Below are 57671 nucleotides of genomic sequence, written 5' to 3'. Positions count from 1 at the left end.
CAGGGAATACCTCAAAATAGGTGAGGGTTTGAATTAGTCTACATAACTTAGATTGATGACGATTGTTTTCAGTCATAGTGATTGCTAATGGTTTAGGAGTGTTTTTTGATAATTGCGGCAATTTTATATTATAATAATATATTAACAGCTAATTATGGATTTATGGGTTATGAGTCAATTGGCAAAAATTCAAGCAGAGTATGAGCAATTTCCTCAAGAATTTGCCAGTATTATGATTAGTACAGCAAACGAAAAAGGAATCCCCAACGCGAGTTATACTCCTTTTGTCATGGATGAATTTAAAAACATTTATATTTATGTGAGTGGTTTATCCACCCATACTGTTAATATTCAATCTCATCCTTATGTGAGTGTTTTATTTATTGAAGATGAAGCTAAAACTCCTAATATTTTTGCCCGTCGTCGCTTGAATTTTGATTGTACAGCTACTTTGATTGAAAGAGAAACTGATCAATGGAATCAAATTGTTGATCAATTTCAAGCACGGTTTGGAGAAATTATTGAAGTATTACGTGGTTTAGCTGACTTTAGAATTTTTCAACTCACTCCCACCCAAGGACGTTTTGTGATTGGTTTTGGAGCAGCTTATAATATTAGTGGTGATAATCTCAATCAAATTGTACATTTAAATAAAGATAATATTCCTAATTCATAACTTAACTTATATATTATATGCTGAAATTTCAACCTCCTGGTTTTGGTCAGAAATTCATTAAGACATCTTTGGGTAATATGGTTTATTATACCCAAATGAGTGAACCTTGGCAGTTTGATGAAGTTGAGAAATTACCACCTTTGTTATTTTTACATAATTTTGGTGGTGGTGCATCTGCTTTTGAATGGTCTAAAGTTTATCCAGCTTTTGCTAATGAATATCGGATTTTAGCACCTGATTTAATTGGTTGGGGAGAGTCAGATCATCCAGTTAAAGATTATCAAATTCCAGATTATTTGACTACTATTAGTGAATTTATTCACCAAACTTGTCATCAACCTGTGACGGTGGTTGCGTCTTCTTTAACTGCTGCTTTTACTATTCGTCTTGCTATTTCTCAACCGGAAATATTTAAAGGATTGTATTTAGTTTCACCTTCGGGGTTTGATGATTTTGGACAAGGTGCAGGGAGAAGATTACCGCTTTCAGTGATTAATACACCTTTTCTGGATAATTTAATTTATGGTTTGGGTGCAGAAAATGAAGTTGCTGTGAGTAATTTTTTGCAAAGTTTTCTGTTTGCTAAACCAGAAAGATTAACTCAACAAATTGTAGAAGCTTATTTAACTTCTGCACAAAAACCCAATGCTAAATATTCTGCTTTAGCATTTTTGAAGGGTGATTTGTATTTTGATTTAAGTTTGTATATTCAACAGTTGCAAGTTCCAACGGTGTTTTTCTGGGGTGAGGAAGCGCAGTTTACTAATATTAATTTGGGTAGGAGGTTAGCAAGTTTAAATAAAGGTGCAATTAGGGATTTTCAAGCTATAGCTGATACTGGCATTTTACCACATTTGGAAATTCCTGGGGTTTTTGTGGGTTTGCTATTTAAGTATCTTGATTAAACGCAGATAAAAAATAGATAAAAATCAATTTTTTTGGGGTGATAAATGATGAGGACAAATATTAATAAAACTGTCACTTATGAAGGTGGTTGTCACTGTGGTGCAGTACGTTTTCAGGTAGTGGTTGATAATCACAAAGTTGATGATTGTAATTGTTCAGTTTGTCGCAAAAAGGGATTTTTACATTTAATTGTGAAGAAAGATAAGTTTACTTTGTTGCAAGGTGAGGATGTTTTAACAACTTATCAATTTAATACGGGTGTTGCTAAACATAAATTTTGTAAAGTTTGTGGGATTCATTCTTTTTATATTCCCCGTAGTCACCCTGACTGTATTGATGTGAATGTGCGATGTTTAGATGGGGATGTGATGGGTAATTTTGAAGTTGTTCCTTTTGATGGTGCAAATTGGGAAGATAATATTCATAAGTTGATTAATTGATTTTAAATTTATCCTTCTTTATCCTTCTTTATCCTTATTTATCCTTCTTTATTTGCGTTTACTCGTTCCTACACTCTGTATAGGAATGAATTAAAGAAGACTCTGTCTTCTATTTATATAGGTATAACCTATATAATAGCATTCCCAGTCTGAGACTGGGAACGAGATGAATCAGATAAATTGTGATTTATCTAAATATTCAAAAACCTAACCTAACAATTCAAGATTACCGAAAATAAACTCTTGAATTGAGATATTTCCTTCGGTTTCAGTGCGAATTTCTCGACGAGAAAGAACGTAGTAATTGCCTACTTTTTCATATTCGTCTGTGAACTCGCTCCGACCACCTTTTTGAACTCCAGTTTTGGGATCATGATATACAGAATTGTATGTGTGAGAAAGATATCCTGCCCCAGTTTCGTGAATGCTGAAAGTGTTAATAGTCACAACAACTCCATGAATATGACGATGAACAAGAGTAACTACATCATTGCGAACTTTATATTTATCACCGGCTGATTTTCCGCCAACAAAAATTTCTACAGCGCCGTTTTCATCAGTTTCGCCATAACTAAAAGTATTTTCGCCGTGGGTTTGTTCAAAAGTGCGACGCACACGGTGAACAGCAATTTCCCAAGTTTGGCTATCAATTGCTTTTTTTGCGGCTTCGTTTTCTACTTCTGTAACTTCCCATTTGAGATTTCCGTCAATAAGAATTTTGCCAGTGAACTCCTGTCCATCATATTTATAAGTGATATCTGCGGTGTAACCGGGGAAGTTTTGATCCCAAGTATAACGGTTTTCATAAGCAGCCCGGAAAAGTTCTTGGGCAGAGATTTGAGTAACTGTCATGATGCTTGTCCTCTGGCTACGATTGAATAATAGCTTTTTATCGTTGATGATATTAGGATAGAGGTAATTATTGCAGTTCGCATAGTCCCCAACTGGGTACTCTTATGACTAAAACACTCCACGCCATTTTTGAAGCGATCGCCCATGTTGAAAATGAGCAAGAATTACAACAAGCTCTGATGGATACCATCGGCGTGCATTTTGGCGTGCAACATTGGGGTATTTCTTTTCTCGATAACGAGTTATTAACATCAATAGAAATTCCAGAAATTCCTGCGGTTTGCTTGGAAGCTAACCCAGTGGGTAGTTATGTTTTAGAACGTCATGCACCCACCCATGAACAATTAATTTTATCACCAGAAGATTGGAAAAATTTTTGCACCCGTCATGAACACGTGATGACTGGACCGATAGTTTGTGATGGTCGCTTAGTGGGAACTATCAATTTTGCCCGTGACCCCGGTAGTCCTCCTTTTAATAATAATGACTTGGCTGATTTAAGTGCTTTATGTATTCATTTATCAGCCAAAATTGCTACTATTAGGGCTAAGTTGAAAACCGCTAAACCTGCTGTTGAATGTCCCCTCACAGCTAGGGAATTAGAAATTGCCACTTTAGTCGCTCAAGGGTTAACAAATGGGGAAATTGCGGCTAAACTTTGGATTACCCAAAATACTGTGAAACAAGCATTAAAAAGAATGTTTAAAAAATTGGGGGTTTCTGCGCGGGCGGAAATGGTGGCAAAATTGCAAGAGCATTTTGTAGTCCGTGATTTTTAATTGTTTACATCATACAGGAGATATTTATGACTCTTAAACTCGTATCGGCAAAAATTCAAAACTTTAAAAGCTTGGGAGATGTAGAACTGAGTTTTAGAGACTTGACAATAATTGTAGGTTCTAACTCTAGTGGCAAATCTAATTCTTTAGAAGCACTAAATTTTCTGAAAAATCTGCTGATATCAGATAGTTTATCTAGAGAGACAATGCAGAGTTTACTTAGATTTGGAAACAAAAATATTTCTGCGACAATTATTGTGGCTGAAAATGATCAACAAGCAGAATATAGCGTATCCGTAACATTAAATAAAAAAAGCGTTTATATTACTAACGAAATATTGTTAATTAATGGTATTGAAGTTATTAAAATAATTCATGGTGAAGGTGAAGTTAGAGATGAAGATGGCAAAAATATACAAACTTATAAATCTGATCCTGAAAGTCTAGAAAGTTTAGCATTACGTTCGGCTGGTAATTTCGGTAATAAACCTTTTACTAAAAAATTAGCCAGCTATATCAAAGAATGGAAATTTTATGATATAAAGCCTGATGACATTAGAAAATATGCCCTTTTTCTCGAACAAGTGAAATTAGTGAAAACTTCAGAAGTTGACCACAGTATACCTGATCTTGATAATGAAGCGACTGAAATTCAAGCATTTTTAAATTACTGGGCTAAAAATGAACAAGAAAAACTGAAAGAAATTAGTCAAGAATTGAAAAGATGTCTAAATATAGAACTAAAGATTATAGGAAAAAAAGAACCTACTGTCAAAGTTTTAGAAGATGATGGGAAAGAAATGCCTTTATCAAGTATGTCAGATGGAACTTTAAGATTTATCGCTTATTTAACACTGCTTTATCAATTCGATAAAAACCTGCCTACGCTGATTAGTATTGAAGAACCAGAAAGTAATTTTCATCCTGGTATTCTCAAAGACATTGCATCTATAATGAAGAGATTATCTTGCATAACTCAAGTAATATTTACCACCCATAGTTCTCAACTACTAGATTGTTTCTCTTCTGAGGAAATATCATCAGAAATATCAGTGATTCTTTTAAGTCAAAAAGGAGATTTAGGAACTAAAGCCTGTCTGTTAGATAAACTAGCTGAAAGCCGAGATGATCTTTCAGATTGGATGAATGATTTTGGCATAGGTAGTGCAATTTATCATAGTCATTTAATAGAAGAAATTTTAACTAAAGAATATGCCTAGAATTCGTATTTGGACTCCTGAATCTGATTATGATAGCGATGCAGTATTCTGTATTGCTAGAAAAATCATAGATTATTATAATTATGAGCTAGAAATTGATTTTGCTGGTAAATCAACATATAGTCAAGTTGCCAGAAAACCAGGAGGTTTCAAAAGAGCAGTTGATATTTACCTTAAAAAAGATGATTTAGTCATTTTTTTAATAGATTCAGATGGGATTCAATCTCAAGCACAAAGACGCAAAGAAAATAATTCTTTATTTAATCAAATCCAGCAGATTGTTACAACATCTCAAGGCAAAGCTAAACTAATTTTGATCGTGCAAGAGTTAGAAGCTTGGTTATTAGTAGATTGTTTGGGTATTTGCTGTTATTTTACAGACAACCCTAAAAATAGAAATAATCCAGATTGGATAAATTTTGCTAAACGTCAACAACCTGGTAAAACAAATCTGATCGCAGAATCTGAATCAGGAGGTAAAGGTGCAAAAGAGTTTTTAGAAGAATTATCAAAAGTAATACTAACTAAGAAAAACCCCAATTTAAAAAATAAACCTAATAACCTCAAGGGTATGAAATATGATGAAAAACAATCACCTGCAATTGCAGAATATATTGAAATTAATCATCAAACTATTCAACGCAATGACTCTTTACAAGAATTTGCCCAATTTTTACAACAATTAGGGAATGATCAACAGTAATATTACCCTAAATTATGCCAAAAAATTGTTCACAATTCAGGGATATTCTTTTTTCTCTTCTTTCTCTTCTTCGCGTCTTTGCTCCTTTGTACCTTTGTGAGAAATCCGGGTTAACTTAACAACTACAACAAACCCCGATAACGAATAAAAATCAACACCGCCGCCCAAGAACCTAATGCCACTTTCACCGCCACAATAATATTTAATATCGGCAAAATTCCCCCACTAAAAAGTGTTCCTAACTCCCCGTGTGGTAACTCTAATCCTGATAAAGTGATCACAGATAAAACAATAAAAACCAATACTGACACCTTCTCCCAAATAGCTGCATGATAGCGTTGATAGATATCCTGCATCCATTGATAGGATGAAGTAATTGCAATTAAACCTATGGCTGTTCCACCCGCTACACCCGCAGCAAAACCACCTCCAGGACTCAAATGTCCTCTAATTGCTAATTCTATTCCTACTAACGCTGCAATTGTCGCCCCTAACCGAGCTAAAATAACTGATGATCGATCTTTAAATTGATAAATTGTACAAGATGGATTTTCATTAGCTAATAAATAATTGCATCCTAAAATGGCAATGGTAAAGACAATTACTTCAAAAATTGTATCATAAAGGCGATTTCTAAATATGATTCCTGATACCGCATTCACAACACCACTTTCATTAACTACTTTTTCTGTAATAGACATATCTGAAATCACTTGGGAAATATTCCCTAAATTAGATGTGATATCAGGCATGAATAACATTTTGATAAATAATGCTATTCCTGCTAAAATATAAAGCCATTTCATTTTCATTAATGTTTCTCCTCAGATGCTTCAACATCAACATAGTTGATAACTGTGTTAGGTGATGACAGTTCACTTTCAACAATTTGATAAATCCGTTTTACTCGGATTTCTGTTTGATAATTTTGCTCACATTCATCACTCGCTAATACTGGTGCACAGGTAGCATGGACTTCCTTTTCCTGTAATGCTGTTTGTAAACATTGGTAGCTGTTGTAAGGTACAAGTTCCAACCGCATATAATGTTTATTAAAAATGCTACGAAAATCACTGATCAGATTTTCTGAGATTGATTCATTTTCAATGACCCCCAAACGTAAAACTAAAGAAGAACGAACAGCGATCGCATATAAAGCAACAGATAACATTGTTCCCATTAATGCTTCTGTTAAAGCTACATCTGCTGCACCTAAAACCGCATCTACTAACGCAGCGATCGCACCTAAAACACCACGCAAAATTAACGCATGATAAGGATTAACTTGAGTTATCAATAAACCCGCAGTTAAAGGTAACAAAGCAATAATTATATATAAATAAGAATCATTCATTTTCTGCCTCTATAGTTGTATCATGAGTTGAACAATAGGCGATTACATAACCCAACATTGTATTCCAAATCGCCAAGGAAATAATACCTAAAACTAACAATGGCCATTTACTAGGTATTTTCATTAAAATTCCCACAATCATCAGCATTGAACCCAAAGTATCAGCCACAGTAAGTCCATGTAATTTGAATAATACTGATTTATTGCTAACTAAATGAGAAGTACCCCAAAACCAGAAAAATAACCCTATACCTATACAGGTATAACTGATAATACTCACAAGATTTTGCATTTAACTTTCCTCATGTTCGTCTTTTATTTTAACTCGTGAAATCTGATTACTGAAAGCTGATAGCTAATTACTATTCATGCTTCATTTAACCTTCTTAAAATCTGTGCTAATAACATAAATCCAGCATTTCCCACACTCAACATAATCGCTCCTACTACCCCGATCATCCAATCATCTCTTGCCACAGAAATCACTAAAATCATGATAGATACTTTACTAGAAATACTCCCCAAAGCCAACATTAACTGCCAAGTATTCTCTGTTTTCCACGCTTCATAAATAGGAATTAACAAAGCTGCTATCATCCCTAACAATACTATTTCTAAATTCATAATTATTTCCTTCCTGGTTTAATATGATGAACTTCGTAAAATCCCTCTTCATCATGGTTTAAAACAATAGTTTTCGGGGTAAAAGTAATCAAAAATATATCCATAAACACCAACAATGAAGAATGTTTATGTTTCACTTTTTCCCTGATAATTTCCTCATGATGATGGGGATTAATGATAATTTCAAACGCTTCTTTAAAAGCCACAAGAACCGCTACCACTACTTCCCCTAAAACCTTTACCCATTCGGTTAATTTTGCCCGTGATGTGTAACCTCTGGGTAAAATTAGGGCAATAATTACCCCAATAATAATGTTAGTTGTACTAAAATCAGCCGTTAATAAAAACCAAATGGTTAATCTTAATATCAAATGTCCAATCATGATAAGACCATCCAAAATAAGAAGATTACAGTTAAACTCATCACACCTACTAAATGTTCAAATTCTTCAAGTACACGGGGTACATATATTGCTAATTTCTTGAAAATCAGATGATATGCTAACCAGCCAATAGCAATGCTGATAATTGCTTTGATAATATCGGCAATGTTATAAGCTTTCAGATAGGCAATATTGCCCACAACTAAACCAGTAAGTAAGAATATGACTGCTAACCAAAAACCGGGTTTTGCTGTTTGTTCATCGTCTTTATTATGGGATAAAAAGATGAATTTAGAAAAAGCTATTGCTGTGCCAACTGCGGCAATATTCATGGCTATAAACTGCCAAGATGCTAAATTTTTCATGGTTAACACCTTAGCTTCAAAACCTGACAACAAAGGAAAACCAGAAATTGATAAACTAGCGATAACTAAAACAATCCAAATGTTAGTATTAATAGGTTTATTTCCCAGTTCTTTAAAATTGCGACTGGGTAAGGAACCAGCAGTCAAAAATAAAGATGATTTTGCCAGTCCATGAGTTAGGGCATAAAAACCACCTACCGCTGGTGCAGCCAGTATCCAACCTAACTGGGAAATAGTGCTAAATGCTAACAGACGCTTGGTATCTTTTTCAAAGATGGCGTAGGATAAACCCATAAAAGCTGTCCCCACGCCCAAAATAACGACGATGTTATTAAGTTCTGGAGAAACCGCAGCACATCTTAATAAAGGTAAAACACTAGCTTTAACTACTACACCTGAAAGCAGCGCAGAAACAGGAGTTTCTGATTCAGAATGGGTTAAAGGTAGCCATAACCCAGAAACAAAAATCCCAGCTTTGACTAACATTCCTAAAAAGATTAATGCTACTGCTTCCGGTGGGGCATTTTTTAAACCTGCAAAACTAAAAGAGAGATTATTTTGATAAACTAAGACAGCACCAACTAGATAAAATAACATTGAGATATTGCTGACAAATAGATAGCGTAAACCTACCCAAATTGAGCGATCGCTCCGGGGATATGCTACCAATAAAAAAGCTGCAATACCACTAACTTCTAAAGCTACATATAAACTAATAAAATCTGCACAGATAAAGGCAGCATTTAAACTACCATGCACTAGCAAAGTTTGGGCATAGAAAAAAGCATTTTTATCACTTTGCCAACAATATAAAGCTACCGCAGCAGTCACTAAAGCATTAGTTAAAATAAAATAACCACTTAACTGATCTGCTTCTAAAGTCACACCAAAACTATCAAGTAAATTGAGCTTAATTTCTGGCTTTTCTATCAACAACTGCACACCATAAGCAGCAGTAATTAAAGTTCCTAAAAAAGTTAAATGTCTGTTAAGTTGGGGTACTAAAAAAATCATGAACCCCAGAAAAAACGGGATACCTACCCAAGCAATTGTGATCGTATTCATGGTTATGTTATTCATGGTTTTAAATTTAGATTTAATTTGAGTTAATTTGAGTTAATTTGAGTTAATTTAATTTTTATGTTCATATTTGATAATCTGCGGTGTATTATTTTTCTCGATTTCACTACTTTCTAAAGTGGGATTGTCTTTAGCTAATTTCATTACACCTACTAACATTAAAGCTTGAATTGAAAACCCAATTACTATCGCTGTTAATATCACTGCTTGGGGAACAGGATCAGCATATCCAGCTTTTTTGACGTTGGAAATAATGGGAGTAAATAAACCCGTTTTTGAGGCAATAAATACATAAAAAGCAATCACCCCCGTACTCATGACATCCATTGAAACTATCTTCATTACCAGGTTTTTCTTGAGAATAATTCCAAAAAACCCGAATAGTATTGTTATCAGTACAAATGCTTCTATCATAGACATCACCCATTTAATAATATATAAATGTGTATTATTGGATTGAGGGAAAAGTTGCTGTTTGAAATCGGAAATTTTTGTTTTTGAAAGTGTTACATTATTAATAGCACTAAAAGTAGGTGCTAATTACAGCAGAACACTAAATAATTATTATAATAATCATAACAACACCTAATGATTTATGTTTTCTTTAATAACACCAAACATACAACCCGCAAATAAACCCGTGAATTTTTATTTATCCACTTCATTACAATTAATTGGACGTTCTAAAGAATTTCAGCGCATTATAGACATACTTGCAAAAGATGAAGATTTATTAATTACAGGAGTACCTGGAAGCGGTAGAAGAACTTTAGTTAAAGTTGCAGCGCAGGAAGTGGGTGCGGTAGTCTTAGAAATAGACTGTATTCGTGCTACAGATGGTGAAAGATTTTTGCAATTATTACTAGAAGCAATTAGTCAAAATTGGCAAGCAAAGAAAATTAAATCTTGGGTGGAAAAAAAAGAGAGTGAGTTTTTTATTTTTAATAGTGAAAGTAAACTTAAATTATTACATTCTTTAAATCAAAAACAACTCTGGCAAGCATTTACTAGCCTAATTGAATTATTACAAATAATGGCTAATGATTTAAACCAGAGAGTAGTATTGATTTTACAAAGTTTTCCCCATATTCGTTCTTGGGATCGCAATGGTTTATGGGAATCAACATTTAGACAAGAAGTTAAAAACCATCCTCATGTAAGTTACGTTTTATTGGCGACAATTGCAGAAACTAGCCATCATCAAGATGATAGTATTTATTCTATAGAAACAATGGAATTAGCACCTTTATCTAAAGATGTTTTAGCATTGTGGGCGCGAGAGATTTTACATACAGAAAATCTCAAATTTGATCCCCATTCCCAAGGATTACAAGTATTTTTAGATGCAGTGCAGGGAAATATAGGTGATGCAATGGCATTAATTCGCAGGTTATCAAGTTTAGAACATGATCAAGGTTTAATTACTGAGCAAAAAGTACAGCAAGTAATTGAAGGAATGCTCAAAGATTTATCTATAACTTATGAATCTTTATTGATGTTATTACCTGCAAGTCAAATACATCTTTTAGAATGTTTAGCAGTTGATCCGACAGATAAACCACAGAGTAAAGAATATATCCAAAAACATGGACTTTCTAGAGGTGGAAGTTTGCAAGGTGCTTTAACTGGGTTACAACACAAAGGTTTAATTTACAGTGCTGAACAAGGTTATCGCTTGGCTTTACCTTTATTAGCTTTGTGGTTGAAACAACGGTTGAGTTAATTTTCAGCATTCAGCTATCAGTAATCAGTAATCAGCTAGTATCAGGAGAGAGACTGAGTAAATAATAAGTATGCTCCCATTTTTTCTCGTACCCATACTCTGTATGGGAATGAATTTAACAAGGTTCTACCTTGTTTATTTAACTAGAGTCAGAGACTCTTAAATTGTATTCCCAGTCTGAGACTGGGAACAAGAAAAAGAAAACAAGAAAGAAATTCAGCTTTATTTATTCACCTACCTGAACTTCTGGAGAAGGAGCAGAAAAATTGTTAGCTTTTAATTGTACCCAGGTAAAGAAAGGAATTGCTAAAAGTTGAGTTAGGGAAGAAAAAACCACTAAGAAAGTAATAGAGTGATCATACAAAATTCCCATGAAAGCACTACCTAAAAACCAAGCTAAACCATAGCCTGTACTAAAAATTCCGTAAGCTGTTGCGCGTTTATTTTTAGGGACAATTTTTGCTATTGCTGCTTTGAGAATTGATTCTTGCGCTCCCATTCCAATACCCCAAAATGCCATTCCTAAAAGGGCAAACCGCATATCTCCAAAAAATACTAAAGGTGCAAATAGGGAGGAAAATAAAGCTGCAACAATCAGCATAGAAATCCCGATACGATCAAACAAATATCCAAATATCAGAGCAGCTACAGCATCAACTCCCATTGCCCAAGCATAAAATAAAGGAATGGTTTGCCCAGTGGCTATTTCTCCTTTTTGGAAATGGAAAGCAATCAAAGGAAAATCTGCATAACCAGCCGCAATAACGGCTACAGCACCCAAGTAAATCCAAAATATCCGGGGTAATTTATCACCTTGATCAAGTATTTTTTCTTCTTCAAAATCACTGGGGTTAGGATATAATTTCTGGAGTATTAATAATACAATTAATCCTAAAATTGCCGGGATAACTAAAATTTTAAAACCTTGGCGATATTCTCCCAAAAAATAAACCATTGCCGCTACAGCTAGAGGTCCTAAAACTGCTCCAGTTTGATCCATTGCTTCATGCAAACCAAAGCCAAAACCGCTACCAATTTGACTTACACCATGGGAAAGTAAGGCATCTCTGGGGGGGGTACGTACTGCTTTACCTGTGCGTTCAGCCATCATTAAACCTGCGGCTACTTCCCATCTTCCAGCTAGGGCTAAAAATGGGACAACGGCGGTATTTAAAATGAAACCTAAAGTTGTAATTCCCCAATATTTACCTGTTTTATCACTAAGATAACCAATCACTAAACGGAAACCATAACCTATTAATTCCCCGAAACCTGCAACTAAACCAACTATAGTTCCATTCGCGCCTAGAACTTCTAAATAAGCTCCTGTAATACTCCGCGCTCCTTCATAGGTTGCATCAGCGCAAAGACTTACAAAACCAAGTAAAATCACAAACTTTAATGCGGCTGATTTTTGGTGCATATTTCGATAACTGCTAATTATTACCTCAATTATTTAAACATGGAAAAACTCAAAAAAATAATTGTCTTTTAATTTTTTTATAATTTGATTTCTATAATGATTTTTATAATTTGATTTTTAGACCATGATTCCTAAAATTGTGTATAATCAAATGAGGATTATCAAAATTTAGGGAGAAAAATTGACCATGCAAAGTATGACAATAAAATCTTATGTTGGTCATGATGGAATGCTACATATATCTTTACCTGAAATTCAAGATACAGATGTAGAAGTAATAATTGTTTATCAACCTATACAGAAAACCGAAAAATCATCTTTAGCATCGCTATATGGAATTTGTGCTGATGATCCGATTATCATTGATGATAACAGTATTTTTGATAACCTAGATGAAAAAATGGAAGGAGTATTTGATTCCTAAATGCTTTACCTAATTGATACTAATGTTTGTGCAATGTACTTAAATGGTCGGTCTGCATCTATTAGCGATCGCATTTTATCAGTACCAACTCAAGATATAGCTGTGTGTTCTGTAGTCAAAGCAGAACTTTTTTATGGTGCAATGAAAAGTAATAATCCTACACGCACACTACAAAGACAAAAAGCATTTCTTGATCATTATCAATCTTTACCTTTTGATGATCAAGCTGCTGACATTTTCGGCAATATTCGCGCTCAACTTACTGCTCAAGGTACACCCATCGGAGCTTATGATTTACAAATTGCAGCTATTGCTTTAGCTCACAATTTAATATTAGTCACACACAATACCAGAGAATTTTCACGTATTCCCGAATTACAATTAGAAGACTGGGAAATTGAATAAAAATTAAAAATTAAAAATTAAAAATTAAAAATTAAAAATGTGTTTATTGTTAAAATAAAATCACCCCAGAGACTTCTTTACTTTGCGCCTTTGCTCCTTTTTCTCTTTGCGCGAAACAAAAGCTAAATGTAGTTTATTTAATAAAAAAATAGTTGTCAGAGGTTATTGGTAATTAAAAAACCACCAATTACCTCTTTAACTACCAAGAATTAAGCTTTCTTCAACCAGCTAAACATAGCGCGTAAATCTTTACCAACTTCCTCAATAGGATGTTCAGCTTCTTGACGACGCATAGCGGTGAAACCGGGTTTACCTGCTTGGTTTTCTAATACAAATTCCCGCGCAAATTGTCCAGATTGAATTTCACTTAAAATCTTCTTCATTTCTGCTTTGGTTTGAGCAGTAACAACGCGGGGACCACGGGTATAGTCACCATATTCCGCAGTATTAGAAATACTATCGCGCATGGTTGCCAAACCACCTTCAACTACTAAGTCAACGATGAGTTTAACTTCATGCAAACATTCAAAATATGCTAATTCTGGTTGATAACCTGCTTCAATTAAGGTTTCAAAACCGGCTTTAATTAAAGCACTTAAACCACCACACAATACAGCTTGTTCACCAAATAAGTCGGTTTCGGTTTCTTCGCGGAATGTGGTTTCTAAAACACCTGCGCGTGTACCACCAATACCTTTAGCATAAGCCATTGCGCGATCGCGTGCTTTACCTGTAGCATCTTGATATACTGCAAATAACGCTGGTACTCCTTGTCCTTGCTCATAAGTACGACGTACTAAATGGCCTGGTCCTTTAGGTGCAACCATGATTACATCAACATCCGCAGGAGGTACAACTTGCCCAAAGTGGATATTAAAACCGTGTGCAAACGCTAAGATATTTCCTGCTTCTAAATTAGGTGCTATTTCATTTGTGTAAATAGTTTTCTGAACTTCATCAGGTAATAAAATCATGATCAAGTCAGCAGCTTTAGCAGCATCAGCAACGTTTTTTACTGTTAAACCAGCCGCTTCAGCCTTTGCAATTGACTTACTGCCAGGATATAGACCTACAATTACATTTACACCACTATCTTTTAAATTTAGCGCGTGGGCGTGACCTTGAGAACCGTAACCAATAATAGCAACGGTTTTTCCCGCTAAAAGGTCTAAATTAGCATCTTCATCATAATACATACGCGCCATAGAAGCATCTCCTGTTCACAAAGGTTGTTAAGAAATTGGCAGATTTATGATTGTACCGCAGATTGGTGACTGGTGATTGGTGATTGGTAATTGGTGATTGGTGATTGGGAAAATAATCTTACCCAGTCCCCAGTCCCCAGTCACCTCCACTACTTTCCCTTTTTTATCAAAAGTTCACAATAGCCAGAAAAATTTGTGACAACTTTGATACAAAAATGTTAAGAATAGTTACAGCATCAGTAATACAAGGAAACAATTCTTATGGTTGATTTACATGACAGAAAACCACCTCATCAGGTAGTTATCGTTGGTGGAGGCTTTGGTGGACTATATGCGGCTAAAGCACTAGCTAAAGCTAATGTCAACGTGACACTGATAGATAAACGGAATTTTCACCTGTTTCAACCTCTGTTGTACCAAGTAGCTACTGGTGCTTTGTCTCCAGCAGATATTTCTTCTCCCTTGCGTTCTGTTCTCAGCAAGAGCAAAAATACCACTGTTTTGCTGGGTGAGGTGAATGATATTGACACCACAGAACAAAAGGTGATGGTGGGTGGTGAAACCGTACCCTATGATACTTTGATTGTCGCTACAGGTGCGAAGCACTCTTATTTTGGCAAGGATAACTGGGAAGAGTTTGCACCGGGTTTAAAAACCGTAGAAGATGCCATTGAAATGCGTCGGCGGATTTTTATGGCGTTTGAAGCGGCGGAAAAAGAAAGCGATCCTGCTAAACGTCGGGCTTTGTTAACTTTTGTAATTGTGGGTGGTGGTCCAACTGGGGTAGAATTAGCGGGGGCGATCGCCGAATTAGCCACCCAAACCCTCAAAGAAGACTTCCGCAACATTGACACCTCAGAAACTAAGGTTTTATTGCTAGAAGGTTTAGACAGAGTTCTCCCTCCCTTCGCACCAGAATTATCCCAAGAAGCGCAAGCATCTTTAGAAGCTTTGGGTGTAGATGTGCAAACCAAAACCCTGGTAACTAATATTGAAAATGATATTGTTACGATTAAGCAAGGTGACGAAGTAAAAACTATTGCTTCCAAAACCGTATTGTGGGCGGCTGGTGTCAAAGCTTCCGCAATGGGTAAAGTGTTAATGGATAAGACTGGGGCAGAATGCGATCGCGCTGGTCGTGTAATAGTTGAACCAGACCTCAGTATTAAAGGACACTCTAATATTTTTGTAGTGGGAGACTTAGCGAATTTTGCCCATCAAAACGGAAAACCCCTACCTGGAGTTGCACCAGTAGCCATGCAAGAAGGGGAATATGTAGCCAAGCTCGTACAAAAACGCCTTAAAGGTGAAATCCTACCCCAATTTAACTATGTGGATAGAGGCAGTTTAGCAATGATTGGGCAACACGCCGCCGTTGTGGACTTAGGGTTTATAAAACTTAAAGGTTTCCTAGCTTGGTTTTTCTGGTTATTTATTCACATCTACTTCCTGATTGAATTTGATAACAAATTAGTAGTCATGATTCAATGGGTTTGGAATTATTTTACCCGCAATCGTGGCGCAAGATTAATTACAGGGAAAGAGATGGTCAAACCTGTACCAGTGGAAAGTAATGGACATTATCAGCCGGTGAATACTAGACAACCATTGAACGTCTAACCCCCTCGCTCCTCGTTCCCAGTCTCCAGACTGGGAATGCCGTTTTAGAGGCTCTGCCTCCCATCCTTCCATATTGTAACTCATTGTAACTCATTGTAACTCATTTTAACTCGTTTACTCGTTCCCAGTCTCCGACTGGGAATGCCATTTTAGAGGCTCTGCCTCCCTCTGATGATAACTCTTATGTATCACAAATTTACCAAATATCCTTAATTATACGATGTATAACTTCTGTCTCCCAGATTAAAATCAAATCACCACATCTACCAAACAAAATGAAACAATGGGACGCAGTAAGTATCATGTATTAGGAACTCAACCCCATTTCATAACCAGCACAATAGTTAATTGGATGCCATTATTTGGACAAACTGAAATTGTGCAAATTATCATAAATTCTCTGAATTTCATGCAGCAAAAACAGAGGTTGACATTGTATGGTTATGTGATTATGGAAAATCATCTTCATCTCATCGCAGCATCTGCAAACTTATCCAAAGAAATAGGAAATTTTAAATCATTTACTGGCCGTTCAATTATTGACTTACTGCATAAAAATAAGGCTGAATATATACTGAATCAGTTGGAATTTTATAAATTAAGACATAAGATTAAACAAGATTATCAATTGTGGCAAGAAGGTTTTCATCCCCAGGCAATTTTCAATGAGGAGATTTTCAGGCAGAAATTAGAGTATATGCACAATAATCCTGTGAGACGTGGTTATGTTGATGATCCGGCTCATTGGCGTTATTCTAGCTATCGTAATTATATGGGATTACCGAGTTTGTTGGAGGTGGAGTTGATTGATTTTGGAAAGGTTGAGTCGGAGACTCATGACGGCATTCCCAGTCGGAGACTGGGAACGAGATAAAAGAATTGGTTACTAACAGATCACCCAAACTCTTGCCTATTCCCTATTCCCTATTCCCTGCCTTAACGAAGAGACTTTTTCAGCAAACCCTATTTATGATGAACAGGCAATCAAAATGATATTGCTGTGCGTTCTCGATAGGTAAATTACCATAAATCAAAAATCAAAAATCTGTTCTACCCGCAAACTTAAATCCTGAAACTGTGGAGAAATCACCAAATCATCACCAGCAAAAATCCCCACATCCTGATAAATACCATCAATTAATTCCAACACTAAAACACTTTTATTTTCTGGATCAATAATCCAATATTCAGGAATACCACAATCTTGATATTGTAACCGCTTGGCAATAAAATCTCTATCTCTTTGTAACTCCCCAGGACTAACCACTTCAACCACTAACAAAGGTGGTAACATTGATAATCTGATAGTATTACGTTTTGCTAATTGTTGAATATGTTCTTCTAGAATAATAGTTAAATCAGGATAACGGTTTCTCGGTTCTCCTCTTACTTCCAATTCTAAACCATGTCCCCGTACCCTATCAGTTCCTATTAATAATGCAAAAATTAGGAAAATTCGATTTGCTATTTGTACATTAATTCCTGATTCTGGTGGCATTTCTATTAACTCTCCATTAAATAATTCATATAATTTATCTGAACCATCATCATAAGCTAAATATTCTTCAAAACTTTGAAAACGTGGCTTAACTTCTAACATGATAATTCCTCCATTATCAGTTGTAAATTAGTTGTAAAAGTCCTGAAAATTTAATTGTGAATATACAGGTAAAGTTCAAATTTGGGGATGGAAGACAGGTTGGAAGTTTTGAGACAAACTCGAATATCTAATTTTCTGCAAAAATCAAATACATCCCACATTTTTACCTCCTGTCTCCTCCTATAGTAATCCTCAATCACTAAATCACTCTTTCATTCCCACCATCAATGGGAATATTAGCAGCAGTTGTTTTCATGAATAAATTACCACACATTTCCGCTGCTAATTCGGCTACGTCATGGCTAGTGATTTCAACTTGCAGCAGATTATTAGTTTTATATTCTTCTACCGTTAAACCATAAGCAGCAGCACGAGAATTTAATACTTCTTCTGTCCAAATTCCCGTATCAAAAACTGCATTTGGATGTACAGAATTAATGCGAATTTTATCTTGACTCCATTCTAAAGCAGCAACTCTTGTTAATTGATTTAACGCAGCTTTAGAAGCCGAATATGCTGCTGCACCAACTCCAGGTGCATAGACATTTTTCGAGCCAATTATGACTACTCTACCGCCTTTAGGTGCTAATTTTAAATAGGAATGACTTTCTCTCATTAAAATTAAGTTAGCATCCAAATTGATATCCATTACCTTACGCCATTCCTGGGTTGATAAATCTTTAATATGACAACCACGAGGAAAGATACCAGCATTCAGAATTAAGATGTCTAAACCGCCAAATTTACCAATAGCTGTTTCTAGAGCTTGAGTAATTGCATTTTCATCGGTTACATCACAGGTGATTCCTAAAAAATTAGGACGTTTATAAAGGGTTTCAATCTGAGAATTAATATCTAAACCCACAACCGCAGCCCCTCTTTTTAGAAGAGATTCTACACAGGCTTTACCAATTCCCGAAGCTGCTCCTGTAACTAAGGCAATTTCTCCAGTAAAAGGGGGTTCTTTTCCTGATTTTTTTAATTTTGCTTGCTCTAAATCCCAATATTCTACTTGAAAAATATCTTTGGCTGATAAAGCTTGATATTGGTCTAAATTGGTGGCAGTTTCGATGATATCAATGGTATGATCATAGATGTCGGCAACAATATTTGCTGATTTAATATCCTTGCCAATTGTACATAGTCCTAATTCTGGATCAAGGATTACTCTGGGAATGGTATCTAATATGGTATGTTCAGGACTGGAATAGGTTTTAAAATAGTCTTGATAAGCTTGACTATAAGCTTTGATATCTTGACCAATTAAAGGCAGACGTTTAGTACGAATTACATGATCTGGTGTAGCCGGACCTTGTTGAGAAATAACAGCAATATCTTCTCGTCTAGCAAAAGCAATATATTTAGAATCTCGATGACTGGATAAAATAACTGGAAAACCTGCTTTTGTTGATAGTCTATGACGTAATTTTGCTAAGGTAGGAGCTAAAGATTTTTGTGCAATCACACCACTGGGAGTAGGAGAATAGGCTTGATTTTTCTGTAAATATTCTTCGGCTTCACTCACCAGTGAAATCATTCTTTCATAAGACTCTTGAGCAGTGTTTCCAAAGGAGAAAATACCATGATTCATCAAAACCATGCCGATGGTGTTTTCTCCTGCTTCTAGTGGGAATTTTTCACCACAAATTCTGGCTAAATCAAACCCTGGCATAATATAGGGAATTATGACAACTTTATCCCCATAAATTTCTTTAATTCTTTGGCAACCGTTGGGAGTGTTGGTAATAGTGACAATGGCATCTGCATGGGTATGATCTACATATTTGTAGGGTAAGATAGCGTGGAGAATTGTTTCCACTGAAGGCGAAGGGGCTGTAGCAATGGTCATTTGAGTTTTTAGCTCATTTACCATCTGAGGATCAGATAAAGCTGGTAGTTTAGCTAATTTTAATAAATGAGACATTCTCACGGGAGCAAAACCTTCTTTTTGGATGGTTGCTAAGTCCCAACCACTACCTTTTACATAAAGGATTTCTTCTATTTCTCCTACTAGGTTTTTTTCTTTGATTTTGACAGAAGTATTTCCTCCTCCATGTAAAACTAAAGCAGGATTTTTTCCTAAGAGACGAGATGTATATACTCGCAGTTCTAATTCTCCTTGATATTGGGCTGCTTCTTGATCATTCCAGAGATTTTTCATAATTGATTTTTGTTGGCTATTTTTTCAGGGGTTTGATATCAATAAATCACTTAATATTATACTATTTTTAGATGAGGTTGTATAGAAAAAATTATTCTAGAAGACCGATTTATTGCATTAATCGTAAGGGCGAAGCATTCGGACAGAATATGAACTGGTTTCAGCGATGAGTTATCACCCGAATGCTTCGCCCCTACTAAACTAATGGCTAATACTAATTTCCTATGAAGATGCGCTAAATTATATGACTAACCGCAAAGGACGCAAAGAACACAAAGAAAGAGGTTTGCAAATTTAGCGCAGTCTCATAAAGAAACGGTATAAAATATTAAAACTTTATAAAGACGTTTTATGCAACGTCTTTACATTTCTAAATATCTAATACCAAATTAAGCAGTAATAGTTCCCGTTAAAGGTGAACTCGCACTAGCATAGTTTTTAATTGGCATTCTTCCCGCTAAATAAGCTATGCGACCGGCTACAGTTGCTAAACCCATTGCATAAGCCATTGCAGGTGCATTCTCAGCTAGGGCGATCGCACTATTAATTAACAACGCATCCGCACCCAATTCCATCGCTTGTGCAGCTTCTGAAGGCGCACCAATACCCGCATCTACCACCACCGGCACTTTGGCATTTTCAATAATAATCTGAATATTGGCGGTAGTTTTCAACCCTTGTCCTGAACCAATAGGCGCAGCTAAAGGCATCACAGTGGCACAACCAACTTCTTCTAATCGCTTTGCTAACATGGGATCAGCATTAATATAAGGCAATACCGCAAAACCTTCTTTTACCAACTGTTCCGCCGCTTGCAAAGTACCAATGGGATCAGGCAACAAATATTTAGCATCAGGTATAACTTCTAACTTGACAAAATTATTATCTTCCTGTCCTAATAACTTCGCCATTTCCCGTCCTAACCGTGCCACCCGGATCGCTTCTTCCGCAGTTTGACAACCAGCAGTATTAGGCAACATCCAAATTTTACCCCAATCTAAAGCTTCTGCCAAACCTTCATGACCAGGAGCGTTAGTTTGTACCCTTCTGACAGCAACGGTAACAATTTGACAACCACTAGCAGCAACACTTTTCTGCATTTCTTCAATACTGCGATACTTTCCTGTTCCTGTCATCAAGCGAGATTGAAAGGTTTTACCAGCAATAACTAAACCTGAATCTTGTAAGTTAAATTCCGCAGGTTGAATATATAAATTTTTACTATGTCCGTTGGTGAAATTAGCAGGATGGGTAAGCATGGATGTTGTAGTAGATGACTGAGTGGGAACGGGTGTATTTTGAAAGCGGGAATAATGGAAATGAGTTAAAAGCGGATCGGTTGTTTGTGACAAAATCACATCCGCAATTAAATTTGCTGTGACTGGTGCAAGTAAAATACCATTGCGATAGTGACCAGTAGCAAAGGTTAAATTTTTACAATGACTTTCGCCTAAAATCGGTAATTCATCGGAAGTAGCAGGACGAAAACCCCACCACATTTCTTGAATGGGATAATCTGCTAATTGGGGAAAAAGACGGGTTGCACCTTCCAGTAAGCTTTGAATACCTGCTGGTGTGTTATCGGGAGTAAAACCGACATTTTCACTGGTAGCACCTAAAACAATAGAACGGTTACGACGGGGAACAATGTAAATATCTTCACCAAATAAAACCCTTGTTAAAGGTAATTCTGTCAGAAATTCCGGTACTCGCAACCGCAACATTTGACCTTTGCGGGGATGCACTGTTAAAGGTAATAATTGATTAGACCAAGCACCAGCCGCTACAAGATAATGGTCAGCCCTAAGAAAACCTATGTTAGTTTGGATACCGATAACTTGCCCTTGTTGCTGGGCGATCGCCTCAACTGTCACACCATCTTTGAATGATACACCCAAAGACTCAGCCGCAGTCCGCAACACTTTCACCAAAGTTTGATTATCAACCTGGCCATTTTCAGGATACCACCAACCACCAACCACATCAGCGCCTAACCCCGGTTGATATTCATGAATAGCTGCTTTATCTAACCAATAAGCTGGTGATTGGTGATTGGGAATAAATTCCTTTTTCTCCCCTGCCTCCTGATATACTGGGGCGAGGATGCCACAAGGCCAATAACCTGTATTGTTTAAATCTTTTTTGGCTGTTAACTCTTCTAATTTACTAATCCAGTCAGGATATAAAGAGAGCGATCGCCGACACAAATCAAGCATAGCAGCATCGGCGATATTTTCCGCATCAGGGGCTAACATTCCTGCGGCTGCATGGCTGGCTGCGGCAGTAAAATCACGGGAAACGACAGTAACATTTGCACCCCGCAACTTTAACTCAACAGCGCAAGCCAACCCGATAATGCCACCACCAATAATTAAAACGTCGCTAGTCATCAGTCAATAGTTATTAGTCATTAGTACATAACTAATAACCTATCAGGATTATTAATTGGTGATTGGTGATAGTTGATAGTTGATAGTTGTTTTTACCCAGTCCCCAGTCCCCAGTCCCCAGTCACCAATCACCAATCCCCATTACCATAAAGCGCGAATAGGTTGTTTATCTTGATCGATAGTACCTGAATTTGAGCTAGTATCTGTTGCAGAAGTAGAAGTATCAGTATCAGTATTATTTGAGCCTTGTGTACTATCACCAGAACCTGTAGGCGTAGTATTGGCATTACTTTGAGCTACACTGGTGCGGCGAGTATCATCAGAAAAATCATTTCTGTTAGTGTTGGAGGTTTCAGTGTTATTTCTGTTAGCAGCGGTTGAATCATCCCTACTGGCAGTGCTATTAACATTAATATTGGCTGGCAAGACACTAGACTCTCTCCTTCCAGGAGGAACATTAGCAGTTTGTTGTCCACCCATCGGAAAATTAATACCAAGTAACGTACCTAGTAAAATTGCCACGCCTCCAGCCATTAAAATTAAGGGAGTCCATCTACCCATCTTGTTTTGTCTCCTTTTTAACCTTCTGGTGTCCAAACTATCTCAGAACCTTGACCCCAAAAACCATCAAATTTTGTAACTTTCACATCTCCTAAAACCTGAGTTTGACAAGCTAAACGCAAATCAGATGTAGGAGAATGGGGAGGAAGCGATCGCCGCGTTAGATCACGCCAATTTGCTGCTGACACTTCGCCTTCTACCTTAACCGCACAAGTACCACAACTGCCAATACCCCGACAGTTTATTACCTGAGAACCACCGTTATGGAGGTCAACACCATTTTTTAGCAGCACTTTTCTTAAATTGGCTTTGTTTTCACACTCAATTAATTTACCTTGAGCTACAACTTTCGGCATATTTAAATTACCAAACTAAATTAAAACAGGTAACAGGTGACAGGTGACAGGTGACAGAAATAAATTTACCAATTACCAATTACCAATTACCAATCACCAATTACCAATTACCAATCACCAATTACCAATCACCAATCACCAATCACCAATCACCAATCACCAATTACCAATCACCAATCACCAATCACCAATTACCAATTACCAATCACAACCTATGAGTAAAACTACCTCTCCTCAAATTTGGTTATATGACACTACTCTCCGTGATGGTACTCAACGGGAAGGTTTATCAGTGTCCATAGAAGATAAATTACGCATTGCCCACAGACTAGATCAACTAGGTATACCATTTATTGAAGGTGGTTGGCCAGGGGCGAATCCTAAAGATGTCCAGTTTTTCTGGCAACTCCAAGAAAACCCCCTCAAACAAGCGGAAATAGTTCCCTTCTGTTCCACCCGTCGTCCTCATACCCAAGCCAGTGATGAACCCATGTTACAAGCGATTTTGGCGGCTGGTACACGCTGGGTGACAATTTTTGGAAAATCTTGGGATTTGCACGTTATAGAAGGACTCAAGACCAGTCTGGATGAAAATTTAGCCATGATCCGCGACACGATTGAGTATTTAATCTCTCAAGGACGGCGTGTAATTTATGATGCTGAACATTGGTTTGATGGTTATAAGCAAAATCCTCATTATGCTTTACAAACAATCAAAACAGCCGCAAAAGCAGGGGCGGAATGGTTAGTTTTATGTGATACCAATGGCGGAACTTTACCCCATGAAGTTTCTCAAATTGTCTCAGGTGTCGTCAAGGAAATAGGAAATACAGAAAAAACTCTGACCCAATCACCAATCACCAATCACCAATCACCAATTCCCCACATAGGAATACATACACATAATGATTCAGAAATGGCAGTTGCTAATGCTATAGCAGCAGTGATGGCAGGTGCAAAAATGGTACAAGGGACTATAAATGGTTATGGTGAACGCTGCGGTAATGCTAACCTGTGTTCTCTGATTCCTAATTTACAGCTAAAACTTGGTTATAGCTGTATCAGTGAACACCAGCTACATCAACTTACAGAAACCAGTCGTTTTGTTAGTGAAGTTGTCAATCTCGCACCTGATGATCATGCACCCTATGTAGGACGTTCAGCTTTTGCTCACAAAGGAGGGATTCATGTTTCTGCGGTGGAACGTAATCCTTTAACTTATGAACATATTACACCTGAACAGGTAGGAAATCGTCGTCGCATTGTCATTTCTGAACAGTCTGGTTTAAGCAATGTTTTAGCTAAAGCTCGCACTTTGGGAATAGAATTAAATAAAAATGATCCCCAAACTAAACTCATTCTCCAACGCATGAAAGACTTGGAAAGTGAAGGTTATCAATTTGAAGCTGCGGAAGCTAGTTTTGCTCTATTAATGTATACAGCTTTAGGACTAAGACAGGAGTTTTTTGAAGTTCAAGGTTTTCATGTTAATTGTGATTTGGTGGAAGGGAAAAAAAGCACCAATTCTTTAGCTACAATTAAAGTAGCTGTGAATGGTCAAAATATTCTGGAAGCAGCAGAAGGTAATGGTCCAGTTGCAGCTTTGGATGCTGCTTTACGCAAAGCTTTGATGAATTTTTATCCACAAATTGCCGATTTTGAACTGACTGATTATAAGGTAAGAATACTCAACGGAAATAGAGGAACATCAGCAAAAACACGCGCTTTGGTTGAGTCGGGAAATGGTCAACAACGCTGGACAACTATTGGAGTTTCTGCTAATATTTTAGAAGCTTCTTATCAAGCTGTAGTTGAAGGTTTGGAATATGGATTATTGCTGCATTTCCAAGCAGAAAAATCATTGAAAATTTAGATGTGATAAAATTGTGATCAACTTGTCTGAATCAGGATATCCAGGATTATAGGATTTACAGGATTTTTGATGATTTATTTTTGATGATTTATTTTTGATGATTTATTTTTGATGATTTATAATTTGGCGATCGCTCTTTTTACCACTGCATGAAATCTCAAAATCCCCATTTTCAGGATTTTTGTGATTTTTTTTGTTTTAAGACTTGACAATGCCAAAAATTTACAGTACACTTATGTTAGAAGTGGAAATACGTGGGCGCATATATAGTAAATTTTTCAATCTTCAACATCTTAATTTCCACCCACATTCAAGAATCCCCAAAAACAATACATAAAATCTCATCTTGTACATCCTCAAATCTTGGACATCCTGATTCAGACAAAATCCCATTTTTTTATTTCTTATCATAATAATCATTAATCAATTTTACTGCCAATCATCTCCACCAACCAACTGAGCGATATAATCATCCATAATTGCTGGTAACTCCTTAGCAGAATAAACATAAGTTAAAGACAACAATTTATTTGCAGTAGCTAAAATTTCATCTTTATCTATAATTCCTGCAAGCTGCGAACGACTGTATTTACCGTTCGTTACCTCAAAACTAGCGTCAACTATCGCATCCTCAATTACTTCTTCCTCAATTAAATTAGTCCATTCATCTTCATTCACATAATAGGATTTTTTATTATCCTTCAAATTTATCTTTTTAATTTCTCTAATAGAATTACTAATAGAAGCAACCCAAGATGCAGTTAATCTCTGTTCCACTTGATTTTTAATCAAATGAATCAATAAAATTTTTAAATAAGATTGAATATTTCGCAGAATAGCTTGTTTACTCATTCCTGCCAATTCATCTACAATTTCCAAAGCTTCTGCGTAACGTCCTTGTAAAATATTATTTCTGAGGTCTATTAATTCCTGAGTCATTGCTTCTAACCTCAAACCATCAAAAAACCCAAATCCTAATTTATCCTTTAACCTTAACAAATTCTCATCAAACTATAGAAAATTACAGAAAATTCCAGTATGCAAATTCTTAAATCCTGCGAATCCCAACCTAAACAATTCAAAACCTGTTATATATGGCGCGGACAGATTCCTAGACTTAATAAAAATATAGCAAAACTCAGAACAAATGTCAACCCCCTAGCTGAAATTACCAAAACTCGTTAAATTATTGACATCATTCTCAACAATCTTGAGAAAACACCCACCCTTATTGATAGAAATCTTTTTTTTCCCAAATCCCATACCTCTTACTTATACCTCTTACTTATACCTCTCTGCGACTCTGCGCCTCTGCGTGAGAAAAAAAACCAAGATAATAAAGTGAGGAAACCTCTACAGCCTAAATGCCCACAGTGACTTTGATGGATTTGTTAGACTAAACACACCAGGATATTTTCAGTCAAAAAGCCAGCAGACGAGGCCATTCATGCTTACAAATACCCTACTTCTTTCCAATCAACTCCCCAGTTTAAAGTATTCATCAACAACAGAACGCTTCGACGACACCTGGGAAGCGCCCCTGGCCACCCTTTTGGGACTAGGACGCGCTGCTGGTGCAGATTTTGTAGAATTTTTCTTAGAACGTCGTAACTACATTAGTTGTTTAGCAGAAGACGACACCATCACCAGCATCTCACCCAGTTTAGCCAGTGGTGCAGGAGTGAGAGTATTTCGAGGCAAAGCCGACTGTTACGTTAGCACCAATAACCTAACATTTGCTGGACTAAAAGCAGCCTTAGAAAAAGGTCTTTCCATCCTGGGATTACAACTGCCAGGACCAAGTGCTTTCATCCCCGAAATCAACCTAGAATTATTGAGAGACTACGCCACCAAACGCGGTAAAGATGGCTGGCTCTCCTTATGCAGTTCCATCCGCGAAATGGGAGAAATCCTTCTTGATGGTACTACCCAACTCAACAAAAAAGCTACCCACGTTCAGTCTCGCCGCGCTACCTACTTCCGTGACTGGCAAGAAGTATTAGTTGCTGCCAGTGATGGCACATTTGCCCGTGATATTCGCCTCACCCAGTCAGTCGGCTTTAATATTCTCTGTGCTGATGGTGCCAACCGTGCTTCCATCGGTGAACGTGCCGGAAACACCAGTGACCCCAACTTCCTGAAAACCTGGGATTATCAACAAGCTTCCGAACAAATTGCCGAATCTGCGGGTAAAATGCTATATGCAGATTACGTAGAATCAGGAAATTACCCCATTATCATGGCCAATCATTTTGGGGGAGTAATATTCCATGAAGCTTGCGGACATTTATTAGAAACTACTCAAATTGAACGTAAAACCACACCATTTGCGGATAAAAAAGGCGAAAAAATCGCCCATGAAAGTTTAACAGCTTGGGATGAAGGACGTTCTGACAATGCCTTCGGCACAATTGATATGGATGACGAAGGAATGCCCGCCCAAAGAACATTATTAATAGAAAAAGGCGTTCTCAAAAACTTCCTAGCTGACAGAACTGGTTCAGTAAGAACTGGACACCCCAGAACAGGCAGTGGTCGCCGTCAAAATTACACCTTTGCGGCTGCAAGTCGCATGAGAAACACATATATTGATACCGGCGAATACAGCAACGAAGATTTATTTGCTTCCATTGATAAAGGTATTTACTGTAAAAAAATGGGTGGTGGAAGTGTAGGCGCAACCGGTCAATTTAACTTTAGCGTTGACGAAGCCTACTTAATAGAAAACGGCAAAATTACCAAACCATTAAAAGGTGCTACCCTCATCGGCGAAGCAAAAGAAATCATGAACAAAATCTCTATGTGTTCCAAAGATTTAGAACTAGCACCTGGTTTTTGTGGTTCTGTTAGTGGCAGCATTTACACCACAGTAGGACAACCACATATTAAAGTTGATTCCATCACCGTCGGCGGAAGATAATTTTAGATTTTAGATTTTGGATTTTGGATTTTGGATTGTGAATGAGCAACAGTTTAAGACTAGGACAAAACAAGTTGCATTAAGAGTGATTCGCCTAGTTGAGTCCTTACCAATGACAAAAACTGCGGATGTTATTGGTAAGCAGTTGCTACGTTCTGCAACTTCTGTTGGTGCTAATTATCGTGCATCTTGTCGGGTAAAATCTACTGCTGACTTGATTGCTAAACTTAGTATTGTAGAAGAAGAAACTGATGAGACTCTTTACTGGTTAGAACTTCTAATTGAATCAGGATTAGTAGAACCTGATAAACTTAAAAATTTAATGCAAGAAACTAATGAAATTCTAGCTATGACTGTGGCTTCAATCAAAACTATCCGACAAAAACCAAAATCATAACATCCAAAATCCAAAATCTAATTTCTCAAAATCTAACTTCTCTAATTCTTTATCAAATCCAAAATCTCAAATCTAAAATCCAAAATTGCATCATGTCTAACATTCAAGAAATCGCTAAATACGCCCAAGAAAACGCCCAAAAACTAGGCATTAAAAAATTTGACATTTACGGTTCAACAGTAGACGATACCAGCGTGCAAGTTGATCAGGGAGAACCCAAACAAGTGAAAGCTTCTAACCGTTCTGGTGTCACAGTTCGAGTTTGGAACGAAGAAAATACAATGGGTGTCACCAGTACCACAGATGTAGACCCCAAAGGATTAGAATTAGCCTTACAAACAGCTTACGAAGCAAGTTTTTTTGGAGTTAAAGAAAACGTTCCTGATTTTAGTCCAGAAGCAACCGTTCCGATTGAATATACTCCTAAAGAAAAAGCACCTCAAGCACCTGTTTCTGAACTCATTGAAAAACTATTAGTAGCAGAAAAAGAACTTTTAGCTGCTCATCCTGCCATTACAGGAGTGCCTTATAATGGTTTAGCACAAAGAGATATTGACCGTTTTTATCTTAATAGTGATGGTGCTTTAAGAAAGGAATCTCATTCTTTGGCTTCAGTTTATCTGTATAGTAAAACCGAGGAAGAAGGGAAAAAACCCCGCAGTGCAGGAGCATATCGAGTTAAGGAGAATTTAGCTGATTTAGATATTGCTGGTTGTATCAAAGAAACAGCAGATAAAACTATCAGTCATTTGCATTATGAAAAAATCAAAACTGGTAAATATCAAGTGGTTTTTTCTGCGGAAGCTTTCTTGAGTTTATTGGGTGCATTTTCTAATTTATTTAATGCCCAAAATATTCTGGATAATCAAAGTTTATCCACAACTGAAGATATCGGTAAAGAAATTGCTTCACCTTTACTTTCAGTTTATGATGATGCTTTACATCCTGCCAATGTGGGTGCGGAAAGTTTTGATGGTGAAGGTACACCAACCCGTCAAGTAAAGTTAATAGAAAAAGGTGTGTTAACCAGCTTTTTACATAGTGCGGGAACTGCAAAACGGTTAAATGCCCAACCTACAGGTAATGCTAGTATTGGTGCAAAGGTGAGCGTTGGTCCCAATTTTTATCATGTTTTTGGCGCTGGTACACCAGAAAAAGAATTAAGTTTAGAAACTGCGGAAAATGTGATTTTAATTGATGATTTACAAGCTCTCCATGCAGGTGTTAAAGCTTTACAAGGTTCGTTTTCTTTGCCTTTTGATGGTTGGTTAGTGAATAAAGGTGAGAAAATTAGTGTTGAATCAGCAACGGTAGCAGGTGATTTTCTGGAGTTGTTAAAATCTATTGTTTATGTAGAGAAGGAAGCAGAATTAACACCAGGGGGAGTTTGTCCGAGAATTTGGGTAAGTGAACTCTCTATTACAGGGGAATAATATTCAGGAGGCAGGAGGCAGGAGTTTTTTATTTTGGATTTTGGATTTTGGATTGTTTTTGTGATCTCCAATCTAAAATCTAAAATCTAAAATTTTCTTCCCCAGTCCCCAGTCACCAGTCACCAGTCACCTAATATTGAACTGTGCCATCAGGCATTACAGCTTCACGCAAATTTGCACCCATGATATTTGTGCTACTCATTTCTGCTTTGAACAAATTTGCCTTACTTAAATTAGCACCTCTCAAGTCTGTTCTGGCCTCAATCGTTAGCCCAGTCTGGCATAAGGCATTCATGAAACTCCCATTAAAAGAGGGTTTTTCCTGACTCCTGACTTCTGCTATGTGTAATTTGGCTGTTAAGCTAAATTGAGATCATTAATTTCCCGAATATTGTAAAGTTTGAGTTAATAGGAGGAAATACTATGAACAGTTGTATTTTAATGGCAGAAATTTATGATGCTCCCCAACTGCGACACACACCCGACGGTTTGGAAATAACAGAAATGATAGTTCATGTAGCGGGGTTGCGGCCAGATGATCCCTCACATCCGTTAAAAGTGGTAAGTTGGGGTAACTTAGCCAAAGACATTCATCAAAATTATCATCCAGGCGATCGCGTGATCATCGAAGGACGCTTAGGGATGAATACTTTTGAGCGTCCCGAAGGATTTAAAGAAAAACGTGCTGAGTTGACAGTACAACGGATTCATGCTTTAAGCAAAGGTGTACCAACGGATCAACCAGCAGCACAACGTCCCCTAGAGATTGTCAATCATCAATCAAGCAGACCTGCACAAACTCCAACTACAACATTTACAAATCCCGCACCCCAACCAACCACCCCAGAGCCTACCTATCAACCTGTAAGTTCTCAACCTCCATCCTATCAACCCACGACAGAAGCAGAACCCGATCCAGACGACATTCCATTTTAAGGTGATTGGTGATTGGGTTATTCATCTTAACCCTGTCACCTGTCACCTGTCACCTACTCTCCGCTGGCTTCACCCCATTCTCGAATAGCGGGGAAAACAGAAGAATAATCATCTTCTGGATAGGACATTTTCATTGCTGACTGTAAGATGTGTTTTACACCCTCAATACTGCTGAGATTCAAACCAAGGGATTTAGCTTCAGAGATAAATAAATCTATTTCTTTGATCAATTGTTTGGTGGGTAAGTTGGCTTTGGAATAATTGCCATCTAACATCCGGTTTAGATTTTGATCAAAGATAGGCGCATAAAGTTTACTGTCCCGCAGGACTCGCATAAATAATTCTACATCAATGCCTTGCAACTGGACAAAAGCCAGACTCAGGGCAAAGCTAGTAGTGAGGGAAGCAATGAGTTGATTGAGTGCTAAAGTCAGGGATGCTGCTGATCCTACAGGTCCAATGTATACAGGATCGGGTCCAAAATTTGATAGTAATTTGACATGGCGTTGATATTGTTCTTCTTCACCACCCACCATGACAATTAATTTGCCAGTTTCCGCTTCTGGGATACTACCGAGTACAGGCGCTTCTATGTATTCACCACCAGCCGCAACTACCGCATTTCTGATTTCTTGGCTTTCTTGGGGAGTAGTTGTCCCCATTTGAATGATGCTGCGTCCTGATAAAGTATGCCAAGAAGTATCTGTGAGCAAGACATGATAAATAGCTGCGGCGTTAGATAGCATAAGAATTATACAGTCAGCAGAACGAATTGCTTCACGGGGTTTTGTGGCAATTGCTGCCCCTGCTGCTTGTAATGGTGCTAATTTTTCTGGGGTGCGGTTGTAGGCAATTAGCTCTATATTGGCAGCTAATAACCTTTGAGCCATCGGTAGTCCCATCAATCCAGTTCCCAGAAATGCCACCTTCATGTTTCACGTTCCTTTGGTAAATCGTAAGTAAAAAGGGAATTGGTGATTGGTAATTGGTAATTGGTAATTGGTAATTGGGTTATTTATCTTCTCAGTCCCCAGTCCCCAGTCACCAGTAACCAGTCACCAGTCACCAATCCCCAGTCCCCAGTCACCAGTCCCCAGAAATTAGCCTCCGGCTGCGAAAGTTGCCATAATTACAACTGATAGTAGGATGCCGGGGCTAAGTAGGGTAACAAGCACAATCAGATCATGAGTATTCATAGTTGTTTCTTTGCCAAGGTTTTTAACTTGAAGTAATCACTGTGATCCTAGTCCAAGAAAGACGGATATCAGGATTCACCAAATATAGTTTTAATGTCAGGAGTCAGGATAATTTTAGATTTTAGATTTTAGATTTTAGATTGGAGTTAAGAAAAACAATCCAAAATCCAAAATCCAAAATCCAAAATTGAATCACCAATCCCCTCTACTCTGGTATAGTTAGTCCTTGGAGCGATCGCCTAGTTTCTGTTTCAGTCAATCCTTTGCTTTGAACCAAAACCCCAAAGTTACCTAGTCCTTCTGGGGAGATGAGTTGGTGTAGTGCTTCCCGGCGTTTGAGTAGTTGTGAAATAGACTGTTGTTGATAGGAAAGGGCGGCTATTCTTTCTCCTAAACCTAAAGCCATCAAAAATAAACCTTGTTGTGTCCAACCCACTTGATTTAAACCGCATCTTTTTCCCCATCTTTCTAAAGCTGTAAAATCAACATGGGCGGTAATATCTTGTTTTCCAATGTTGATGTATGGGTTATTATGATGACGGTGTTGGTAGTAGCACTGTAGAGTTCCTTGCGATCGCCTGGGATGATAATAACGACTTGCAGGGTAGCCATAATCAATTGTTAGCACATACCCGCGTTGCAAGCAGTCAGCCACTATACTCAACCAGTCCAAAGCGGCTAAATTAATTTCACTGCGATAACCTTCTTCATAAGCATTTTGGCTGATGTCAATCCCCACTAACTGCAAATATTCTGCTAACTGCGGTGTGGATGCTTCCCCAACAACTTCGATAAATTCAATATTTGACTTTTTCCCTAACCCCTCTCGTACAAGATGAGGGAAATTATTGTTATCCCCCTTCTCTTGTAGGGAAGGCGGTTGGGGGGTTAGGTCTTGGGATGTAGTTACATAAATTTCTTGCAGTTTTCCCTCTGCTATGGTGAACTGATGCACAGGAAAAGCATCAATTAATTCATTAGAAAAAAAGCAGCCTATGATTGAGTTAGGTGTGATTTCTTCTAAGTTTAACCAGCGCACAGAAAATTCCTGTAATTTTTGTTGTTGTTCCTGTCTTAAACTCGGTGATTTCTCAATAATAATATATTCTATGACATCAAAAAAGTCTGAATAATTAATTTTTAGATAATTGAGAATTTGGGAAGCTAAAACACCTATTCCTGCTCCCATTTCTACCAGATAAAAAGATTTTGGTCTATCTAAATTTTCCCACATTTGGTAAAATTGAACAGCCAGTAATTCACCAAAATCATCACATAAACTCGATGAGGTAAAAAAATCACCACCTTGAAAACCTATGTTAACTGCATTACTGGAATAATAGCCTTGGTCTGGGTGATATAACACCATGTCCATGTACTCAGCAAAGGTAATGCGTTTTTGGGGACTGGTAAGAATGTGACTGGCTATAGTTTGACATAATGCGGGGTTAAAATCCATAAAAAATCAAAAATTTAACTTTTTTTAACTCTCTAATATCTTAGAGTTTGTTGCTAAAGTTTGCGCCCCTTTTTGCATAATTTCAATATCTGCTTTTGACCATACACGAGAATTATGGCATTGATGAGCTACCAGCAAACCCCATAAACCTCTAGGGATAACAATTGGTACAACTAAGTTAGCACGTACTTGGATACTACGCAGAAAATCTTGATGACAAGGATGGATGGTTTCTAATTCAATATCAGCGATCGCTCTGATTCTTCCATCTAAATACAAGGTCGCATATTCATTATTAAAGCAATTATCTGCTCCCTTTGAACCTAAAATTGATAATTTTTTTGACCTTAAAGATTCAAATGTTACTTGACCGTGCCATTGCTCGTAGAAGTAATAAATAACTACACGGTCAACCTGTAAAGCTTCTCTAATTTGATGTATGGTTTTGCGGATTAAATTATCTCGATTGATCTTTTTTATCAGACGATCCAGTAGAGTTTGTAACCCCTTTTCAATATGTTGTTGGTGCTGATGTTGATTTTGAATACTTTCAAATTGAGCTTGAGAATGAATTTGCACAGGTTTCAGGTAAAAACTACATAAAAATTGTGTTGATTTATATAGTAGCTTATCAGCAAGTTGAGAGAAAATAATTAATTTACAAATTCAAGAATTTTCATAATTATAAATTCTCCTACTTAGATATTTTTTGCAAAATATTAAAATTAACAAATATTTTTGTTGAAAACTGAAAGTTTATTAAGAAACAAAACATTTTTTCATTATTTGAAATCTTTAGTTATTATTTTTTATAAAAATTGAAATTTCTTAATATTTAGAGATAAAAAATAGAGATAAAAAAATATAGAGATGCAATAAAACACACCTCTATATATAAAATAAATATCAAACTATCTATGACGTAATGGGGAAGCTTATCTATCCACAGAACCCATAATTACGTCAATACTACCGAGAATAACCACAACATCTGCTACCTTCACACCACGTAACAAAGAGGGGAGAATTTGCAGGTTATTGAAGTCTGCGGGGCGAATTTTCCACCGCCAGGGGAAGACATTATTATCACCTACCAAATAAATTCCCAGTTCACCTTTACCGCTTTCTACACGGGAGTAAATTTCACCAGTAGGAATTTTGAAAGTGGGAGCGACTTTTTTAGCAACATACTGATAATCAAAACCATCCCATTCTGACTTTGGACCAGCCATCATTCGTTTAGCTTCCAGGTTTTCATAGGGACCACCGGGTAAACCTTTGATAGCTTGTTTGATGATTTTTACAGATTCCCGCATTTCCCGCATCCGCACCATGTAACGAGCGAGACAATCACCTACGGTTTCCCACTGTACATCCCAGTCGAAATCATCGTAACATTCATAATGGTCAACTTTCCGCAAATCCCACTTCACCCCAGAACCGCGTAACATTGGACCAGAAAGACCCCAGTTAATCGCTTCTTCACGGGTAATAGTCCCAATACCTTCGATACGACGGCGGAAAATAGGGTTATTGGTAACTAAGCGTTCATATTCGTCAACTTTGGGGAGGAAGTAATCACAGAACTCTTCACACTTATCTACCCAACCATAGGGTAAATCAACAGCTACACCACCCACACGGAAATAGTTGTTATTTACCATGCGATAACCTGTAGCCGCTTCCCACAGATCATAAATCATTTCCCGTTCCCGGAATTGGTAGAAGAAGGGAGTTTGAGCGCCTACGTCTGCAAGGAATGGACCAAACCATAATAAGTGGTTAGCGATGCGGTTTAGTTCCAGCATAATTACACGGATGTAACTAGCGCGTTTGGGAACTGTAATACCTGCTAATTTTTCTGGTGCATTGACTGTCACCGCTTCGTTAAACATCCCCGCTGCGTAGTCCCAACGGCTAACATAGGGAACATACATAACGGTGGAACGGTTTTCAGCTATTTTTTCCATCCCCCGGTGTAGATAACCAATGACTGGTTCACAGTCAACGACATCTTCACCGTCTAAGGTCATAATTAATCTCAGAACCCCGTGCATTGAAGGGTGGTGAGGACCCATGTTTAGCACCATTGGTTCAGTGCGGGTTTCTATTCTACTCATAGATTTTGGTGTTCTCCCGTTGTCAACAGTTTGTATTGAACCGCCAAGATGCTAACCAGATACAATTTACTGCATCTGCTAATTTTCAGCTTGTCAGGATAGCAGGTTTGGAGTTGTACTTGATGTTTTATTTTGTCTTGCTTCTTCAATTATTATAGGGATCTGGCGATTCAAGGGATTGTGAGTCTGGTTTTTTTATTTTCTCTTTGGTTGTGGGGTGGGGGGAATTTTTGACGGGTGGTGTTGTTTGTGTCTAAGTTTTATTAAGGTTTGGGTGGTTTTGCTGGGTTTGAGATATATTTATTTTATCGTTGGGCTAATTAATTTTTATGGCTCACGCAGAGGCGCAGAGTCGCAGAGAGAGAAGCAAGAGTTTTTATTATGAATTATTTACAGGTTTATATTCAAGAGGTTAGTCAGGTTTATCAATCTCAAAATGCTACTGAGCATAGTTATCGTCCTGCTTTGAAGAAGTTAATTGAGTCTTTGGATTCGGGGATTCAAGCTATTAATGAACCTAAACGTATTGCTTGCGGTGCGCCTGATTTTGTGGTAAAAAACGGTGTTTTGGAAGTTGGTCATATTGAGGCTAAGGATATTGGCGTTTCTCTGAATAAGGTTGTGAAAACTTCCCAAATGGCACGTTATTTTGATGCTTTAGGTAATTTGATTTTAACTGATTATTTAGAGTTTCGTTGGTATGTCCAAGGTGAGTTAAGGTTATCTGCTTCTTTGGGAAGTATTTATAAAAGAAAAACAATTAAAATTGATGATCATGGTATTAATGAAGTTGAGCAACTTTTCCGGCAGTTTCTATTAACTAAAGTTCCCCAAATTACTACACCGAAGGATTTAGCTAAACGGATGGCTGGTTTAGCTCAATTAATTAGGGATGCAATTAAAACGGCGTTAAATGATGATGATCAGGGGGGTATGTTACGTCAACAGTTAGAATCTTTTGAACGGGTGTTAATTAAGGGTTTAACTGGTGAACAGTTTGCGGATATGTATGCTCAAACTATTTGTTATGGTTTGTTTGCAGCAAGATGTAATACTGGTAATGTGCAGACTTTTTCACGGGAAACGGCAGCTTTTAAGTTACCAAAAACTAATCCTTTTTTAAGAAGTATTTTTGGACAAATTGCAGGTCCTGATTTAGATGAGAGAATTAATTGGGCGGTGGATACTTTAGCGAATATTCTGCAACAAACTGATATGGCAGAAATTCTTAAAGATTTTGGTAAACGTACCCGTAGAGAAGACCCTGTTGTTCATTTTTATGAAACTTTTTTGGCGGAATATGATCCTAAAATGCGGGAGTCAAGAGGGGTTTATTATACTCCTGAACCTGTGGTTAATTATATTATTAAAAGTGTGGATTATGTGTTAAAAAATAAGTTTAATATTAGTAAGGGTTTAGCTGATGCTAAAAAGATTAAAGTTCCTAATTTAAAAGGTGAGGGAGATATTGAAACTCATCAAGTTTTGATTCTTGATCCTGCTGTGGGTACGGGAACTTTTATGCATAGTATTATTGATTATATTTATGATAGTTTTAAGTCTCAAAAGGGGATGTGGTCTAGTTATGTGAGTCAGCATTTATTACCCCGTTTATTTGGGTTTGAATTATTGATGGCTCCTTATACTGTAGCACACATGAAATTAGGTTTACAGTTGCAAGAGTTGGGTTATGATTTTAGTTCTGATGAACGGTTAAGAATTTATTTGACTAATACTTTACAAGAAGCTTTTCAGTTAGAAGAACAAGTTATTAGTTTTGGTTCTCGCATTAAAGAAGAAGCAGAAGCAGCAAAAGAAATTAAACAAGAAAGTCCAGTTATGGTAATTATTGGTAATCCTCCCTATTCTGGACATTCTGTAAATACAGGTGATTGGATCAAAAATCTTTTAAATGGTAAGGATACTATTTATAATAGTAGCACGGAAAGCTATTTTGAAGTAGATGGAAAATCTTTAGGTGAGAGAAATCCTAAGTGGTTAAATGATGATTATGTGAAATTTATTCGTTTTGGTCAGTGGAGAATTGAAAAAACAGGTTATGGGGTTTTAGCTTTCATTACTAATCATGGTTATTTAGATAATCCCACTTTTCGGGGTATGCGTCAAAGTTTGATGAAAACTTTTGATGAAATATATGTTTTAGATTTACATGGTAATAGCAAGAAAAAGGAAGTTTGTCCTGACGGTTCACTGGATAAAAATGTTTTTGACATTCAGCAAGGTGTAGCAATTGGGATTTTTATTAAATATCAAACCAAAGAAAAAAATAGTCAAAAAGAATTAGCAACGGTTTATCATGCTGATTTATGGGGTGCTAGAGAAGTTTACGAAAATAAACAGTTAGTTGGTGGTAAGTATCATTGGTTAGCGGGAAATGATTTACAATCTACTAATTGGGAAAAGTTAGAACCAAATACACCATTTTATTTATTTAAACCACAAAATAATGATTTAAAAATGGAATATGATACAGCATGGAAAATTACCGAAATAATGAGCGTTAATGTTTTAGGTTTTCAAACCCATCGAGATCATTTTGCTATTGATTTTGATGAAGAAACTATAACTAAAAAGTTTAGGGAATTACGAGAAGATGATTTATCTAATCAAGAATATCTTGATAAATATAACATTACTGATCATCAAAATTGGCAATTAGATAAAGCCCGTCAAAAAATTCGTGCTGATAAAGAGTGGAAAGATAAAATAATTAGTTGTTTATATCGTCCTTTTGATTGGCGTTATTGTTATTATAGTGATGTAATTATGGATAGACCTAGAGGAGAGTTACTCAATCATGTTTTTAAAAAAGATAATTTATGTTTGGGTTTAGGTCGTCAAGGAATAGCTATTAATGATCCTATTTGGTCATTAATATCAATTGCTGATCAACCGATAGATGCTAATATTTTTAGAAGAGGTGGAATTAATATTTTCCCTCTCTACCTTTACCCAACAAATATCCCGACTCTTGATAATAATATTGTTAATCAATGTAATCAACGTAAACCGAATTTATCCCCAGAATTTATTAATGAATTTTCCCAAAAATTAGGATTAGAATTTATTGTTGATGGAAAAGGGAATCAAAAACAAACCTTTGGACCAGAGGATATTTTTAATTACATTTACGCTGTTTTTCATTCTCCTACTTACCGTCAACGCTATGCTGAATTTTTAAAGATTGATTTTCCCCGTCTTCCTTTAACTTCTAATCTTGCGCTTTTTTGGGAGTTGGTAGCAAAGGGTGATAAATTAGTACAATTTCATTTAATGAAAGCAACAGGAAAGGAAATTTCCACTTATCCTATTGCGGGTTCTAATATTGTGGAACAGGTTAAATATAATGAAAATCATCAACAAGTTTGGATAAATTCTGAACAGTATTTTGATCAAGTTCCTCCGCAAATCTGGAATTTTTATATAGGTGGTTATCAAGTTTGTCAAAAGTGGTTAAAAGATAGGAAGGGAAGAGAGTTAAATTTTGATGATTTGACTCATTATCAAAATATTATTTCTATTATATCGGAGACTATTCAGATTATGGGAGATATTGATAAAATTATTGCAAATTATGGGGGTTTTCCGTTAGAATGAGAGTTAACATAACAACAAGATATGAAGACAGACACGATATTTTACACATTACTGCAAAATATGCCTAGTGTTTTATTTGAACTACTAGAACAGTCACCTACACTAGCTTTACACTACGAATTTTCCTCTGTGGAAATCAAAGAATTAGCACGTCGAATAGATGGCTTATTTTTACCCAAATCAGAATATCCACAAGATCCAATTTATTTCCTAGAAGTACAATTCCAAAGTGATGATAATTTATACTCGCGATTAATTACCGAAACATTTCTTTACTTAAACCAATATAAACCTCAAAGAAAATGGCAAGCAGTTGTATTATGGGCAAATCGGGATCTTGATCCGGGAATAACTTTAGCATATCAAAGTTTACTCACTGCTGGACTAATCCATGTCATTTATTTAGATGAAATAGTTGATACATCATCTTCAATAGGTTTAGAAATTATTAAATTAGTAGTTGCTCCTGAAGAGGAAGCTATCCAACAAGCAAAAAGTTTAATCAATTTGGTGAATAAAGCAGATGCGGCCAAGGGTCGAAATCTTTTAGAATTAGTAGAAAGAATGTTAGTTTACAAATTCTCATCCTATAGCCGTCAGGAGTTAGAAGCAATGTTTGGATTAACAGAATGGCAACAAACCCGATTTTATCAAGAAGTAAAAGAAGAAACAGAGTTGGAAACTAAGTTAAAAACTATTCCTAGACTGTTAAATGAGGGGCTAACTGTAGAACAAATTGCGCGTATACTTGAGTTAGATATCGAGGCGGTAAAACAAGCAATTACAAAGCAAAATAATAAATAGACATTGGATGAATAAATCAGGTGGTGATACAATTTGATGGGTTTATTCAGAAAATTTTTATAACTCAAGTTGGTGCGTTACGTTATCACTAACGCACTCTACTAACTGAAGATTTAGAAAATACAGATTTAGACATTACCGAAGTCAACCTAATGACTAACCCAAATCAACCTGATGATAAAATTACTATTATTGATAGATGGTCACATCTAAATAAATATGAGAAAAAATATCTTAAAGAAGCTATGTCAGCTTATGATAGAATTATAGAATGTAAGGATGATACGATAAAAATAGCTAATCGTTATCAATTAAATTGTGAGGATGTTGAAAGAGCTAAAGATTCTGCTTTTGGTAAAGGAGTATTACAAAATCAATTTATTCCTGATTTAAGCATAGCCAATAGTTGGGAAAGAATGAAGTTAGGAGAAGAAATTGATAGTGATGAGGTTTTATTAAAGCATGAAATTCTAGAATCTGATTTAGTAATTAATCAAGGTATGAATCAATTAGACGCTCATGAAATAGCTCAAAAGCAATATCCCTGGGCTATGATGATAAATAAAGGAGGATAATTCAAAATGACCCAAACATCTGAAAGAAAGTTTTTAGCAGCTTTGGATATTTGTGAATCATTAATTGATTTTAAATATCGTCCTACAAATTTAACCTATCAAGCAATAGAGTTATTTTGTGAAATTGGTGAAAATCCCGGAGAATTATTAGAATTATGTGAAAAATATTCTAGTGAAATTGCCAAGGTATGTGATATTATTTATGAATATGCCACAAGTGTAGATAATTGGCGTGTTAATTGTCCGCTTGGTTTTGGTATAAAAGATCATTGTAGTTTTTTGAGCTTTTTCCTTAATCTTGATCGTTGTCAATTTGAATATTTTACAGATAATTTTACAACACCAGAAGAAATTGCGGAGTTGTTTCAAGATTGGAGAGGCATTGATTTCAATGCTGTAATTGACAAACAAAAAGTAGTAACAAAAAGTAGTTAAAATTTAATAAATTAATCAACTCATAATGCAATCAAATTTACAAACTCCCCTAGATTTAGAAGAATTTACATTTTCCCATATTCCTGTTTTAAGTCAGGAAGTAATTACAGGTTTAAATATTCAACCAGGTGGAAATTATTTAGATTTAACTGTGGGTGGTGGTGGCCACAGTCGGTTAATATTAGAAAGTGCTGAAAACACAAAAATTACCGCAGTTGATCAAGATTTGGATGCTTTAAAAGCTGCACAGGAGAATTTAGCAGAGTTTGGAAATAGGGTGAATTTTATTCATAGCAATTTTGCTAATTTTCAATTTCCTGCAAACACTTATGATGGCATTTTAGCAGATTTGGGCGTGAGTTCCTATCATTTGGATAACCCAGAAAGGGGTTTTAGTTTTAGAAATACTGCTAATTTAGATATGCGAATGAATCAACAACAGTCTTTAACTGCTGCTGATATAATTAATGAATGGGATGAACAAGAATTAGCGGATATATTTTTTAAATATGGTGAAGAAAGACTTTCTAGGAAAATAGCGAAGAGAATTATCGAAAAGCGTCCTTTTCAAACTACTACAGAATTAGCAAATGAGATATTCTATTCTGTTCCTCCTAAATATCGACATGGAAGAATACACCCCGCAACTCGCATTTTTCAATCTTTAAGAATTGCGGTTAATGATGAGTTAAAAGTCTTGGAAACTTTGATAGAAAAAGCACCTTTATCTTTATTAGAGGGTGGAAAAATTGCTATTATCAGTTTTCACAGTTTAGAAGATAGAATAGTCAAACACGGTTTAAGAAACTCGGAGTTATTAAGAGTTTTAACTAAAAAACCGATTATTGCAACAGAAGAGGAAATAAAAAATAACCCGCGTTCTCGTTCTGCTAAGTTGAGAATAGCAGAAAGAAAAAACCCAGCAGGTGAGTAAAATAAAAATCTTGTGGTAAAAATCTTGTGGTACGGGCATCTTGCCCGTTATGATAATAAATAATAAGATCCCCAACTTATTGAAGAAGTCGGGGATCGGAAATGTTTTTAGTTTTTAAAAACTTTTGAAGTTCACCACAACGCCGTTTTACCTAAGTTTATGACCTGGGTAAACCAGGTGGGAACGGGTGTTGCTTGTTTAAAGTTTCCGAGTGCAAGCTCGGTCTACTGCCACAAGAACGAATTGGTTCCCTTTTCGTTAAAGACATAGATCAAAAAACTTGAGGGCAGTCACCAACGTCGTAGTGCAACTAATTCATTATAACTGTGAAAACCGATTTGTGTAGAGGGACATGAAAATTTTTTTTTGTGATTCAGTTGTCAGTCATGTTTTACCCATCTTCCCTGTCACCTGTCACCTGTCACCTGTCACCTGTCACCTGTCACCTAACCAGGATACCAAATAGATTCTATCTTCTGGATGATGGACTCTATAGCATCTCGGTTTTGCTGTTCTAATAATACTGTGATATGTCCAAGTTTACGACCGGGACGAGATTCGGTTTTACTGTACCAGTGCAGGTAAGCATGGGGAATATTTGCTAATTCTTGTCTTTGCTGTACATAATCGCTGTATGATTTTTCATACCCTAGCAGGTTAATCATCACAGCACCAGCACAATGTAAACTTGTATCAGTTAAAGATAACCCAGCAACTGCTCTCAGGTGTTGTTCAAACTGGGAAGTTGTACAAGCATCTATGGAAAAATGACCAGAGTTATGAGTTCTGGGTGCAATTTCGTTAATGAGTATTTTACCATCAGCGGTGATAAATAACTCAATGCCAAACACGCCGACTACATCTAAACTATTTAATATTGTATGAGCGATCGCATTAACTTTTGCTGCTTGCTCAAAAGTAATATCCGCTGGTGCGATAACTCGACGACAAACTTGTTGTTCTTGTTGGGTTTCCACCACTGGATAAGTGACTATTTCCCCAGTCACAGAACGCGCTGCAATTATAGCTAATTCTTTGGTAAAAGGGACAAAAGCTTCTACTAAGAATTGTGTATTACTGGCATTAACTACTTTTGACAAAGTAGCCAAATCATGGATAATAAAAGTTCCCTGTCCATCATAACCATGTCGTCTGGCTTTGAGAACAACAGGAAACCCTAAATATTCTATTTTTGAAGCTATATTTGAAGCTATATTTTCAGAAATTTCTGATTTTTCGATAGCGAAAAAATGGGGAACTGGTAATTTTAAATCCTGAAAATAGCAACGTTGATGATATTTATCTAATAAAGGAGATAAAGCAGCTAACCTGGGACGGAAACAAACACCTTTCTTCTCTAACAAAGATAAAGCATCTAAGTTAACAAATTCATTTTCAAAGGTGATGACATCGCATTTTGTAGCTAAAATTTCCGTTGCTGCTGCATCATCAACTGCGGCAAAAATGGTATCCTTCGCAATAGATACAGCGGGATCACTTTTGCTAGGAGTTTGTACTATTAATTCTAATCCTAGTTTTTTCGATCCATCCCCCATCATCCAGGCCAGTTGTCCACCACCAATTATACCAATACGCTTTATCGACATCCTAACGACTCACGAGTATTAACACCAGTTTGAGAATTGACACCACTAGCTTTTTGACATAGCTCTTTAATTTGCGCTCTATCTAAAATTGCATCACTAAAGTCTGCACCTTCGATGTTGACATCAGTAAAAACGGAACGCAGCAAAATAGCTTCTAACAAAACGGCATCACTTAAATCAGCCCCATTTAATTTTACTTCATTAACCATCGCATTGGTTAAATCTGCTCCATGTAAATTTGCTTGTGTCATCACGGAAGCACTCAAAACCGCTCCCCGCAAGTCAGCACCAGTAAAATTAGCCATTTCTAAGTTAGCGTTAGAAAACTCCGCAGCTTGTAAATTTTGTCCTGAAAAGTCATGTCTTCCCAACTCTGCATTACTAAATGATAGGGGATGAGTCCAGTCCACCGCTATGGCTGGAAATGCTACACACCAGATCATAACCGCTAAAAGCAATGGTAAACCTTTTCGCAAATACATCATTTCTTAACTTCTTAACTAATTGTAATGTTTCATGTGTTTCAGTTTACCTCATTATCTTGAGAAGGATATAGGTTTTGCTTAATATTTTTTAATGTGATTTTCTTGTCTTCTGGGAAAGAGTCTTTAAATTCTCTCGAAAGTTTGATCAATCAATTCTTCCTGAAGAAGTTAGCTAATACTCATCTTTAAATTTACATTTATTGATATTTATTAATTCAAGTAAAGTTTATTATCTTTTGTTGCCAACCATCTCTGTTCCCTGCTAGTCTTTTGACTAAGAGCAGCAACATTAACTGCTGCACTCAAATTTTCGATTAATTTAACTATTATGGCATTAGGGTTAATTCTATAGCAATCTGTTAGCTGGTTAGGAATCTGTGTTCAATCTATATTCATTGACGACTCAAACTGAAAAGTGGAATTTGTATGTTCATGATCAATCATTATTCTATCGAATGGATCGAAGCTTGGTGTATGGAAAATGGCTGGACAGATTTATTTATGGAACGTCGTGGTAATTATTGGGCGTTTCCTCCTGGGGGAGTCATGCCAGAACCAATTCCGGTTCATGTTTTAAGATTAATTAAAGAAGAAAATGGTTTAACAAATGATGAGTTATTTTGGTCAATAACGGCTGTAGTTATTACCATTTTATCCGTGATTTATACCTTTGTTTTTAAGTGTCCCATGCCTTTGGTTTTTGCTTTTGCTTTTAATGCAGTGACGGTGGCACAGCTTGAGCCGGAATATGATTAGATTATTAATTTTTTTTTGCAAGTATTATTCTCGTTTCTTCTCGTTTCCATACTCTGTATGGGAATGAATTTTATAAGGCTCTGCCTTTTGTTAAATTTAGAGTCAGAGACTCTAGGATCGCATTCCCAGTCAGAGACTGGGAACGAGATAATTTATTAGTAATTGATTAGTAATGTCACAGTGAATTATGGAAGAATTATTAGAACTCAGAGAATTAGTTATTACAGGCAACTTAGAAGCTGCCCTAAATTTAATAGATGAATTAGAGGAAATGAGCAAAGAAGATAAAATTAATAAGATTTATAGTTATTGTGTCATTTTGTTAGTTTACTTAATTAAACAACATTCAGAAAAACGCACAACTAATTCCTGGGATGTTTCTATTCGTAATGCGACGGATGCAATTATTAGAGTTAACAAACGTCGCAAAGCTGGAGGTTATTATTTGCATCAAGAAGAACTAGAGGAGATTTTGTTACAAGCTTATGATCGAGCTTTAGATAATGCTGCTTTAGAAGCTTTTGGGGGAATTTATGATGGATTAACTTTACAAAATATGATAGATCAAGAATTGATTATCAAGCAAGCTTTAGATTTTATATTTTAATTCTTTTCTCGTTTTCTAGTTACCATACTCTGTATGGGAATGAATTTTAGAAGGCTCTGCCTTTTGTTAAATTAGAGTCAGAGACTCTAGGATGGCATTCCCAGTCAGAGACTGGGAACGAGATAACGAGATAAAACTTAATTCTGACACCTGTACGGGCGAAGCATTCGGGCGACCAATTTCAATTTTATGAAAAGGCTATTTTCCGAATGCTTCGCCCCTACGACTCTTGACTCCTGATGTAATAATTAAATCTTTCTTGCATTTGTTCAATGGTTAAATTCTGAGTCCAATATTCTATTAAAGCATGACCAAATGCCCAAGCATTACTATCTGGTGTACCAGAATTTTCTAATAACAAAGGCCAAAGAGATAATAAATCAAAGTTGCGTGATTTTTCCCTATCTGTATTTAATAGGGGAAACAGTTCATAGGCGATTTGCAATTTACCAATAACTATCGGTAATTGTTCTACAGGAATTTTTTCTGCTAACAGATAAGCAAGGGTTGGTGAACCTGTTGATAAGGTAGAAATAAATTGCAAAACTGGACTTTTTAGCAGTGCGGTAAGTCCTTGGGTTGTTGCCATTTGAAAGGTGTAATGATCAATGATCTTCGCAGATTCGGTAATGCGGGTTTCTAAGTTGCGTAAAAAACGAGAGAGACGTAATTGTTTAGCAGGATCTATTGTTGATAATAATCCTAAAGATAATTCGTCTATATTCCAAGCATTGCGCCCTGTTTTTGCATCAATGGTAACAATTGGGAAAACCAAATTAGAGAATCTTCCTAACAGTTCATTTCTATATTCTGTCGCTTCTCTGATAGAAATTTCTTTTGGTTTATTTCCTGTTTGCCAATTATATGGAGGTTGCCATTCACGGATAGGACGTAATTTATCTACTTGGGTGACAATGGTAATGATGGGTACATCTGCGACTTCTTTTTTAATGTCTTGGAGAAAGTCTACATCCATTTGTAAAGCAGGATCAAGTGCCGGAGTTACTAATAATAATAAATCGGCTTTTGTGGCATAATCAATGACTACATCCCGCAAATCATCGCGTTTTACTTGTTCATAACCGGGAGTATCACAAAGATTGAGAATTTCTCCGGTTTCTGTTTGCCAATGATAGGTTTTAATTTCATCGGTGCTGGGTAAAACGTCAACTGCTGCTAGTTCACTTTGAAAAAGTGTATTGATTAAACTGCTTTTACCTGCGCCATTGCGTCCGACAATAAGAATGTTAACTGGCTTTTGTTCTACTTTTTCTGGGGGTTCTGCTTGGGTGAGAATATCGCGCAGGGTTTGGGTTTTAGGTTGGGGTAGGGTGGGGGTAGGTAATTCAATTTTAGTTCCTGCATAAAGGGATATTGCTTGTTTGCATAAGTTCCGCAAAGCTGCTTCTCTTAATACTTGATTGAGGTTAATTAATAATTCTTGAGAAGCGCGATTACCAATACCTTCACTGGCTTTTTTGGCTACCGCAGCCACAGGATTTAAAAACCATTGAGCGAAATTCCAAGCTTTTAAAAATTTGCGTGCAGATGGTTCTAATTTACGGTAAACTTCATAAGCTTGATAAGTTTGTCCGACGGTAACTTGATTAAGAACAGGGGATAATTTTTGCATCCATTTATCCATGTCATCCACAGTACCGCGAATAAGTCCATAGACTTGGGGAATGTAAATATTTAAAAGTGGATATTTAACTTCTGGGTTATAAATTTGAGCGATCGCAATTACTAAATCTTGACATCGTTGCCAAAAAGTTTGTAAATCTTCCCAAATTGGGCGATCATTTTGAGCATCAGTGAGGACTTTTTGTAATGCAATTTCTATTTGTTGGGTTTTGTCTTTTCCTGTGGATACATCTATATTATTATCGCTGCTAGATTCCAATTCTTTTCTGACTTCAGCAAAGACATTTTCAATTTGATTAACTGCGGGTTTTGTCCATTTTACTAACAACCATCTCCAGCCTACAAATACAATGGTAAATATACCCCAAATCCAATTTATTCCCCAAGCGTGAATTTGCATTCCTGCGGATATGAGGAGGAAGGTAATAATGATTGCTATTGGTGAGATGAGGATGATCAATTGCCAGAGTTTTAAACGTACCATATTTTGATACCTGTGTTTGTCGTGTTTTGTATATTTATATTGTGTATGCTGAATGACTGCTTTATTATTAATGTTACCAGGGAAATAACATCCTATACTGGGGTGAGTATCTTTACATGACAAATACAGAAGATAATATTAAAGATGCAGAGGAAAATCCAATTAAGCAAAGGTTACGTGAATCTGCTGCTCAAATTAGAAAAATTTTGCTCCCGAATAAACCCATCCTTACACAACCATTCCCCAAAGTTAAAAACAATGTTGCAGTTGCTGAAGTACATATAGCAGATGTAATTTTTCATAAAGAAGCAACATCTCACTATAAAAGTCCAATTCCTAAACCTACAGCAAAATCAGAAGGAGGACAATTTCAGCCAGGACTAGACTCTTACAGTAGACGTATCATGGATACTTGTTCTGAATATAAACTATTCTCAGAAATTGCAAATATTCTCGAAATGAACTACAATCGGCAAATAGAAGGATATCTCTATCTTTATACAGAGCTTCACCCTTGCCAAAGTTGTCAAGATGTTAAAAGGCAGTTTGAGGAAAAGTTTCCAAATATGAAGGTAGAAGTATTTTGGGATTACCCTTATCCTCCTATATAAACCTTTGATATCTAAAGCAGATATATTTTATTGTTAAAAAGGAGATTTAGATGATATCAACAATCATTGAAAGTTTAAACTATCAGAAGGAAGTCTTAACTGAAATTCCTTCTGATCTCCAGTGTTTATTGAATAAAGTTAAACTAAAACATTATGATGAGCTATATGAAGAATATGATGATATTACATCATCCTTGACAGATGATTTAACAGAGGTTTTAAAAAAATTTGCTAATGGCAATAAGTCAATTAATCATATCCGATATATCTGGATGACACTGATAATCAGTCTAGCTGTAGAACCGACTTTAGAATATTACGATCCAAATAATAATTTGCCGCTAAACGTCATTAAATTAATGGAGTCTTTTTTTTCATATCAATTAACTTTAGTTAATGGTTCAAGTAAGAGTATCAATCCCAATCGGCTTAATCAATTAATTAATGAGATATTTAAATCCCATGAATCTTATTTTCATAGAAAAGAAGCAAATTTTCAAGCAATTAGCGAAGCCTTAGATGTATTTTATAATGCAATTCGAGTTCTTGACTATAATCAATCGGTAGAAGCAATTGTAGAAATATTAGAAGATTGCTTAGAAGGTTATGCCATTTTCCCCGGTTCTTATGGTAGACGAGAGTTATTTGACTGGTGGTTATTAGATGTTGTACCAACTAGTTATAAATTATTACCTCCCACAATGTTTTATGTAGTTGAAGGAGTTAAAAATAAAGAGGAAATTAGATCGCGTCAAACTCGGTTATTAGCAAAAATCAGCAAGAGAATCAGATCCTATTTACCAGAATTAATCTTAGAATTCAAACAATACAATAATTACATCTTTCCTACTCCTGGAAAAATAAATCGTGCTGCATTAAAAAATAGTGGTAAAATACAATATCAATCAAAAAGTCCTCAATTAGCTTATTCTTGATAGGGAGTTAAATAATAATTCGTATGAGTGAAAAAAAAGACAATAACCAAGACTTAATAGGTGCATTAGTCCAATCTCTTCAAACTGGTAACTTTGACGAAGATGATGAAGAAATTGCTACTGAACAAGAAAGCTATGGAGAAGAATATATAACTCAATTACAAACAGCGTGTAAAAATTTCCTCAAAAAAGAGACTTTTGAAGTGGGACAATTAGTTAAATGGAAAGAATATCTCAAAAATAGGAAAATACCTTATAAAAATCAGCCAGCTGTTGTTGTAGAAATTTTAGAAGAACCAATTTTATCAGATGATGATGAATCCGGTAGTCCCTATTTTCGAGAAAACCTAGATATCATTTTAGGAATATTGGTGGATGATAATGTATTTCTAACTTTTTACTATGATAGTAGAAGGTTTGAATCTTACTAAAAATAGCAACTAAAGTTTAATTACGGTTATATACATCCTATTGATAATCGTAGGATGTATATTTAGGGGTTGCTGAGAAAGTCTTTCCGTGAGGGCATAGGAGTCAGGAGTCAGGAGTCAGGAGTCAGGAGTCAGGAGTCAGGAGGAGATTTGAAAATTTCTTTGCCATCTCTTGAAATCCCAAAAAATGCACACTTTTTCCGGTATACCCTTCAAAACCCTTGCACTAATTTCTGTGTTTATCAGCCTCTAACCTTTGATATATCAAGGTTTTAGGTTTATTCAGCAAACCCTATTTAGTATTTACATGATTAAAAATAACATCAAAGAATTAAATAATCAAATTTCTATATTTTATTATCTGCATCTAGACGCAATTATATGCGTTTAATCACTACAAAATCCTACTCCATCCAAATATCAAAGAATCAACACAGGGATCAGTCAGTATTAATAAAACCTTATCTCTCTAAAATACTGCATAATATAATCTTGTGAAGAATTGTTAAGAAATTCTTATTAAAAAATATTGCAATCCCTTGATTTAATTGCTAGTGTGTGTAGTGGCAACATACTGGTAAAAGCTCGGATCAAAGAGAGGTAAAACCGATGCGCTGTATATACTCTGCCAATGAACTGAAATTGTGAACAAACAATTTTACCAACGAGAAATTTCTACTGTGTCAGCAAAAGAGGGGTATTGCAGATGAGTAACAGAAAAATCTCGTGTAAATAGAATTACCATTCATCCATCGTCTTACCCAGGATAGCCAAGAGAGGAAAGGTAAGGCGGAAAATTTGGAGGTGAAAACCGATGAATATTCAAGGTAAAGTGGCTCTAATTACGGGTGCTTCCCGTGGAATTGGAAGAGCGATCGCATTAGAATTAGCCCAGCAAGGAGTAAAGCGGTTAATCTTGGTAGCACGCGATCGCCAAAAATTAGCCGAAGTCGCCCAAGAAATCGAGAAATTGGGAACCGAAACCACAATCATTCCTTTAGACTTAACCCAACCAGTCAGCGTGAATATTGCGATCGCCCAAATTTGGAAAAATCACGGACCAATACACCTGTTAGTTAACTGTGCCGGGATCGCATACCAAAACTCATTTCTGCAAACAAAACTTCCCCAAGTGCAAGAAGAACTTTCCGTCAACCTATTGGGAATGTACACCCTCACAAGTTTGATAGCGCGACGCATGGCCAGGCAAAAAGAGGGAACAATTGTTAACGTTTCCAGTCTCATGGGTAAAGTAGCAGCACCAACAATGGCCACCTATTCCGCCACCAAATTTGCCATTTTAGGATTTACCCAAGCTTTGAGACGGGAACTAGCAGAACACAACATCCGCGTTGTTGCTTTACTTCCCACCCTCACAGACACAGACATGGTGCGCGACTTAAAACTATTTCGCGGTGTTACCCCCATGACACCCCAACAAGTAGCCCAAACCCTGATCATCGGACTGCAAAAAGACAGATCAGAAATATTAGTTGGATGGCAATCTCATTTAGCAGTTTGGTGTCAAAACCTAGCCCCTTGGTTACTAGAAATAGTATTACAACTAACAGCACCAAACAAACAACCTCAAACCAACATCATCAAGAATTTCATCACAAAAATTCAACACTTTAGCAATTCGTTGTTTTCTAGAAATCGTCTAGCTTTTGGAACTGCCCGCAAGTAATTGTCAATAACTCCATCCCCCTTAATACCACCTCTCTGAAACACAACGCCTTAACTTTACAGCAGTTTTCATGTATTTAAACCACACTCTAAATTAATTTCTTTCTGACTTTGCGCCCTTGCTCCTTTGTGCCTTTGCGCGAAACCTGAATCAAGATGTGGTTCATTTACCTGAAAATAGCTGTAATTACTTAAAAAATTTCTACTTTGCGAACTTTGCGAACTTTGCGGTTTATTTCATAAATTAGTAATTTAGTAATTACGCAAAATTATGAAACAAAGAACCACAAAGGACACAAAGCACACAAAGGCAAGAGAGCTTCAGAAATAGAAAAAAGCCCCCCTTTTTCAGGGGTTGGGGGGATATTCAATTAATTTTCCTTTTCAGGTAAAACCGAAAATAGCCAAACCAATAAAATACATTAACCGCAACCAACAAACCCGCACCCCAATAAGTGTGAACACCAGGAAATAAATAAATTGTTGCCCCCAAAACCAACAAAATTTCTACAAAAGCAGCAATGCGCCCATAATGCTTAACATCCCAATAAGACACCGGACTAATAAAACGATAATTACTAAAAGGAAAAAAGTGACGATGTGCATCATTATTATGAACAGGAAAATCTAACAAAGAGTGCAACACCATACTAATAAAACCAACCTCAATTATTTGCCAATTTCCAAAATGGGCAATTAAAACACCCAGCAAAGCTAGAGGAATAGAATGAAACGTACTCACAATAAATTGCCAAAAAGGTTGATAATAAACCTCAGACCAAATCTGCCGTTCTGGTAAACGGTAAACAAACTTCATCAAAAAATAGAACACAAATATGGGAATATCAGGAAGGATTGCACCGATGATAATAGCTGGACTTGCCTGAGTGCGTAATTGTTGATGAAAAATCACCAGATTTATAATTGCATGGCTTGGGGTATTCATTGTTAAATATCAGTGCAAAATTGACAGTTATACCTGATTTTGGAAAAAACGAAAATGTTGAAATTACCATCTAATCTATCAAATTTACCCGAAATCATTGATAATTTACCAAATATATCAGGTTGGGAAAATGAAGTTATATCTGTAGTAAACCATAATCAACCTGTATTTTTACCAACAACAAATATCAAATTAGCAGATGTAAAAGCGGTATTTGCGATCGCTCTCCATATGCACCAACCTACTATACCAGCAGGATATAATGGTTCACTGATCAGCAACCTACAATATATGTTTGAACACCAAAACGAAGGAGACAACCACAACGCAGGACCATTCGCTTATTGTTATAGTCGCATGGGAGAATTTATTCCTGAATTAGTCCATCAAGGTTGTAATCCCCGTGTCATGTTGGATTATTCTGGTAATCTATTATGGGGGCTGCAACAAATGGGAAGAAGTGATATTTTAGAAAATCTCAAACGTATCACTTGCGATCCTACCTATCAGCCTTATGTAGAATGGTTGGGAACAATGTGGAGTCATGCAGTCATTCCTTCCACACCCATAGCTGATATTAAACTACACATTATTGCTTGGCAACATCATTTTGCAGCAATTTTTGGATGGGAAGCACTAGCAAGAATTAAAGGATTTTCACCCCCAGAAATGCACCTCCCAAACCATCCAGATACCCTATTTGCATTTATCAAAGCCCTCAAAGAATGTGGTTATCGTTGGTTATTGGTGCAAGAACATACAGTAGAAACAATTAACGGTGAACCTTTGAATGATAAACATTTACCACATCAATTAATTGCCCGTAATTCCCAAGGAGAAATAATAAGTATTACCGCATTAATTAAAACCCAAGGTTCAGATACTAAATTAGTTGCCCAAATGCAGCCATACTATGAAGCGAAAACTTTAAATAAACAACAATTAGGAGATGTTTTAATACCACCAATCGTTACTCAAATCGGTGATGGTGAAAACGGTGGTGTAATGATGAATGAATTTCCTGGCGGTTTTAAACAAGCTTGGTGGGATATGTTAGAAAATGGGGGAGGTAAAAGTGGCGTTGTCGGTGTTTGTGGTACAGAATATTTAGAATTACTAGAAGTTGCTGGTTGTCAACCAGAAGATTTTCCCCAATGTCAACCCATCGGACAACATCAAATTTGGCAGCGAATAGCTACAGATAATTATCAACCGGATGCTGTGGAAAATGCTATTCAAGCAATCAAGAAAACTAACCCTAATTTCCATGTTGACGGCGCATCATGGACGAATCATATTAGTTGGGTGCAAGGATACGAAAATGTGTTATCTCCCATGTATGAATTAAGTAATTTATTTCATCAAAAATTTGATCACCTGTTGTCAAATACATCAGATAAACCTGTAACTAGAGAAACCCACTACCGCCAAGTTTTATTACATAACCTCTTGTTACAAACAAGCTGTTTTCGTTATTGGGGACAAGGAGCGTGGACAGATTATGCAAAGGAAATTTACCAAAGTGGTCAAAATTTACTTGAATATCCCCCTAATAAGTAATCAGACAAAATTAAATTCACTCGTTTTATGGTGAGCTGAGGTAGCAGTGTAAAATGTAAATTTAGGTTATCGTTTAAAAAGCTGACTGCTCAAGACAGACGGCTAAATGCTGACAACGTTGCATTTGATCCCCGATTGATCCCCGTTTCTTCCTGATTTAGATAAAATGACTAGGCATAACTCCAAAATTCCCAACCGCTGTTGACTGCGACATGATGATCAATCAACTGAACAATGGTTTCACCCTATTTCTGAGTCTGCTAGTCGAGGCCATGCCTTTTTTGCTGCTAGGGGTGTTATTTTCCAGTTTGCTGTTATTTTTTATTGATGAGCGCAAATTGGTGAATATAATGCCCACAAATCCCCTGCTGGGGGCTTTATTTGGCAGTATGATAGGCTTTTTATTTCCAGTGTGTGAGTGCGGTAACGTGCCAGTGGCACGGCGATTATTAATGCAAGGAGTACCCACACCAGTAGCCATAGGCTTTTTACTAGCAGCACCGACAATTAACCCAATTGTGATTTGGGCAACTTGGACAGCATTTAGAGATCAACCAGAAATAGTAGTGTTAAGAGTCGTATTGTCCTTAGCGATCGCTACAATTATCGGTTTTGTTTTCAGCTTCCAAAAAGATTTAAGTCCTTTCTTGCAACCGGCGATCGCACGTTATCTGAAATTTAATCCCCCCACTCAAGCCGAACCTAAAACCAAGAGAAAACGTTATCAGTTACAAGAAGAACCATCGGTTAGTCCCCTGTTACAATCAGGAACTTATATTCTTGGTGGCAAAGCAGGTATATCTACAAAGCTGGGTGGAAATTTAAACCAGGCAAATATCACAACTTCTACCCCAAATAAACTTTTTGCAGATAAACTCCGTCTAGTATTGGATAATATAGTTCAAGAATTACGGGAATTAGGCGGAGTGATGGTAGTAGGAAGTGCAATAGCAGCCGCAATTCAAGTATTAGCCCCCCGTGAACTCATCCTCAGTCTAGGTGCAGGTCCAATTACCTCAATTCTTGCTATGTTGGTACTAGCCGCAGTAGTATCAATTTGTTCCACAGTCGATTCTTTCTTCGCCCTATCTTTCGCCTCAACCTTTACCACTGGTTCTTTGTTAGCTTTTCTAGTATTTGGACCAATGATTGATATCAAAGGTGTCGGATTGATGTTATCAATTTTCAAACCTAAAGCTCTATTTTATCTATTTGCTTTATCCGGACAATTAACACTTTTATTTACCTTAATTTTGAATTTGCACGTCATGTAAGCCAGTCATGTAATTTTTGTAAATTCTCCGTTATCTATGACAAATTACAACTAACATAATGACTCAATAAATAATGACTACAATCCCAAATCCCAAATCCAAAATCCAAAATCAGTTACTCCCTTGGCTAGATGTGTTAGCGATTACAGCTTGGGGAATTTTAATGCTGAAATACTGGTTCACAGGCGAACTAAATTTATTGATTCACCCAGATTTCTTTTGGTTAGTCATTTTGGGTGCTATTGGGTTACTAATTATTGGTTTTTTCAAGGGACTACAACTTTGGAAACAACGTCGGCGGTATGAAGTACCCAATAACCAGCAGCATATAAATCTATTTCCCCCTGGTTGGAGTAGTGGGTTGCTGTTAACCACAGCAGTTTTAGGATTTATCATTACCCCCCAAGTATTTAGCTCTCAAACAGCACTAGAGCGCGGTATAACTGAACTATTGGGAGCAACACGCGCCCAACCCCAAGCTTTTCGTGCCTCCATTCGTCCAGAAGAGCGAACCCTGATCGACTGGGTACGCACACTTAACGTTTATCCAGAACCGGACGCTTATACAGGGCAAAAAGTCAAAGTCCAGGGATTTGTGATTCATCCCCCAGAATTAGATCAAAATCATTTGATATTAGCCAGATTTGTGATTACTTGTTGTGCAGCCGATGCCTATCCCGCAGGATTACCAGTTCAACTTCCAGAAAACCGCGATAAATACCCACCAGATACTTGGCTAGAAATTGAAGGACAGATGATCACAGAAAACATAGCCAATAAACGCCGATTAACTATTAAAGCTACTTCCCTCAAGGAAATTCCCCAACCCAAAAATCCATATAGTTATTAGGGAATAGGTGATTGGTGATTGGTGATTGGGGACTGGGAAAGAAAATTTTAGATTTTAGATTTTAGATTTTAGATTGGAGATGACAAAAATAATCCAAAATCCAAAATCCTTTCATTGCATCACCGATTACCAATTACCAATCACCAATCACCCATCACCAATTACCAATTACCAATGACTAATGACAAAATCCTATAAATCTATCCAAGCACTAGATCGGGTAGCGATCGCCCTCATGCTGTTATTAAGTCTGCTGATTGGATTTGTGATCTGGCAAGGTGATGCAGTTAGACCAGTCGTTCGCAATTTTACTTGGCAGAATCAAAAAATCGGCGCTGAAGACACAGCTTTCACCCTCACCTTTAGTCGTCCAATGGACACCAAAAGCGTCGAGGATAATTTAAAAATCGATCCCCCACTGGCAGGTAAAATCAGTTGGGCAGGACGACGAATGGTTTACACACTCGTCACTCCAGCACCTTACGGGACTAACTATAAAGTTTCCCTAGAAGGAGCTAGAGATAAATTTTCCCAAACACAAGGCAAAAACAGGCTCATGCAAGCCTTTACAGGTAGCTTTTCTACTCGGAATCGAGCCTTAATTTACATAGGAGCTAATCAAGAAGAACAGGGAAAATTGGTACTGTATAACCTCACCCAAGAACAAAAAAAGGTACTGACCCCCAAAGACCTAATTGTTATGGACTTTGAGCCATTTCCCAACGGAGATAAAATACTTTTCTCGGCTCGCTCCTCCAAAAATCCAGAATTGCTCTCAGCCCAAATTTATACAGTCACCACAGGTATTACTAGTGAACCAGGTGAACAACCTGAAGCACCAGGTAAACTTGACCTACTTTTAGATAACAAAGAGTATCAAAACCTCAAATTTGACCTCTCTCCTGATGGACAAACAATAGTAGTCCAAAGGGGAAAAAGAGATAATCCCGGAGACTTTGGACTGTGGCAGTTGTCAGCACCCAGGGACAGTTCAGGAGAAAAACCCACCCCACAACGCTTAGAAAGCCAACCCGGAGGAGACTTCCTGATTACACCAGATAGCAAAGCCGTAGCAGTTGCCCAAGGACAAGGAACAGCAATTTTATCCCTGGAAGGAGATACAACTAAACCCCTAGATTTTCTCCCGCAGTTTGGCTTGGTTCAAGCTTTCTCTAAAGATGGTTCCCAGGCAGCAATGATCAAGTTTAATACTGATTACACGCGGGATTTATTCTTAGTCACTAACCAAGGTGTGCAGAAACAACTATTAAAAACCACAGGTTCAATTCTCGGTTGCAATTTCGATCCTGCCTCACCCACCCTTTACTGTTTGTTAACACAGCTAGTATCACAGGAACAATACATAGAACAACCTTATTTAGTGGCGATTAACCTCAAAACCCAAGAACAAAAACCATTGTTGATGCTACCCCCCGCCCAAAGAAATGTGCAAATGAGTTTAGCACCCGATGGGTTGGCTATTTTGTTTGACCAGATAGTTCCAGTAGGAGATACGGCCACCACCCTACCAGTCAATACCTTAAAAACAGATGATGGAGAACCGATAGCTACGAGCAGTCTGTGGTTAATGCCTCTTTTACCTATCACTGACCAAGGAAACCCCGAAATTAAGCCAGAACAACTGCCCTTAGTTGGTTTTCATCCCCTCTGGCTACCGTAAATTGGTAATTGGTAATTGGTAATTTGAAAAAATAAAATTGATTACCCAGTCACCAGTCACCAGTCACCAGTCACCAGTCCCCAGTCACCAGTCACCAGTCACCAGTCACCAGTCACCAGTCACCAGTCACCAGTCACCAGTCCCCAGTCCCCAGTCCCCAGTCA

Annotated in this window: 58 protein-coding genes and 1 other RNA gene (1 of these 59 running past the window's edge); 32 read left to right on the top strand and 27 right to left on the bottom strand. The window is 36.8% G+C overall.

All coding sequences use genetic code 11. The features are described 5' to 3' along the window. Positions 1-76: the 5' portion of a CIA30 family protein gene (locus tag H5968_RS10670; protein ID WP_187039934.1), read on the bottom strand. The gene continues 1436 nt to the left of window position 1, outside the view; the window shows 76 of its 1512 coding nt (coding positions 1-76); its start codon is at positions 74-76; the stop codon falls past the left edge of the window. A gap of 93 nt (positions 77-169) precedes the next feature. Between H5968_RS10670 and H5968_RS10665 the strand changes: the two genes are divergently transcribed. From H5968_RS10665 to H5968_RS10655, 3 genes are read left to right on the top strand one after another with little or no spacing between them, the layout of a single operon-like run. After that, positions 170-676, top strand: coding sequence for a HugZ family protein (locus H5968_RS10665; protein WP_187039933.1), 507 nt, complete (start codon positions 170-172; stop codon positions 674-676). Between the two features lie 17 nt (positions 677-693). After that, on the top strand, positions 694-1581 hold the full coding sequence (locus H5968_RS10660) for an alpha/beta fold hydrolase (protein WP_187039932.1): 888 nt from the start codon (positions 694-696) through the stop codon (positions 1579-1581). A gap of 48 nt (positions 1582-1629) precedes the next feature. Next, the gene (locus H5968_RS10655) at positions 1630-2022 is read left to right on the top strand and encodes a GFA family protein (RefSeq protein WP_187039944.1); all 393 of its coding nucleotides are present in this window, start codon (positions 1630-1632) and stop codon (positions 2020-2022) included. A gap of 207 nt (positions 2023-2229) precedes the next feature. Here the strand turns inward: H5968_RS10655 and H5968_RS10650 are convergent, their stop codons facing one another. Beyond that, positions 2230-2874 carry a DUF3386 domain-containing protein gene (locus tag H5968_RS10650; protein WP_187039931.1) on the bottom strand — a complete coding sequence of 215 codons (645 nt, stop codon included), beginning with the start codon at positions 2872-2874 and terminating at the stop codon, positions 2230-2232. A 104-nt stretch (positions 2875-2978) separates the two neighbouring features. On the opposite strand from H5968_RS10650, the gene H5968_RS10645 reads away from it, so the two are divergent. From H5968_RS10645 to H5968_RS10635, 3 genes are read left to right on the top strand one after another with little or no spacing between them, the layout of a single operon-like run. Continuing rightward, positions 2979-3653 (top strand): LuxR C-terminal-related transcriptional regulator, encoded by a 675-nt coding sequence (locus H5968_RS10645; RefSeq protein WP_187039930.1) that lies wholly within the window; start codon positions 2979-2981, stop codon positions 3651-3653. 26 nt (positions 3654-3679) lie between these two features. Beyond that, complete coding sequence (locus tag H5968_RS10640) at positions 3680-4873, top strand: AAA family ATPase (RefSeq protein ID WP_187039929.1); 1194 nt, start codon at positions 3680-3682, stop codon at positions 4871-4873. Next, positions 4866-5576: a DUF4276 family protein gene (locus H5968_RS10635; RefSeq protein ID WP_187039928.1), complete on the top strand. Its 711-nt coding sequence runs from the start codon at positions 4866-4868 to the stop codon at positions 5574-5576. Before H5968_RS10640 ends, H5968_RS10635 begins: the two co-directional genes overlap by 8 nt. Positions 5577-5698: 122 nt before the next feature. Here the strand turns inward: H5968_RS10635 and H5968_RS10630 are convergent, their stop codons facing one another. From H5968_RS10630 to H5968_RS10600, 7 genes are all read right to left on the bottom strand, one after another. Beyond that, positions 5699-6382 carry a Na(+)/H(+) antiporter subunit B gene (locus tag H5968_RS10630; RefSeq protein ID WP_187039943.1) on the bottom strand — a complete coding sequence of 228 codons (684 nt, stop codon included), beginning with the start codon at positions 6380-6382 and terminating at the stop codon, positions 5699-5701. 5 nt (positions 6383-6387) lie between these two features. Beyond that, positions 6388-6930, bottom strand: a complete 543-nt coding sequence (locus tag H5968_RS10625; protein ID WP_187039927.1) for a DUF4040 domain-containing protein — start codon at positions 6928-6930, stop codon at positions 6388-6390. Beyond that, positions 6923-7222 (bottom strand): monovalent cation/H(+) antiporter subunit G, encoded by a 300-nt coding sequence (locus H5968_RS10620; protein WP_187039926.1) that lies wholly within the window; start codon positions 7220-7222, stop codon positions 6923-6925. The genes H5968_RS10625 and H5968_RS10620 overlap by 8 nt, the downstream gene beginning before the upstream one ends. Positions 7223-7296: 74 nt before the next feature. Continuing rightward, on the bottom strand, positions 7297-7554 hold the full coding sequence (locus H5968_RS10615) for a hypothetical protein (protein WP_137667240.1): 258 nt from the start codon (positions 7552-7554) through the stop codon (positions 7297-7299). Positions 7555-7556: 2 nt separating this feature from the next. Beyond that, a complete protein-coding gene (locus H5968_RS10610; RefSeq protein ID WP_137667241.1) occupies positions 7557-7937 on the bottom strand; it encodes a Na+/H+ antiporter subunit E in 381 nt (126 codons plus the stop codon). Next, positions 7934-9367, bottom strand: a complete 1434-nt coding sequence (locus H5968_RS10605) for a cation:proton antiporter (protein ID WP_187039925.1) — start codon at positions 9365-9367, stop codon at positions 7934-7936. The genes H5968_RS10610 and H5968_RS10605 overlap by 4 nt, the downstream gene beginning before the upstream one ends. Before the next feature lie 66 nt (positions 9368-9433). After that, a complete protein-coding gene (locus tag H5968_RS10600) occupies positions 9434-9796 on the bottom strand; it encodes a cation:proton antiporter subunit C (RefSeq protein WP_096572539.1) in 363 nt (120 codons plus the stop codon). 181 nt (positions 9797-9977) lie between these two features. Here H5968_RS10600 and H5968_RS10595 point away from each other — a divergent pair, with 181 nt between their 5' ends. After that, the gene (locus H5968_RS10595) at positions 9978-11105 is read left to right on the top strand and encodes an ATP-binding protein (protein ID WP_187039924.1); all 1128 of its coding nucleotides are present in this window, start codon (positions 9978-9980) and stop codon (positions 11103-11105) included. A gap of 226 nt (positions 11106-11331) precedes the next feature. Here H5968_RS10595 and H5968_RS10590 read toward each other — a convergent pair whose 3' ends face one another. Then, entirely contained in the window at positions 11332-12528 is a 1197-nt protein-coding gene (locus tag H5968_RS10590; RefSeq protein WP_187039923.1) for an MFS transporter, read from the bottom strand. Between the two features lie 196 nt (positions 12529-12724). On the opposite strand from H5968_RS10590, the gene H5968_RS10585 reads away from it, so the two are divergent. Beyond that, on the top strand, positions 12725-12952 hold the full coding sequence (locus tag H5968_RS10585; protein WP_222620642.1) for a hypothetical protein: 228 nt from the start codon (positions 12725-12727) through the stop codon (positions 12950-12952). Further along, positions 12953-13357 (top strand): type II toxin-antitoxin system VapC family toxin, encoded by a 405-nt coding sequence (locus H5968_RS10580; protein ID WP_187039921.1) that lies wholly within the window; start codon positions 12953-12955, stop codon positions 13355-13357. It abuts the gene before it with no gap. Between the two features lie 209 nt (positions 13358-13566). Here the strand turns inward: H5968_RS10580 and ilvC are convergent, their stop codons facing one another. Further along, positions 13567-14562 (bottom strand): ketol-acid reductoisomerase, encoded by a 996-nt coding sequence (gene ilvC, locus H5968_RS10575; RefSeq protein ID WP_096565236.1) that lies wholly within the window; start codon positions 14560-14562, stop codon positions 13567-13569. Positions 14563-14823: 261 nt separating this feature from the next. Between ilvC and H5968_RS10570 the strand changes: the two genes are divergently transcribed. Together H5968_RS10570 and H5968_RS10565 are read left to right on the top strand one after the other, a co-directional pair. After that, positions 14824-16182, top strand: a complete 1359-nt coding sequence (locus H5968_RS10570; protein WP_187039920.1) for an NAD(P)/FAD-dependent oxidoreductase — start codon at positions 14824-14826, stop codon at positions 16180-16182. Positions 16183-16465: 283 nt separating this feature from the next. Then, a complete protein-coding gene (locus tag H5968_RS10565; RefSeq protein WP_255427103.1) occupies positions 16466-17056 on the top strand; it encodes a transposase in 591 nt (196 codons plus the stop codon). Positions 17057-17212: 156 nt separating this feature from the next. Here the strand turns inward: H5968_RS10565 and H5968_RS10560 are convergent, their stop codons facing one another. The 5 genes from H5968_RS10560 to H5968_RS10540 form a co-directional block, all read right to left on the bottom strand. After that, entirely contained in the window at positions 17213-17782 is a 570-nt protein-coding gene (locus H5968_RS10560) for a Uma2 family endonuclease (protein ID WP_187039919.1), read from the bottom strand. Positions 17783-17981: 199 nt separating this feature from the next. Further along, positions 17982-19943, bottom strand: a complete 1962-nt coding sequence (locus H5968_RS10555; protein ID WP_187039918.1) for a bifunctional aldolase/short-chain dehydrogenase — start codon at positions 19941-19943, stop codon at positions 17982-17984. Between the two features lie 389 nt (positions 19944-20332). Then, a complete protein-coding gene (gene thiO / locus H5968_RS10550) occupies positions 20333-22333 on the bottom strand; it encodes a glycine oxidase ThiO (RefSeq protein WP_187039917.1) in 2001 nt (666 codons plus the stop codon). A 141-nt stretch (positions 22334-22474) separates the two neighbouring features. After that, complete coding sequence (locus H5968_RS10545) at positions 22475-22894, bottom strand: hypothetical protein (RefSeq protein WP_096565228.1); 420 nt, start codon at positions 22892-22894, stop codon at positions 22475-22477. A 17-nt stretch (positions 22895-22911) separates the two neighbouring features. Then, positions 22912-23250, bottom strand: coding sequence for a 2Fe-2S iron-sulfur cluster-binding protein (locus H5968_RS10540; protein WP_187039916.1), 339 nt, complete (start codon positions 23248-23250; stop codon positions 22912-22914). A 214-nt stretch (positions 23251-23464) separates the two neighbouring features. Between H5968_RS10540 and cimA the strand changes: the two genes are divergently transcribed. Next, positions 23465-25123, top strand: a complete 1659-nt coding sequence (gene cimA / locus H5968_RS10535; protein ID WP_187039942.1) for a citramalate synthase — start codon at positions 23465-23467, stop codon at positions 25121-25123. Positions 25124-25552: 429 nt separating this feature from the next. On the opposite strand, the gene H5968_RS10530 is transcribed toward cimA, so the two are convergent. Then, a complete protein-coding gene (locus H5968_RS10530; RefSeq protein ID WP_187039941.1) occupies positions 25553-26062 on the bottom strand; it encodes a DUF29 family protein in 510 nt (169 codons plus the stop codon). Between the two features lie 508 nt (positions 26063-26570). Between H5968_RS10530 and H5968_RS10525 the strand changes: the two genes are divergently transcribed. The 3 genes from H5968_RS10525 to H5968_RS10515 all read left to right on the top strand — a co-directional run bounded on the left by H5968_RS10525 (position 26571) and on the right by H5968_RS10515 (position 29873). After that, positions 26571-28043 carry a TldD/PmbA family protein gene (locus tag H5968_RS10525; RefSeq protein ID WP_187039915.1) on the top strand — a complete coding sequence of 491 codons (1473 nt, stop codon included), beginning with the start codon at positions 26571-26573 and terminating at the stop codon, positions 28041-28043. Between the two features lie 37 nt (positions 28044-28080). Further along, positions 28081-28440, top strand: coding sequence for a four helix bundle protein (locus H5968_RS10520; protein ID WP_187039914.1), 360 nt, complete (start codon positions 28081-28083; stop codon positions 28438-28440). Positions 28441-28532: 92 nt separating this feature from the next. Next, positions 28533-29873, top strand: a complete 1341-nt coding sequence (locus tag H5968_RS10515; RefSeq protein ID WP_187039913.1) for a TldD/PmbA family protein — start codon at positions 28533-28535, stop codon at positions 29871-29873. A 130-nt stretch (positions 29874-30003) separates the two neighbouring features. Here H5968_RS10515 and H5968_RS10510 read toward each other — a convergent pair whose 3' ends face one another. Further along, positions 30004-30168, bottom strand: coding sequence for a pentapeptide repeat-containing protein (locus H5968_RS10510; protein ID WP_096565219.1), 165 nt, complete (start codon positions 30166-30168; stop codon positions 30004-30006). A 128-nt stretch (positions 30169-30296) separates the two neighbouring features. On the opposite strand from H5968_RS10510, the gene H5968_RS10505 reads away from it, so the two are divergent. Continuing rightward, on the top strand, positions 30297-30809 hold the full coding sequence (locus H5968_RS10505) for a single-stranded DNA-binding protein (protein ID WP_096565217.1): 513 nt from the start codon (positions 30297-30299) through the stop codon (positions 30807-30809). Positions 30810-30862: 53 nt separating this feature from the next. Here H5968_RS10505 and H5968_RS10500 read toward each other — a convergent pair whose 3' ends face one another. Then, positions 30863-31741 carry an NAD(P)-dependent oxidoreductase gene (locus H5968_RS10500; RefSeq protein WP_137668931.1) on the bottom strand — a complete coding sequence of 293 codons (879 nt, stop codon included), beginning with the start codon at positions 31739-31741 and terminating at the stop codon, positions 30863-30865. 60 nt (positions 31742-31801) lie between these two features. Here H5968_RS10500 and H5968_RS10495 point away from each other — a divergent pair, with 60 nt between their 5' ends. Then, positions 31802-31948 carry a hypothetical protein gene (locus H5968_RS10495; RefSeq protein WP_187039912.1) on the top strand — a complete coding sequence of 49 codons (147 nt, stop codon included), beginning with the start codon at positions 31802-31804 and terminating at the stop codon, positions 31946-31948. Positions 31949-32210: 262 nt separating this feature from the next. Here the strand turns inward: H5968_RS10495 and H5968_RS10490 are convergent, their stop codons facing one another. The 3 genes from H5968_RS10490 to H5968_RS10480 form a co-directional block, all read right to left on the bottom strand. Continuing rightward, positions 32211-33464 carry a class I SAM-dependent methyltransferase gene (locus H5968_RS10490; RefSeq protein WP_187039911.1) on the bottom strand — a complete coding sequence of 418 codons (1254 nt, stop codon included), beginning with the start codon at positions 33462-33464 and terminating at the stop codon, positions 32211-32213. 24 nt (positions 33465-33488) lie between these two features. Further along, positions 33489-34043, bottom strand: coding sequence for a GAF domain-containing protein (locus H5968_RS10485; RefSeq protein ID WP_187039910.1), 555 nt, complete (start codon positions 34041-34043; stop codon positions 33489-33491). Positions 34044-34399: 356 nt separating this feature from the next. Beyond that, a complete protein-coding gene (locus tag H5968_RS10480) occupies positions 34400-35584 on the bottom strand; it encodes an NAD(P)H-quinone oxidoreductase subunit H (RefSeq protein ID WP_187039909.1) in 1185 nt (394 codons plus the stop codon). A gap of 381 nt (positions 35585-35965) precedes the next feature. Between H5968_RS10480 and H5968_RS10475 the strand changes: the two genes are divergently transcribed. From H5968_RS10475 to rsmH, 5 genes are all read left to right on the top strand, one after another. Next, entirely contained in the window at positions 35966-39202 is a 3237-nt protein-coding gene (locus H5968_RS10475; RefSeq protein ID WP_187039908.1) for a type ISP restriction/modification enzyme, read from the top strand. 21 nt (positions 39203-39223) lie between these two features. Then, complete coding sequence (locus H5968_RS10470) at positions 39224-40006, top strand: Rpn family recombination-promoting nuclease/putative transposase (RefSeq protein WP_187039907.1); 783 nt, start codon at positions 39224-39226, stop codon at positions 40004-40006. A 152-nt stretch (positions 40007-40158) separates the two neighbouring features. After that, entirely contained in the window at positions 40159-40581 is a 423-nt protein-coding gene (locus H5968_RS10465; RefSeq protein ID WP_187039906.1) for a hypothetical protein, read from the top strand. Between the two features lie 6 nt (positions 40582-40587). Continuing rightward, positions 40588-41016: a hypothetical protein gene (locus H5968_RS10460; RefSeq protein ID WP_187039905.1), complete on the top strand. Its 429-nt coding sequence runs from the start codon at positions 40588-40590 to the stop codon at positions 41014-41016. Positions 41017-41041: 25 nt separating this feature from the next. Further along, entirely contained in the window at positions 41042-41950 is a 909-nt protein-coding gene (gene rsmH, locus H5968_RS10455) for a 16S rRNA (cytosine(1402)-N(4))-methyltransferase RsmH (RefSeq protein WP_187039904.1), read from the top strand. A 127-nt stretch (positions 41951-42077) separates the two neighbouring features. On the opposite strand, the gene ssrS is transcribed toward rsmH, so the two are convergent. From ssrS to H5968_RS10440, 3 genes are all read right to left on the bottom strand, one after another. After that, positions 42078-42261, bottom strand: a non-coding RNA gene (gene ssrS / locus H5968_RS10450) — 6S RNA. Between the two features lie 135 nt (positions 42262-42396). Then, positions 42397-43557, bottom strand: coding sequence for a 5-(carboxyamino)imidazole ribonucleotide synthase (locus tag H5968_RS10445; RefSeq protein WP_187039903.1), 1161 nt, complete (start codon positions 43555-43557; stop codon positions 42397-42399). Then, positions 43548-44039, bottom strand: coding sequence for a pentapeptide repeat-containing protein (locus tag H5968_RS10440; RefSeq protein ID WP_187039940.1), 492 nt, complete (start codon positions 44037-44039; stop codon positions 43548-43550). Before H5968_RS10440 ends, H5968_RS10445 begins: the two co-directional genes overlap by 10 nt. 435 nt (positions 44040-44474) lie before the next feature. On the opposite strand from H5968_RS10440, the gene H5968_RS10435 reads away from it, so the two are divergent. Together H5968_RS10435 and H5968_RS10430 are read left to right on the top strand one after the other, a co-directional pair. Then, positions 44475-44798 (top strand): hypothetical protein, encoded by a 324-nt coding sequence (locus H5968_RS10435; protein WP_187039902.1) that lies wholly within the window; start codon positions 44475-44477, stop codon positions 44796-44798. A gap of 187 nt (positions 44799-44985) precedes the next feature. Further along, the gene (locus tag H5968_RS10430; RefSeq protein ID WP_187039901.1) at positions 44986-45405 is read left to right on the top strand and encodes a DUF29 family protein; all 420 of its coding nucleotides are present in this window, start codon (positions 44986-44988) and stop codon (positions 45403-45405) included. A gap of 220 nt (positions 45406-45625) precedes the next feature. Here the strand turns inward: H5968_RS10430 and H5968_RS10425 are convergent, their stop codons facing one another. Continuing rightward, positions 45626-47533, bottom strand: coding sequence for a GTPase family protein (locus H5968_RS10425; RefSeq protein ID WP_187039900.1), 1908 nt, complete (start codon positions 47531-47533; stop codon positions 45626-45628). 116 nt (positions 47534-47649) lie between these two features. On the opposite strand from H5968_RS10425, the gene H5968_RS10420 reads away from it, so the two are divergent. The 4 genes from H5968_RS10420 (at position 47650) to H5968_RS10405 (ending at position 51197) form a co-directional block, all read left to right on the top strand. Continuing rightward, positions 47650-48144: a deaminase domain-containing protein gene (locus H5968_RS10420; protein ID WP_187039899.1), complete on the top strand. Its 495-nt coding sequence runs from the start codon at positions 47650-47652 to the stop codon at positions 48142-48144. 50 nt (positions 48145-48194) lie between these two features. Next, the gene (locus tag H5968_RS10415) at positions 48195-49079 is read left to right on the top strand and encodes a hypothetical protein (RefSeq protein WP_187039898.1); all 885 of its coding nucleotides are present in this window, start codon (positions 48195-48197) and stop codon (positions 49077-49079) included. Positions 49080-49102: 23 nt separating this feature from the next. Beyond that, entirely contained in the window at positions 49103-49510 is a 408-nt protein-coding gene (locus H5968_RS10410) for a hypothetical protein (RefSeq protein WP_187039897.1), read from the top strand. Positions 49511-50324: 814 nt separating this feature from the next. Next, on the top strand, positions 50325-51197 hold the full coding sequence (locus H5968_RS10405) for an SDR family oxidoreductase (protein WP_187039896.1): 873 nt from the start codon (positions 50325-50327) through the stop codon (positions 51195-51197). A 366-nt stretch (positions 51198-51563) separates the two neighbouring features. Here the strand turns inward: H5968_RS10405 and H5968_RS10400 are convergent, their stop codons facing one another. Beyond that, positions 51564-52142 carry a hypothetical protein gene (locus H5968_RS10400; RefSeq protein WP_096565188.1) on the bottom strand — a complete coding sequence of 193 codons (579 nt, stop codon included), beginning with the start codon at positions 52140-52142 and terminating at the stop codon, positions 51564-51566. A 54-nt stretch (positions 52143-52196) separates the two neighbouring features. Between H5968_RS10400 and H5968_RS10395 the strand changes: the two genes are divergently transcribed. From H5968_RS10395 to H5968_RS10380, 4 genes are all read left to right on the top strand, one after another. Beyond that, positions 52197-53702 (top strand): glycosyl hydrolase family 57, encoded by a 1506-nt coding sequence (locus H5968_RS10395; protein ID WP_187039895.1) that lies wholly within the window; start codon positions 52197-52199, stop codon positions 53700-53702. A 215-nt stretch (positions 53703-53917) separates the two neighbouring features. Continuing rightward, complete coding sequence (locus H5968_RS10390) at positions 53918-54976, top strand: permease (protein ID WP_137667050.1); 1059 nt, start codon at positions 53918-53920, stop codon at positions 54974-54976. A gap of 73 nt (positions 54977-55049) precedes the next feature. Further along, entirely contained in the window at positions 55050-55826 is a 777-nt protein-coding gene (locus H5968_RS10385; RefSeq protein ID WP_187039894.1) for a TIGR03943 family protein, read from the top strand. A gap of 181 nt (positions 55827-56007) precedes the next feature. Then, a complete protein-coding gene (locus tag H5968_RS10380; RefSeq protein WP_096565181.1) occupies positions 56008-57507 on the top strand; it encodes an Ig-like domain-containing protein in 1500 nt (499 codons plus the stop codon). Positions 57508-57671: the final 164 nt, after the last annotated feature.

Origin of the sequence: Sphaerospermopsis sp. LEGE 00249 (assembly GCF_014299995.1) — a bacterium.
In the GTDB taxonomy this organism is placed as follows: domain Bacteria; phylum Cyanobacteriota; class Cyanobacteriia; order Cyanobacteriales; family Nostocaceae; genus Sphaerospermopsis; species Sphaerospermopsis kisseleviana.
The sequence above is the reverse complement of the archived record's forward strand: the minus strand, read 5'-3'. Positions and strand labels throughout refer to the sequence as shown.

Excerpts from the sequence above, each read along its gene's own strand:
- H5968_RS10620 (WP_187039926.1), bottom strand. The coding sequence starts at position 7,222 with ATGCAAAATCTTGTGAGTATTATCAGTTATACCTGTATAGGTATAGGG.
- H5968_RS10630 (WP_187039943.1), bottom strand. The coding sequence starts at position 6,382 with ATGAAATGGCTTTATATTTTAGCAGGAATAGCATTATTTATCAAAATG.
- H5968_RS10560 (WP_187039919.1), bottom strand. The coding sequence starts at position 17,782 with ATGTTAGAAGTTAAGCCACGTTTTCAAAGTTTTGAAGAATATTTAGCT.
- H5968_RS10440 (WP_187039940.1), bottom strand. The coding sequence starts at position 44,039 with ATGTATTTGCGAAAAGGTTTACCATTGCTTTTAGCGGTTATGATCTGG.
- cimA (WP_187039942.1), top strand. The coding sequence starts at position 23,465 with ATGAGTAAAACTACCTCTCCTCAAATTTGGTTATATGACACTACTCTC.
- H5968_RS10430 (WP_187039901.1), top strand. The coding sequence starts at position 44,986 with ATGGAAGAATTATTAGAACTCAGAGAATTAGTTATTACAGGCAACTTA.
- H5968_RS10555 (WP_187039918.1), bottom strand. The coding sequence starts at position 19,943 with ATGAAAAATCTCTGGAATGATCAAGAAGCAGCCCAATATCAAGGAGAA.
- H5968_RS10605 (WP_187039925.1), bottom strand. The coding sequence starts at position 9,367 with ATGAATACGATCACAATTGCTTGGGTAGGTATCCCGTTTTTTCTGGGG.
- H5968_RS10540 (WP_187039916.1), bottom strand. The coding sequence starts at position 23,250 with ATGCCGAAAGTTGTAGCTCAAGGTAAATTAATTGAGTGTGAAAACAAA.
- H5968_RS10640 (WP_187039929.1), top strand. The coding sequence starts at position 3,680 with ATGACTCTTAAACTCGTATCGGCAAAAATTCAAAACTTTAAAAGCTTG.
- H5968_RS10635 (WP_187039928.1), top strand. The coding sequence starts at position 4,866 with ATGCCTAGAATTCGTATTTGGACTCCTGAATCTGATTATGATAGCGAT.
- ilvC (WP_096565236.1), bottom strand. The coding sequence starts at position 14,562 with ATGGCGCGTATGTATTATGATGAAGATGCTAATTTAGACCTTTTAGCG.
- H5968_RS10590 (WP_187039923.1), bottom strand. The coding sequence starts at position 12,528 with ATGCACCAAAAATCAGCCGCATTAAAGTTTGTGATTTTACTTGGTTTT.
- H5968_RS10425 (WP_187039900.1), bottom strand. The coding sequence starts at position 47,533 with ATGGTACGTTTAAAACTCTGGCAATTGATCATCCTCATCTCACCAATA.
- H5968_RS10510 (WP_096565219.1), bottom strand. The coding sequence starts at position 30,168 with ATGAATGCCTTATGCCAGACTGGGCTAACGATTGAGGCCAGAACAGAC.
- H5968_RS10475 (WP_187039908.1), top strand. The coding sequence starts at position 35,966 with ATGAATTATTTACAGGTTTATATTCAAGAGGTTAGTCAGGTTTATCAA.
- H5968_RS10585 (WP_222620642.1), top strand. The coding sequence starts at position 12,725 with ATGACAATAAAATCTTATGTTGGTCATGATGGAATGCTACATATATCT.
- H5968_RS10650 (WP_187039931.1), bottom strand. The coding sequence starts at position 2,874 with ATGACAGTTACTCAAATCTCTGCCCAAGAACTTTTCCGGGCTGCTTAT.
- H5968_RS10465 (WP_187039906.1), top strand. The coding sequence starts at position 40,159 with ATGACTAACCCAAATCAACCTGATGATAAAATTACTATTATTGATAGA.
- H5968_RS10445 (WP_187039903.1), bottom strand. The coding sequence starts at position 43,557 with ATGTCGATAAAGCGTATTGGTATAATTGGTGGTGGACAACTGGCCTGG.
- H5968_RS10470 (WP_187039907.1), top strand. The coding sequence starts at position 39,224 with ATGAAGACAGACACGATATTTTACACATTACTGCAAAATATGCCTAGT.
- H5968_RS10420 (WP_187039899.1), top strand. The coding sequence starts at position 47,650 with ATGACAAATACAGAAGATAATATTAAAGATGCAGAGGAAAATCCAATT.
- H5968_RS10665 (WP_187039933.1), top strand. The coding sequence starts at position 170 with ATGAGTCAATTGGCAAAAATTCAAGCAGAGTATGAGCAATTTCCTCAA.
- H5968_RS10405 (WP_187039896.1), top strand. The coding sequence starts at position 50,325 with ATGAATATTCAAGGTAAAGTGGCTCTAATTACGGGTGCTTCCCGTGGA.
- H5968_RS10380 (WP_096565181.1), top strand. The coding sequence starts at position 56,008 with ATGACAAAATCCTATAAATCTATCCAAGCACTAGATCGGGTAGCGATC.
- H5968_RS10610 (WP_137667241.1), bottom strand. The coding sequence starts at position 7,937 with ATGATTGGACATTTGATATTAAGATTAACCATTTGGTTTTTATTAACG.
- H5968_RS10625 (WP_187039927.1), bottom strand. The coding sequence starts at position 6,930 with ATGAATGATTCTTATTTATATATAATTATTGCTTTGTTACCTTTAACT.
- H5968_RS10505 (WP_096565217.1), top strand. The coding sequence starts at position 30,297 with ATGAACAGTTGTATTTTAATGGCAGAAATTTATGATGCTCCCCAACTG.
- H5968_RS10655 (WP_187039944.1), top strand. The coding sequence starts at position 1,630 with ATGAGGACAAATATTAATAAAACTGTCACTTATGAAGGTGGTTGTCAC.
- H5968_RS10480 (WP_187039909.1), bottom strand. The coding sequence starts at position 35,584 with ATGAGTAGAATAGAAACCCGCACTGAACCAATGGTGCTAAACATGGGT.
- H5968_RS10390 (WP_137667050.1), top strand. The coding sequence starts at position 53,918 with ATGATCAATCAACTGAACAATGGTTTCACCCTATTTCTGAGTCTGCTA.
- H5968_RS10500 (WP_137668931.1), bottom strand. The coding sequence starts at position 31,741 with ATGAAGGTGGCATTTCTGGGAACTGGATTGATGGGACTACCGATGGCT.
- H5968_RS10595 (WP_187039924.1), top strand. The coding sequence starts at position 9,978 with ATGTTTTCTTTAATAACACCAAACATACAACCCGCAAATAAACCCGTG.
- H5968_RS10385 (WP_187039894.1), top strand. The coding sequence starts at position 55,050 with ATGACTACAATCCCAAATCCCAAATCCAAAATCCAAAATCAGTTACTC.
- H5968_RS10435 (WP_187039902.1), top strand. The coding sequence starts at position 44,475 with ATGATCAATCATTATTCTATCGAATGGATCGAAGCTTGGTGTATGGAA.
- H5968_RS10460 (WP_187039905.1), top strand. The coding sequence starts at position 40,588 with ATGACCCAAACATCTGAAAGAAAGTTTTTAGCAGCTTTGGATATTTGT.
- H5968_RS10580 (WP_187039921.1), top strand. The coding sequence starts at position 12,953 with ATGCTTTACCTAATTGATACTAATGTTTGTGCAATGTACTTAAATGGT.
- H5968_RS10400 (WP_096565188.1), bottom strand. The coding sequence starts at position 52,142 with ATGAATACCCCAAGCCATGCAATTATAAATCTGGTGATTTTTCATCAA.
- H5968_RS10515 (WP_187039913.1), top strand. The coding sequence starts at position 28,533 with ATGTCTAACATTCAAGAAATCGCTAAATACGCCCAAGAAAACGCCCAA.
- H5968_RS10660 (WP_187039932.1), top strand. The coding sequence starts at position 694 with ATGCTGAAATTTCAACCTCCTGGTTTTGGTCAGAAATTCATTAAGACA.
- H5968_RS10525 (WP_187039915.1), top strand. The coding sequence starts at position 26,571 with ATGCTTACAAATACCCTACTTCTTTCCAATCAACTCCCCAGTTTAAAG.
- H5968_RS10545 (WP_096565228.1), bottom strand. The coding sequence starts at position 22,894 with ATGGGTAGATGGACTCCCTTAATTTTAATGGCTGGAGGCGTGGCAATT.
- thiO (WP_187039917.1), bottom strand. The coding sequence starts at position 22,333 with ATGACTAGCGACGTTTTAATTATTGGTGGTGGCATTATCGGGTTGGCT.
- H5968_RS10415 (WP_187039898.1), top strand. The coding sequence starts at position 48,195 with ATGATATCAACAATCATTGAAAGTTTAAACTATCAGAAGGAAGTCTTA.
- H5968_RS10410 (WP_187039897.1), top strand. The coding sequence starts at position 49,103 with ATGAGTGAAAAAAAAGACAATAACCAAGACTTAATAGGTGCATTAGTC.
- H5968_RS10645 (WP_187039930.1), top strand. The coding sequence starts at position 2,979 with ATGACTAAAACACTCCACGCCATTTTTGAAGCGATCGCCCATGTTGAA.
- H5968_RS10615 (WP_137667240.1), bottom strand. The coding sequence starts at position 7,554 with ATGAATTTAGAAATAGTATTGTTAGGGATGATAGCAGCTTTGTTAATT.
- H5968_RS10600 (WP_096572539.1), bottom strand. The coding sequence starts at position 9,796 with ATGATAGAAGCATTTGTACTGATAACAATACTATTCGGGTTTTTTGGA.
- H5968_RS10490 (WP_187039911.1), bottom strand. The coding sequence starts at position 33,464 with ATGGATTTTAACCCCGCATTATGTCAAACTATAGCCAGTCACATTCTT.
- H5968_RS10395 (WP_187039895.1), top strand. The coding sequence starts at position 52,197 with ATGTTGAAATTACCATCTAATCTATCAAATTTACCCGAAATCATTGAT.
- H5968_RS10530 (WP_187039941.1), bottom strand. The coding sequence starts at position 26,062 with ATGACTCAGGAATTAATAGACCTCAGAAATAATATTTTACAAGGACGT.
- H5968_RS10570 (WP_187039920.1), top strand. The coding sequence starts at position 14,824 with ATGGTTGATTTACATGACAGAAAACCACCTCATCAGGTAGTTATCGTT.
- H5968_RS10565 (WP_255427103.1), top strand. The coding sequence starts at position 16,466 with ATGGGACGCAGTAAGTATCATGTATTAGGAACTCAACCCCATTTCATA.
- rsmH (WP_187039904.1), top strand. The coding sequence starts at position 41,042 with ATGCAATCAAATTTACAAACTCCCCTAGATTTAGAAGAATTTACATTT.